Below are 57,671 nucleotides of genomic sequence, written 5' to 3' on the forward strand. Positions count from 1 at the left end.
CAAATTTTCTTTCAGCAACCACTGAAGGATTTCCCCCTCATCTTCGTACCTCGGCAAACTGATTTTGGGTATCTTATTTCCAGATAGCGATTCAGTAAACAAGGCAGATCTTAACTCACGATCGCGAACGCGAGTAACGAGTTCATCCTGTGTGTAGGTGTCACGAATTTGCGGCCATTCTTGAAGCAGCTTGAGACATGATGGATGAAGATATACCTGATAATGTGCGATCATGTCATCGATCTTGCCTAACATCGCCTCTGCTTCTTCCCCGGAGTTAAACAAACTAGGATGCTCAGATAGCATCAGTGCTTTCGTTCCCCGTAGTTGATATAATTTACGCGCAATCCCTACCTGCTCAATTGTAAATCTTTTATACGTGCGGATCGTTCGCACGATGTCTCCGAGGTAACCGGTACGATTGGGTGGTATGATCACATTCTTGCTTGAAACCAGTTGCAAATTCTCTTGCTCATCGATTGGCCAATCTCCGCCAGTTTTCATTGCAATGAGCTTCATAACTTCATTGAATAGAACAATTGTTCCTGTGTCATTGAATTGACTAGCCATCGTGCCAAATACAGGCATTTCCTGAACAGGAGTATCAAATAAACCGTGACTTCTTTGGAATTGTTTACGCACATCACGCAAAGCGTCCTCGGAACCACGTCGATCAAATTTATTGATAACTACCATATCGGCGTAATCGATCATATCTATTTTCTCCAACTGAGTCGCTGCACCAAATTCACTTGTCATCACATACATCGCCACATCACATAGCTTTACGATCGCGGAATCACCTTGTCCAATCCCACTGGTCTCCACGATCACCATCTGATAACCAGCAGCTTGAACCACTTGTATGGCTTCCTTGGTCGCAAGACTTAGTTCAGACTTCGCGCCTCGAGTTGCTAAGCTGCGCATATACACCCTCGGGCTGTTGATAGCATTCATACGGATTCGGTCACCCAGGAGTGCACCACCTGTTTTCATTTTGGAAGGATCAATTGATATGATTGCAATGCTTCTATCTGGATAACGGGCGAGAAACCGCCTTACAAGCTCATCCGTCAGCGTACTCTTCCCTGCCCCTCCTGTACCTGTGATGCCCAGTACCGGTGCCTGAGAGGCTTGTTTATTAGCTATAATGGATACTAATTGCTCCCATTGTTCGGTGCCAGCAACTTCCTCAGCCGCAGTTATCATGCTCGCTACCAAGCTCCAATGATTTTCTTTTGAAATGTGTAAGTCATCTATATGAGATGGAAGCTGCCTTGGCGTAGGGTAATCAACTTCTCGAATCATGTGATTGATCATCCCTTGAAGCCCAAGTTCTCGTCCATCGTCGGGGGAGAAGATTTTGGCAATACCATATTGGTGCAAATGATGGATCTCGGAGGGAACAATGACGCCTCCACCGCCTGCGAATATTTTAATGTGCCCGGCACCTTTTAGCTGAAGAAGGTCAAACATATAAGTCAAATATTCAATATGCCCCCCTTGATAGGTGCTTATTGCAATACCTTGCACATCTTCTTGGATGGCTGCATGGACGACTTCCTGGGCGGATCGATTGTGACCCAGATGGATCACTTCAACTCCTGACGCTTGTAAAATCCTACGTATAATATGAATGGTCGCATCATGTCCATCAAACAAAGCTGCCGCCGTAACAAATCGTACTGGATTCTTGGGCCGATAGACTTGTGTGTTCACAGGAAACCCACCTTTTTATCAATGTCGTCGTAGAAGCATCCAAGCATTGTTATTGCGTTTCACTCGATTTCTATGCAGATCAGCTGCAAATCATGTCCGTGTCATGTTTCCTGGCTTACGATCATAAGCTGTTAATTGAACCACTGAACCATCCTTCGTGAGGCGGGTGAACCAAATGTCCGAGCAGAACGATCATGGATCGAAATATTTTGAGCAGATGCTGACGATCATTGATGTCGGTGTTCACCTAATTGATAACAAGGGAATCACTATTTTTTATAATGAGAAGATGGCAGAGACGGATGGTTTCAAAAGGGAACAAGTGATAGGGAAAAACTTCTTTGACCTCTTCCCTTCACTAACGAACGAAACAAGCACTTTCATGAAAGTATTACAAACAGGAATTGAAATCCGCGAAAAAATTCAAACGTATGTGAACGTAACTGGGAGAAGAATTACAACCATTAATAGTACGTATCCCCTTCTGGACAATGGCGAAATCATCGGCGCTTTAGAAGTAGCCAAGGATATCACAAGTATTGTTCATCTCCATGATCAGATCTTGGATCTTAGGCATCAAATCTACGAATCACCGTCCAAGGATAAAAAAAATGCAAGCGCTGCCCGTTACCATTTCAGTGATTTAATCGGGCAAAGTGAAACCTTCTTGCATACCATCGCTTTCGCTAAAAAGGCATCACGAACAAGCTCGCCCGTTCTGATATCAGGACCAACGGGCACAGGAAAGGAATTGTTCGCCCAAAGTATTCACAATGCAGGTGCCCGTCGGAACCGACTATTTATTGCTCAGAACTGCGCAGCAGTGCCTAACGAGCTGATGGAAGGGATTATGTTCGGAACCGCTAGAGGCGCGTTTACCGGCGCAATTGATCGCGCTGGATTATTCGAGCAAGCTAACGGGGGAACACTTTTTCTAGATGAATTAAATAGCTTGGATTTATTGCTGCAGGCCAAATTATTGCGAGTCCTGCAAGACGGCATCGTTCGCCGTGTCGGAGGAACGCATGAGCAGCAAGTCGACGTCCGCATCATTACCGCCATGAACATCGATCCGAAGGAAGCATTAGCCAAAGGCTTGCTTAGAAGCGATCTGTATTACCGGCTCAATGTCGTGAATCTGCACCTACCTCCTCTAGGTCACAGAAAAGACGATATTCCGCTCCTCATTTCCCATTTTATTAACAAATTCAATCACCTATTCGGCATGAAAATTAATGGCGTCTCCCCATCCGCGTTGGCAACCTTACTGAACTACCATTGGCCAGGCAACATACGTGAATTAAGTCATGCAATCGAATCCACCTACAATATGATGGAGCTGGAATGTGAACGAATTGAGGATCATCACCTACCCGCATATCTCCAAGGTAATACAGGAACAACTACGCTTCGATCCAGTCCTCACAGCGACCCTATAGAAGATTTCTCATCCCGTAGATTAACTGATAAAGTAAAGCAAATGGAGAAAGAAACAATTACGGATGCGTTAGCTAGTCATCAATATAACATCACGCTCACCGCGCAAGCGCTTGGGATTAAGCGCCAAGCCTTACAGTATAAGCTGAATCGGTACGGCATCCTCAGAAAGCCTTGAACATCATACGATTCATGAGACTCCGTGAGGAGTTTTTTCTTTTTAATATGGAAAATCAAATGTTGGCATCCTTCTTGCATCTTACTAATCATGAGAAGATATTCATGTTGGAGGTGCAATGATGGAACGACGTAACTGGAAGCAAGTTGAGCTATGGAAACATGTGACAGATGAGCAATGGAATGATTGGCTGTGGCAGCTGACACATACCATTCGAACGTTAGATGATCTGAAGAAGGTCGTGAATTTAACACCTGAGGAAGAAGAAGGCGTTCGCATTTCAACGCAAACGATCCCTTTAAATATTACGCCTTACTATGCCTCATTGATGAATCCCGATGATCCACGATGTCCAATTCGTATGCAATCCGTTCCAATTTCTGCTGAATTATTGAAAACCAAATATGATCTTGAAGATCCTCTTTTTGAAGATGAAGACTCCCCTACTCCTGGATTAACACATCGCTACCCTGACAGGGTGCTGTTCTTGGTAACGAATCAGTGCTCCATGTACTGCAGATACTGCACCCGCCGCCGTTTCTCGGGTCAAGTTGGGATGGGCGTTCCGAAAAAACAGCTGGATGATGCGATTGCTTATATTCGCAATACACCTGAAGTACGCGACGTCTTGCTGTCTGGTGGAGATGGTTTATTAATTAACGATAATATTTTGGAGTATATTTTGAAAAATTTGCGGGCAATCCCCCATGTGGAAATCATTCGTATCGGCACTAGGGCTCCAGTTGTTTTCCCGCAGCGAATTACGGAGCATCTGTGCAATATTATTCGCAAATATCACCCCGTATGGTTAAATACACACTTTAATCATCCTTTGGAAATTACGGAAGAAGCCAAAAAGTCCTGCGAAATGCTCGCGAACGCTGGCGTTCCTCTTGGCAATCAATCCGTCATTCTCGCAGGTATCAACGATAGTACCTATATTATGAAGAAGCTCATGCATGATCTGGTGAAGATTCGTGTACGTCCCTACTACATTTATCAATGTGATTTATCCGAGGGCATCGGCCATTTCCGCGCACCGGTTTCCAAGGGGCTTGAAATTATTGAATCACTTCGCGGTCACACTTCAGGGTATGCGGTACCTACCTTCGTCGTTGACGCGCCTGGTGGTGGAGGGAAAATCGCACTTCAACCCAACTATCTCATCTCACAAAGTCAGGATAAGGTGATTCTGCGCAATTATGAAGGTGTTATCGTGGGTTACCCCGAGCCGAAAAACTATATACCAGGCCGTGCAGACGAATATTTCAACGAAATCTATGGCATTCAAAAACAACCGGAAAGCACCGGTATTATCGCCCTCATGAAAGATGAAAAATTCAACTTAGTGCCAGAAAATTTGCGCCGAATCGGCAGAAGGAAGGCGTATCAGGATACACCAGATCACTTGTCGCTGAAAGATCGACGCCCGATGCGGGATGAAATGAAGGATAAATTGATGAAAGCTCAGCAGAAAGAGAAAAAAGTGAGTGCAACAGAGTTGCCAATTGAATAGCCGAAATTTCTGCATTTATACAGTTCAGGTCAGTGAATAACTGGATTTCCTGTAGCTAATTTGGCGAAATTTACACTCCAGAGGGAAATAACTGGATTTCCTGCAGGTAATTCAGTGATAATTCCCCAAAATGCCTCAACTTGCCTAAAATAACTGGAGGTTTTCCAGCTAAACTCAGATTTGGCGGAATCGGGTTGAAATTAGCTGTATGTTTTCCATTTATTGTGTCAGAGTGCATGAGGCGTACCTGCAGGAGCAGGTGCAAACCATCCATATATACAAAAAAGCACCTATTTGAGGTGCTTTTTTGGTGCTGCCAAACCCCCTCCGCCATCAAACACAGCATCCCTATGCCTCCGCCTCATCCAATCCACACCACTGAATGATGGTCAAGGCGATTATCTCCGCAGACTCGAATACATGTTCCATCTCAATGTACTCATTCGGATAATGCGCAACTTGTGTGATTCCTGGGCCAAAAACGATACAAGGAGTATCACCAACTTGAGTAAGCAATCCGCCGTCTGTCCCCCATGGGGAAGCTTCGATTACGGGTTCCACCTGTTTAACCGCACGGAATTGCTGCATAAGCACCTGCATGAAAGCATGTTCGGGATCGACACTGCCTGGTACCCATTGCGCGCCGAACCACTCCACACTTGGTGGATGCGCTTTGAACCAGGGATCTTTCTCACTTAGCCTCGCTATCCATCGAAGCATTTCTTCCTTAGCGCCATCAAGTGTTTCCTCTGGTGCGACACCCATACGCCCTTCCAACTTAACCGTATCGGAGACGGACGATGGCCAATTACCGCCTTGTATAACACCGATATTAATGGGAATCGGAATTGGGTTATTCGCATATAACGGATCTGTAATCCGTGCATTCCGTTCCACCTCAAGAGCTCTAATATGCTCGATGACAGCGATACTTTTCTCAATTGCACTAACGCCTTCATACCGTGTCCCACCATGCGCCGAGCGTCCTTTCACCTCAATACGGAACCACATGGAGCCCTGCTGCTTTGGAAAAATCCGCATATTGGTAGGTTCAGGAATGAGTGCTGCATCGGCTTTATAACCTTTTACAATCGCCGCTAAGGTCCCTGCCCCTCCACTTTCTTCTTCAATGACACTTTCGAAAATAACATCGCCTTTCAACTGGATACCTAGACTCTGTACAGCCTCGATAGCGATAAGCAGAGAGACGTTCCCGCCTTTCATATCTGTCGCCCCGCGACCATACAACTTCCCATCCACCACTTGACCGCTCCATGGATCATCGTGCCATTGCGCTCGATTTCCTTCTGGCACAACATCCATATGTCCATTCAACAAGAGAGAACGTCCTCCCCCGACGCCTTTCCATACTCCAACAACATTCGGACTCCCTGTAAAATGATTTCTTGGGGAGCAAAAATAGGGATGTGAAGCCAGTGCCTCACCGTCCGGTTCCCAGAGCTCTACTTCGAGTGCTAGCTCCAACAATTTATCGGCAATGAGGAATTGAGCCCTCTGCTCATTCCCCTGCGTACTGGGCATGCTTACCAACTTCCGAAGAAAATCTGTACTTTCCTCACGATGAAGACTTATCCATTCATGAATGTGCTTTTGCAACTCAACAAGATGTTTAGGCAAAGGAATTCCCTCCTTCAAGCCTTTTTCTGATAAATTACGGGATGTATAGTACGGTTTCAGGAATATGCAGGGCAGCTTCCGTATGGCGAACGACCTCTTCAACCGTGTAGGGCAACATGACTTCTTTTAAAATCAACCCTTGCTCCGAAACCTCCATAACAGCCATTTCCGTAATGATTAATTTCACACAGGCTACTGCGGTTAGAGGCAGGTCGCATTGCTTTTTAACCTTAGACTCGCCATTTCGGTTGACATGGTTCATCAGAACGATAACTTTTTTTGCTTTTTGCGCAAGCTCCATCGCTCCTCCGATTCCCGCTACCCGTTTTCCAGGTACGATCCAATTCGCCAGATCCCCTCGCTCACTTACCTCTAGCGCCCCAAGGATCGTAATATCTATACAGCCTCTTCGTATCATGGCAAAAGCGATCGCACTATCGCAATAGGAAGCACCAGGATGAATCGTGATGGGATATCCGCCTGCGTTACACAGAAAAGCGTCTTCCTCCCCAGGAAGTGGCGCACCACCAGCACTTAATATGCCATTCTCTGCATGAAAAACGACTTGAATCCCTTGGGGCACATAATCCGCAACCTTCGTCGGAATACCGATGCCTAAGTTGACGGCCATGCCATTCTTCAATTCTTGAGCAGCCCGCTTAGCTATTCGGTCGCGGGTTTCTTTTCCCATACCCATTCCCAAGTCACCCCTCTGCTCAAGATCACCATATCCACGAAAATACCTGGCGTGACGATACTTTCAGGGTCCAGCTCGCCGAGTGGAACAATTTCGTCGACTTCGGCGATCGTAATTTTGCCGGCCATGGCAACTAGCGGATTTAGATTTCTGCCGCTTTTATCGTAGATGAGATTCCCGTAAGGATCGGCTTTCCGGGCATGAACGATGGCCACATCCGCTGTCAGTGCCGGCTCTACCAGATACGTTTTCTCGTCGATAGACACAGTGTCCTTTCCTTGCTCCATGATCGTTCCGACGCCGACATCCACCAAGATTCCTCCTAATCCAACACCGCCGGCCCGAATTTTTTCACATAGTGTTCCTTGCGGGTAAAAGACGACCTCCATGGTGCCCTGCTCCATCATTTGACCAGCGTTAGGATTAGAGCCGATATGGGAAGCGATGACTTTCTTCACGCGACCTGCGGTGACTAAACATCCTATGCCGATGTGGGGAAAGCCCGTATCATTTCCAATAATGGTAAGGTTATCAACGCCTTTTTGGAGGATACCCTCGACTAATGTTGGCGGCGTTCCGATTCCTCCAAACCCGCCAAACATCAAAGTACAACCATTCGATATCGTTTCAAGAGCTTCGTCCAAGCTTCTTACTTTGCCGTCGCCTTCGTTCACACATGATTTCTCTGTTGGTACCATCATATCTCCTCCGCTGTGGATGGGGTAAGCTCCGCCATAATTTCGCGAATGGATTCAGCCAATATCCGCACAAGTTGGTCCATTTCCTCTTCGGAGATAATCAAAGGTGGTGCGATAATAATTGCATCCCCCTCTCCGTCGATCGCACCAGCAGCAGGATATATAAGTAACCCTTTCTGAAAGGCATTCTCGATGATCCGAGACGTAACACCTAAGCCAGGTGGAAATGGTCGTTTGTCAGTCCGATCCGCAATAAATTCAATGGCTAGAAGCAGCCCTTTGCCTCTCACATCACCGATTATCTCAATCCCATGTGCCAATTGTCTCAGCGAGTTCAATAGATAATCGCCTTTGCTTTCTGCTGCACTGACTAACTGGTGCTTCTCGATATACGAAAGGACAGCTAAAGATACAGCCGCAGATTGCGGATTGGCGCTGTACGTATGGCCAGACATGATGCTTTTGGTACCCTTCAGAATCGGCTCCATCACATGGTCTTTGACAAGTGTGGCTGCCATCGGTGTATAACCAGCGCTCATCCCCTTGCCCAATGCCATGAGATCCGGTTCCACTTCATAGTGCTGCATGCCGAACATAGCTCCAGTTCGAGCAATACCTGTCATGACCTCATCGGCGATGAATAAGATGTCATTCTGCTCGCAAATGGCTTTTATCTTCTTGTAGTAACCTTCTGGCGGTACAATCGCTCCCCCTGCAGCTCCGATGATCGGCTCCGCTATGAATGCAGCGATATGTTCCGCTCCGATCCGCTTGATCGCCGTTGCCAAATCATCTGCACACGCTAATTGGCAATGCCCTACCGTTTTACCCAAAGGACAGCGGTAGCAATAGGGCGGCATGACCACCGGGAAATCTTCTAATAACGGTATGAATCTCCTTCTTCTCAGAACGTGACCCGACATCGAAAGTGCACCTAGCGTGATTCCGTGATAGCTCATTCGCCTAGAAATCACTTTATTTTTTCCCGGTTTCCCTTTCTCCTGCCAATGTTGGATGGCAATCTTCATCGCTGTCTCTGTCGCTTCTGATCCGCTGTTCACAAAGAAGGTCCAGTAATCGTTGCCAGGGGCTAGATCGCTTAGCTTTTCTGCCAGTTTCTCAGCGGGCTCACTTGTGAACTGTGAACGATAGACGAAAGATACTTTGTTCGCTTGCTCCATCATCGCATCAATGATTTCTTGCACCCCGTGCCCTAAGCCAGCTGTCACTGCTCCTGAACATCCGTCGATATAGGCTTTGCCTTGTTCATCGTAGAGATAAACACCTTTCCCATATTGAATCGTGGGATAATGGTGATCCAAAACCGGTTTGATGACATACTCCCGTTTCATAAGGCACCCCCACAGATCTCTTGCAGCTAAGGTTCTATTTGAGAAACAAATTCTTCACTCGCGGTGCCTTTAACAGATCTTCATAGCGAAACGCGGTCCCTAGTGAAGAAACATCATGCCAATATAAAGTCTCTTCAATTTGCTGGGCAGTGCTCTCTAACACATACGTACGGCAGTTGGGACATTCAAGCGCAGGAATGTCAAGTATTTGAACCGCTAATCTCCCGTCGGGCATAATCCAGTAGCAATCTTTCACACTTTCACGGATATCTTCCGTTTCACACCACATGCAATTCATATGCGTGCACCTACCTTCATAAATTTACCCCATTAGGTGAAGTGATGCTTTGTAGCTTATTCCTATTACTTTGCGGGGACCCCTGAATATCTTTCCTAATAGTACTTTTTTGGGTCTACCTGATTATAATGCAATAAAGATGCCAACTTTTCAGGGTGGGTATTTGCTTACTTCGTAGGCTGGATGTAAGGGTAAAGCTGCAAATTTTTTGGCAGTTGTCATTATTTTGCAGTAATTTGAGGGTTAAGGGGGATGCTGGATGCCAAGTGATCTGCCAACCTATTTGAATGAAGTAGAGAACGGCACTGACTATGCGATTACGTTTTGCCTTGATTTTACGAATAAAAGATTGCGGGTGGATGACTATTCGGGAAATTTAGATATCATTTACAGAAGAGTCGTCGAAATGGCCAAAACGCATGCTTTAACCAAAGTGTTTATTAAATCAAGAGAAGTGGATTGGCAGTCCTTTTTATCGAAGGGATGTATGCTGGAAGGTATTTATAAAGGATATTTCAATGGCAGTGATGCTTACTGTATGGCCATGTATGATGACTTGGAGCGCCGGACAAGCGACTATTGGCTGGAAGAAGATCAGATTCTTCAGCAGGTACTTACGCTTCCAGTTAAGCTCGATCGTCCATTGATTCCGAACAGTATGACTATGCGTCTGGCTCGATTGGAAGATGCGGAACAACTCTCCCTTCTATACAGCCACATTTTCCAAACCTATCCAACGCCGATGAATGATTCCCTATATGTGGAGAAAACGATGCAAGATGGAACGATTTACTATCTCGTCGAATCGCAGGATCAACTCATAAGCGCTGCTTCCGCAGAGATCAATTCGATCTACGCGAATGCTGAAATGACGGATTGTGCTACGCTCCCGGCGTATCGTAATCAAGGTCTCATGCGACTGCTAATACATGCCTTGGAAACTGAATTGATTGCGCGGCATATTACTTGCGCTTATTCTTTATCTAGGGCTCTTTCTTTCGGTATGAATGCCGTTTTCTATCAAATGGGGTACAGGTATTACGGCAGACTTACGAAAAATTGTGATATTTATGATAAATTTGAGGACATGAATTTATGGGCTAAATCCTTGAAGTGATAGGTTAGCGAGCACGCTCCTCCTTATCCAACTATATGCGTTTCCTTCTTACAGAAGACGAAATACCGAGTTCTTCGCGATACTTGGTAATGGTGCGCCGGGAAATGGAGATGCCCTCTTCCCTCAAAAGATCAGCCAGCTTTTGATCGGAGTATGGTTTTCTGGAATTTTCACCACTAATCCACGTCTTGATTTTCGATTTAACATGTTCTGATGATGCAGATTCGCCCAAACCCATTTGCAGCCCTGAGGGAAAGAAGTACTTCAATTCAAAGATTCCCCAGGGGGTTTGGGCGTATTTCCCCGCTGTAGCGCGGCTTACCGTTGATTCATGTACCCCTAATTTATCCCCAATCTGCTTTAAGGTCATAGGTTTGAGATGGCCGGTTCCTTTCCAGAAAAAATCGTTTTGCTCCTCTACAATGGCTTGCGTTACTCGGACTATCGTTCTTCGTCTTTGATCTAAACACTTCAGGAAGAACTTCGCGGCATGTAATTTGCCTGCAAGAAACCTGGTTAACTCGTAATTGTCACTATTTACTTCGGCCATTCGTTCATAATACCCATTAACTGAAAGTCGCGATGATGCTGCTTGATGAAGCAGCACAACGAGCTGTTCCCCTGCCCTTTCAATAATGACTTCCGGAATTATATAATGAACTGTTTCTATATGAAAGACTGCGCCAGGTTTAGGGTTCAGTCCCTTGATTACATCGATCGCAGCCTGAATTTCTTGTGGTGACACTTGCAGCAAAGTTGTTAATTTATGAACATGGTAATTGGCGATCTCATTCAAATGTTTCTTAATTAATAAGGACACTAATGGAAACGAATCCGCCAACGACTGGACTTGAAGAAGCAAACATTCCCTCAAATCTCGTGCTCCTACGCCGCGAGGTTCGAAACTCTGCAAAATCTTTAACGCATCCTCCACTTGAACTAGATCGATTTTGCACACTTCAGAAATTTCAGGCAAGGTAGATCCTAAATAACCATTATGGTCTAGATTTCCAATCATAAATGAGACCGTACGTCGAAGGGATGGCTGTATTTTTTTTATAAAACCTAATTGCTCCTTTAAATGCCGTTCAAGGGATACCTCGTTCGATGCAATATGAAGTAAAGGGTCATACATGAGTTCAGTTCTTCTAGCTCCATGGAAAAATGTTGGTGTGAAGTTTGTGTCCCCTGTATGACTGACAATTTCCAATACCGGGTTATCAGTTACCTCTTGTTGAATAACTTCCATTAATTCCGGTGTCGATAGTTGGAGGATCGTAATCGCTTTACGCAGTTGAGGCGTGATCCGCATCTTCGCTGTTTGCTGTTGGAACATTCCGTAGCCTGGGCGCATATACATCACCCCTTTTCCTTGTTGCTTCTATATGTATTCATAACGGGTAACTTTTAACCAAATCTGTGTATATTGCCTGAGAAGAGCGGACATAATATTTTATGACGGTGACGCAGTGGTGAGGTGTTGTGTCGCAGACAATTTACACAAGGGAATTTGTTATTGAATCCATATGGAGGCGAGGAGATGTGCCGCATACCACTTCCTGTAGTATCTATACTGCAATGTTGTGATGAGGTAGTTACCTAGCGAAGTAAGGTTCAAGGCAAGAGCTCCATCAATTATCGCACCGTCAAAGAGGCTGTCCAACGAGTAGATTCGTCTACTTTAAGGGCAGCCTTCTTTATTTCATTTCGCCGATGCTTCGATTGTCAGACTTCTCCCACACGTAATCTTCCCAATCTTTCCCTCCCCCTTATACGGACTTAAGGAAATCTTGCTGAACGAAATATATAGGCATTAACCGAAAGTATGAGGAGTACAATCATGAAAATTAAAAAACAGATCTTTCGAGGTGCCCATATAGCGTTACTGAGCATGATGATTTTCCAAGCCTCCCATGCACACGCTGAGGAGAATACGTCGCCTACTGTATTTTTGGACGGGCTTCCGCTGTCTTTTCAGACATCGCCAGTTATTGAAGAGGGATATAGCCTCGTGCCGATGCGTGCTCTATTTGAAGCAGAAGGCGCTACAATTTCATGGAATGAGAACACGCGAACAGTAACAGCCGTGAAAGATGGCACCACAGTAACTTATCAAATCGGAGACACATTTGCTTATAAAAATAAAGAACGACTGGAGCTGCCCATCCCAGGCAAAATTATGGATGGCTTTACGATGATGCCATTGCGTTTTATTAGTGAATCACTAGGTAATCTGGTGAAATGGCATGACTACTCCCGCTCCATTACCATTTCATCTGTTCACGACTATGAAAGCACGATTCTATATGGTGTCAATTTACGCGATACGCCAGAAAAAGATAACGATACCCACATACTTCGAATGCTTCCGAAAACCGAAAAAATTCACGTCATTCGTGAAATCAACTCGGAATGGTTGGAAGTGCAAACACAAGACGGTACAATCGGATTCATCTCCTCCGCCCCGATGTACTCCGATTACTCGACCACGTCGATAACGACGAAGCAAGCAGATGCTTTAATAACTTTTGGGTCCAAATTTCTTGGAACACCTTACGAATTCGGTGCTGCTTCTGGACAAACGAATACATTCGATTGCTCATCTTTCGTTCAATATGTATTTGACAAGGTATTGTCAAAGGATTTGCCGCGCGTGTCTTATGACCAAGCCCACCAAGGAAAAGAAGTCAAGCTTGAGGACATTCGCAAAGGGGATCTCCTGTTTTTCACGGCACGCGGGCTCGATATCGGTCATGTAGGTATTTATGCAGGCAATGGTCAAATCCTTCAAACGTATTCCAAAGAGGATGGCGTTCACTTCACGGCTTTCGATGAAAAATGGAAGAAGCGTTTTGTTACGGCAAGGAGATTGTTCTAACAGACGCCACTATGGCAGCGATGCTAGACCAATAGCGCCCTTTTGGGGCGCTATTGGTCGTTCGCGAGCGGCTGCGGAGACCCGATAAGGCCCTTTTCGGGCCTTACATCATCCTTCGCTGCCTTCGCTTGCTGGCTTGTTGCCGCTGCTGATCAACGACCATTCAGCATAATAAAACTATAGGACACACTCTTCCTCTATTTCCATGATGATATTAGGCAGTTCATCGCGGAATTCCCGCCAATCTGCGATCATCTCCGCATCTGTCAATAAACATGCATCAAGGGTTGTTGTGATGTCATCGCGATCCATATCAATCCCAATGAAAACAATTTGATTAATCCGATCACCATAGGTGTCATCCCAATGTGTGAGTACATCGGCTTCCTCTTCCATAACTGCTAGTCTTTCCGCTTCAGGAAGTGCAGAGATCCAATAGCCCGAAGGCCCAAACCGGATAGATGGGCCAGCTTGGCTGAGGCTTTGCGCGTAATTATGGCGCGTTGCCAACCACATAGTCCCTTTGGATCTGACGATTTCTGCTGGCCAATCTGCCATCCAAGTCATCAGTCTCGAGGGCTCGAAGGGTCGAGCTCTTTCATAAACAAACGATGTAATGCCGTATTCTTCCGTTTCAGGCGTGTGCGATTCTTTCTCCAATTCTCGCATCCAACCAGGTGAGCTGCTAGCTTCATCGAAATTAAACAGCTGAGTATTCAAAATTTCTGCAGGATCTATCTGGCCGTGTATAGCCCGAATAAACTTTGCCCTAGGTTGTAGCAGCCGGAGCACACTTTCAAGCTCATTCAATTCCTCGGCTTCCAACCTATCACACTTATTGAGAATTAGCACATCACAAAATTCAATCTGATCAATCAGCAGATCAACAACTTCACGCGTGTCGTCTTCACCAACAGCTTGACTACGTTCGAGCAGTGTTTCGCCAGAGAAATAATCGGTCCAGAATCGGAAAGCATCCACAACGGTCACCATACAGTCCAATCGACACAGCTCGGAAAGATCAATACCTTGATCTTCATCCGAATAGGTAAAAGTTTGAGCAACAGGCAACGGTTCACCAACACCTGTCGATTCGATCAGAATATAATCAAATTTGTTTTCCATGGCAAGTCGTTCAACTTCCTTCAACAGATCATCACGCAAGGTGCAACATATGCAACCATTGGACATTTCAATTAAGCTTTCTTCTGTACGAGAGAGTCCATTGCCTTGTCTAATGAGGTCCGCATCGATGTTAACATCGCTTAAGTCATTCACGATAACGGCTACTTTCAAGCCATTTCGATTATGTAGAATATGATTTAATAGGGTTGTTTTCCCGGCTCCCAAATAACCGCTTAGTACTGTCACAGGAATTGTCTGCATGGACAATGCCCCCTTTTCTTTTAATGGTAATTATTACGTATATGAGATAAATAAAAAGCAAACTTCAGTTTGCATCCCAACTGGCTATTCTCGCTAATCCTGAATGGCTATTCATCTAACGCATTCTTCAATGCTTGGAGATTGTTCGTCATCACACTAATGTAATCCAAGTTTTTCTTCTTATCCTCAGCTGTTAGACCCTCTAGTGGATTTAGGACATCCGTATGGGCATTGATTTCCTTGGCAATCGTTGTTGCAACCTTAGGATCAACTAACGTTTCAAAAAAAATCGTTTTCACTTGCTTCTCTTTGGCGAATTGAATAATATCCGCCATTTTGTCCGGCGCGGGTTCTTCTTCCGGGGAAAGACCGGCGATAGGGACTTGTGTTAAACCATATTCCTTGGCCAAATAACCAAATGCGGCATGTTGGGTTACGAACTCTTTATGTTTCACCTTGGCAAGCGTATCTCGGAACGTTTCATCCAACGCCTTGAGCTTCGTGATATAAAGATCAGCGTTATTCCGATAATCGTCTTTATGTGCGGGATCTACCGTGATCAGACCCTGTGCAATTGCTTCAACCTCATGTTGAGCTAAAAGCGGGGATAACCATACATGAGGATCCAAATCATGACTATGACCATCTTCTTCCGCTTCTTCCTCCTCTTCATGCAACCCTTGTATTAGTTCAATCCCCTTGCTCGCCTCAACGACAACACGCTTCGTATTTGCGGCGCTTTGCAAGGCCTGCTCAGCCCACCCTTCAACAATGCCATTGTAAATAAATACATCAGCTTCCTTCACTTTTTTCATATCCTTAGCACTCGGCTCCCAATCATGCGGCTCTGAACCCGCAGGAATTAGAGCGATAACATTCGCGTGCTCACCGGCAACTTGCTTTGTGAATTCATACATCGGATAAAAACTCGTGACGACATCCAGCTTACCGTCGCTTGAGACAGCGTTAGATGCGCACCCTGTCGTCATCAGTATGGTTGATATACCTGCGAAAATTAGTGATCTTGTAACCCATAACGATTTCATTTTAAAATTTTCCTCCTAATTGGTTTGAAATACAGGCAAGGGAACCTTGTCTTCAATGTTATTTGTATTCGTTGTCTTACGAAATCGCACGACTGCTTTCTGGATTCCTAAGCCTAAAATAAGTAGGAACAAAAGTAGAATCGCGATCGTTCCACCTGGTGGTGTACTGAAGGTATAGGAAGCTGTAAGGCCTGAAAACACACCGAGGACCCCCACTCCCATGGCAATCAGAAGAGAGGCTGTAAAACTACGCGCAATGCGTATGGCTAAGGCTGCTGGAAGAACGATGAGCGACGAAACTAGGAGTACCCCAACGATTGGCATAGCAGCCGAAACAATCATTCCTGTTAAGACGCTAAATCCGAGTGAAATCCATTTTACAGGAATACCATTCGTTCTCGCGGTATCTTCGTCGAATGTGATTTGGTACAGTTGACGACGGAACAGAAAGAAGAATAAGCCGCCGATTACTGCCACAATAAACATGAGTACAAGTTCTGTTTCATTCACAGCCACGACGGACCCGAATAAATAGGCAGATAAACCCTTGTTCATACTGGGACTTAAGCTCATGATAATAACAGCTGAAGATAACCCTCCAATCATAATGATAGCGACTGAAATCTCACTAAAGGACCTATACGATCGCCTTACGTATTCAACAAGGACAGCACCTAGCGTCGCTACAACAAAGCCGCCTAATGTTGGATGAATATGGATAAATGCGCCACCAGCCACACCAGCTAACGAAACGTGTGAGAGCATATCGGCCATTAACGCTTGTCGGCGAAGCATCAGATACACACCTAGTAACGAAGCGATAATCGCAATTAGCCCACCGGCACAAAATGCCCGTTGCATGAAGTCGTAGTGCAGCATTTCCATCCTCCTTCCTCCTTTCGTTCTAATGCAATGACTCTGTTTATGTACGGAGAGACTTCTTCCAGATTATGTGTGACCATAACAACCGTTCTGCCAAGCGTCTTTGCTTGAACATGCATCAGTTGATAAAATCCAATCCGGCTTTCATAATCCATACCTGTCGTGGGCTCATCCAGTACAAGCAGATCTGGCTCTTGCGATAGTGCTCGAGCTATGCAAATCCGCTGCTTCTGGCCACCTGATAATTCGCCGATTCTACGCTTACGCATATCCCACATCCCCAATTGGCGAAGGGTTGTTTCCGTAATGTCTTTATCTTCCTTGCGTAGTTTGCTAAACAAAGGTATCCGTGAAAATCTACCTGAGCGCACAAACTCCAAGATGTTACTTGGAAAACCGCTATTGAAACCTGCGATCTGTTGAGATACGTAACCTACTTGCAGTTTCTCTCCTTTCGAATTCGTCTGCGATAAGAACACTCGGCCTTTCCATGGCACTATCAAACCTAACATGAGTTTAAGCAAGGTTGATTTTGCCGCGCCATTGGGTCCGATAACAGCAACAAATTCACCAGACTGAATGTCTAATTGTGCATCTTGAATACAAGGAATATCCACATAACCAAACTCCACCTGCTGCATGGAGACAATTAACATGACTTTCAACCCCCCCTTCAAATTTATGCGTAAATTTTACGAATACATCATAGAATAAATGGAAGCTAGTTCACCTACTAGGAAACTTAACTAATCTCTGTTCATATCGCGTTCGTCTAATAGTAAAATTTACGCATTACAACGAGTAATATATCCTGCTTTTTCTAGGCTGTCAATAACATGCTTGCAAGAAATACCGATTTAGCATATGATTTTAATCGTAAATATTACTTTTTAACATAGAACTAATGTAAGTAAAGGAGTCTCCCTCATGCTAAGTAAATCTGAGAATCATACTTTCCTAAGCAGTTTTTTTACAGTCGATCACTTGCAATCCTTCAAAACGATTTTTATCAGCCTTATCCTTGAAGCATTACCGTTTATTTTACTTGGCGTCCTGCTCTCATCCTTGCTCCAAACATTCGTGCCCGAGTCAACCATTCGTCGCTTCACACCTCGGAACCCCATTCTTGGCATATTATTTGCTTGCCTAATTGGTATTCTTTTTCCCATGTGTGAATGTGGTATGATTCCGATTGTTCGTAGACTCATCCTAAAAGGAATGCCCGTTTACATCGCCGTCGTCTTTATTATCGCTGGACCCATTCTTAATCCTATTGTCTTCGCAGCTACGCTAATGGCGTTTCGCAATCATCCTTCCATCGCTTACTCCCGAATGGGACTTGCTTTCCTTGTTGTCATCATTATTGGGTTGATTCTCTATCGGATAGTTAAAAGAAGTCCTTTAAGACAAAGTCAAAACCATGAGTCGAAAGTGCCTCTGCATGAAGTACATCATCACCACCATGACCACCATGAACATCATCACAAACAAAGTGGTAATCCAAGTAAGATCATGACATTTTTCGTACATAGCTCAAGCGAGTTTTTTGAAATGGGTAAATACCTTGTCTTTGGCGCATTACTCACCGCTCTCATACAAGTATTTATGCAGCGCGAAAGCCTGTTAGCCATTGGCCAAGGTCCACTCTCTTCTCACTTTTTTATGATGGGCTTGGCGTACATTCTTTCCATTTGTTCGACATCGGACGCATTCGTAGCTTCCTCTTTCCAAACCTCATTTACGACCGGTTCATTGCTAACCTTTCTTGTCTTCGGACCTATGTTGGATTTCAAAAGTACGCTAATGTTGCTTTCCGTGTTCAAGTTCAAATTCGTCTTACTTCTAGTCTTGTTAATCTCATGCACAGTGCTTCTTTGCTCATTGCTCTGGGAACAATTTATATAACTAATACGAGGAGGAATTCGTTTGAATCACACACGTAAAACAAGCTATCATCATTTATTTCGTACACTAATTTTACTTGGGTTCTCTAGCTATATCGTTGTTCTTACAAAATCAGATTCATTACAGTTGTATATCGCCCCGCGTATGATGATTTATGTCAAAATTGCTTCCGTCGTATTGTATATCATTGCATGTTTTCAAGGTTTCATGGCTCTTCGTTCCTATTGGGGAAGATCAGTAGACTGTGATTGTCATCAGCCAGCTCCGCGATCGTTCCTACGAAATTTCATAGCATATGGGTTACTCGTTCTTCCGCTGATGATTGGCTTCCTTCTGCCAGATACAGCGTTAAATAGCACCATGGTCGCTGCTAAAGGGATCAATCTTTCTGCTGCCACGACCACTATGACGACTCCTCGTTCTGAATCGTATAATTTGCCTAGCTTCCCCAAACCTGCCACCAGCAGTCAAACTTTGCGAGCTAGTCAGGCTGAAGCTGAACAAACTGCTCAGTCAGACACTGATATCGAGCAGTTATTTAAGTCCCCGGATGAGTGGAACGAAGACTTTGCCAAGATGGGTGTTATTCTTTATAAAAAGGATCGCATTCTGGTACAGCCAGATATTTACATGGAGATCCTGTCAACGATAGATCTGTTCAAGGATAACTTTATCGGTAAAGAAATAGAACTAACAGGATTTGTGTATCGTGAGGAAGATAAAATGAGGAGGAATCAATTCGTTGTTGGGCGTTTCGCGGTTAGTTGCTGCTCAGCGGATGCTTCTCCTTACGGGGTGTTGGTGGAGTTCCCAACAGCGCCAAATTATTCGCAAGATATGTGGGTGAAAGTTACCGGAACCATTCAAAATGGTCAATACAATGGGAACGACATATTCAAAATTGAGGCCACTAAAATCGAAAAAATCGAGGCCCCTAGTTCGCCGTATGTCTATCCTAACTTCGAACCATTGACAATTCTCAAGTAGTTAAATGGAAATGAGCTGTTCGAAATCAATCTTTGAACAGCTCATCTAAAATCATTTTTCTATTGTCAAGAAACCGTTTGGTGATCATATAGTGAAGCGTTTCCTCGTATTGAATGTCGCTAATGGGTTGATCATCAAAACTAAGTATCTGCGCATCTGGATACCCAAGAAGTATTGGAGAATGCGTAGCAATAATGAACTGAGCTTCCTTCTCCAAATCTTTGATAACTCGCATTAAAGCCAACTGTCTAGCTGGCGATAAGGCTGCTTCGGGTTCATCTAGTAAATATATCGCCTTTTTCCCAAACCGATGTTTAAAAAGTGACAGAAACGCTTCACCATGCGATTGCTCGTGTAAGGAGCGACCGCCGTAATACGGTAAGCTTTCAGGCATCGTATCCAAATAGCTGGCAAAGTTATAAAAGGTTTCTGCTCGGAGAAAAAAGCCGTTCGTAATCTTCGGCATCCAAGACAGACGCAAGTGCTCCCCCAGGGTGGAATGAGCTGCGTCGACGTCATACACATTGTTTCTTCCGCCACTTGCCGTGTTAAACCCACATTGGTATGCGATGGCTTCAAGGATCGTTGATTTGCCTGACCCGTTCTCTCCAACGAAAAAAGTCACATTCTTCTGAAACGAAATTGAAGCTAACGATTGGATAGATGGTATTGAAAAAGGATACTTTCCGGGATCGAAATGTTCATTCTTCTGAACTTCAAGTTTTCTCAGATACATGATTGATCAACTCCATTTGAAATTTCCAAGTATACTTCTATTCTACGGTTTTCTAACTCGAAGTAAAGAAATGCGACACCACCAATAATTCATGTCATTAATCATTAACCTCATTAAATAATAAAAAGCCTGATTTCTCAGGCTTTCTCCCTAACACGATTCGGTTAAATCTACTCGTCTTCCATTGCCTTAAAGTTCAATAATCTTCGTGGCTACATTATCGCAAAATTCCCTATCATGCTCTACAAAGAGAAGCGTCGGGGCATGCTCAAGCAGTAGCTCCTCGATCTGCATCCGCGAAATCACATCTATAAAGTTAAGCGGTTCATCCCAAATATGCAGATGTACTTTCTCGCTCAGACTTTTGGCGATCAGTACTTTCTTCTTCTGTCCGCCGCTAAAGGAAGAAATATCTTTCTCGAATTGGACTCTTGCGAAATCGAGCTTCCTTAGAATCGCCTTAAACAGACTCTCGTCAATCCCGTTATTCTTCGCATAGTCGGTTAAATTACCTTGTAAATGCGAAGTGTCCTGGGAAACATACGATATTTGAAGTTGGCTCCCCTTTCGGAAAGTTCCTGTATAGTTGATTTGCTCTCCACAGAGCAACTTAATAATACTTGATTTACCCGAGCCATTTTTACCTGATAACGCAATCCGCTCACCTTGTTCGATCGTAAAATTAACATCTTGGCATACGATTTTCTCACCGTACTGGATCGAAACATGTTCAAGCGCAGCAAGTTGGTTTTTGTGGTAGGCAAGTTGGGTTATCTTGAGGTCTTCTGCACTTTCAATATTTTTGAGCAGCTTCGATCTTTCTTCGATGGACGATTCTTGTCTTTGTTCGATAGATTTTGAACGTTTCATCATTTTCGCAGCTTTGTGACCAATATACCCCTTATCTACCTTGGAACCCGAATTTCTAGTACCGTTCTTCGTTTTCTCAACTTCATGAGACCAGTTGCTCGTACGTTTAGCAGCATCGGATAATCGTTTGATATCCTTCCTCAGCTTCTCATTTTCAGCGAGTTCATAGTGATCTTGCCTTTGCTTATTTTCCCACCAATCTGAGAAATTACCCCTTTGAATCTCAATATTGGTCTTATTGATGGATAGGATGTGGTCTACACAATTATCCAGAAATGATCTGTCATGAGACACTAAGATATACCCGTTCTTCGTATTCAGATACTCACTGACCAGCTTTCTAGCATTCATGTCAAGATGATTGGTGGGTTCATCAATTAACAAAAAGCTATTTTCCTTCAAAAATAAAGCAGCTAATAATACTTTCGTTTGCTCACCGTTTGACAATGACTCGAATGGTCGATAAAGTACATCCTCCGAAACCTTAAGTAAGGTGAGCTCCCGCATTAATTCCCAGTGCTGATAATCCGGCAAAATATCATTGATAATATCCATCGTTTGGTCTTGTTTATTGTTCACTTGAAAAGGGAAATATTCAAAGCTGACATTCGCAGAAATATGTCCGCTGTATTCGTATTTACCAAGCAGCAAGCCCAGAAAAGTTGTCTTCCCTCTCCCGTTTCTTCCTGTAAAGCCTAATTTCCAATCGGTATCAATTTGAAAATTGACGTCTTCAAAAATATTATCGTAACTTCCATCATAGGCAAACGTTAGGTTTGAAACATTGATTAATGACATGTTGAGATCCTCCTGTACCATGCGTAAGGCATGAGTTCATCATAGCACATTAGGATTTACCAATTCGAAGGAAAGGATAACTATAGATAAACTCTCCTGTCCATCAAAGCTTCTTCAATTGTGTGATAAGCTCTTGCGGCTCTAATCGTGACATGAAATCGGGATTCACATGTGCGAATCGGACGACTCTTTCTCTATCTAAAACGTAAATGCCCGGAATTGGCAGGATCCACCGATCGCTTTTATTGAACGCTCTGAGATCTCTTCCGAGAAGATGTTTGAAAGTATGTTGAAGATAGTCAGGCATTTCGAATAATAGGTGATAGCTTTCCGCTACACGGCCATTTGCATCGCTCAGTACTTGGAAAGACAATTGTTCTTTCTCCTTCTGTGTTAATGAGTTATCAGGAGTTTGCGGTGAAATAGCCAACAGCTGGGCACCATACTTATGAATCTCTGGCAGTATCTCCTGATACGATCTGAGCTGAATATTACAAAATGGACACCATGCGCCGCGGTAAAAAGTGAGGACTACCGGCCCTTTGGCCAGCTCATCGTATAGCATTATTTGCTCGCCGAGCGGATTGCTCAAGACAAAATTCGGAGCGATGTCTCCTACTTTTAATCCGTAAATACTCCCCGCTTGCTGTTGCTCTTCCATATGTCGAAAAATGTGTGTCTGCGCTTCAACAGGTACTCTAACTTTAAATCCCGATTTAGCTTGTTCCAGTTGCTCTTTCATAGACATCATGCATCTCTCCTTTGTTGGACAAGTATCACCATATTAGCGCAAATAAAAGATACCATTCGGTATCTTTTATTGTAACATATAACCAATTATTTACAAGATAGCCTTCTTAAAAATAAGAGCAGCTTCCCATATATACATTTGTTTACATTCAGTTTAAAAATATACGATACAATCACGTCATCAATTGTTATTTAGGAGGAATTACTTTGGATTCTTTGCAAAGAAAAGAAAGAGCACAACAAGGTGATTGGGCCGTTGAAGCGCATGGACTCGTCAAAACATTCGGAGAAAATCGCGCGGTAGATGGTGTTAACTTGAATGTGAAGGCAGGAACAATTTACGGCGTTCTAGGCCCGAATGGTGCAGGGAAAACAACTACAATTAATATGCTCGCGACCCTTCTTAGACCGGATGCAGGTTCAGCCAAAATCTTCGGTTACGATGTTGTGAAAGAGTCGCAGATCGTTCGTCAATTGATCGGGGTCACTGGACAATATGCATCCGTCGACGAATCATTAAGCGCGACTGAGAACTTAATTATCTTCTCCCGTCTTCTTGGGTTAAGCCGCAAAGAAGCGCGTCAAAAGTCAGACGAATTACTTGAAGAATTTGGACTGACTGAAGCTGCAAAACGGCCATTAAAAAATTTCTCAGGCGGTATGAGACGCCGACTGGATCTCGCCGCGAGTCTTATTGCACAGCCTCCACTCATCTTCTTAGACGAACCGACGACTGGGTTAGACCCTCGGACACGTTCTCAGATGTGGGATACCATCCGTCGACTAGTCGACACAGGATCAACCATATTGCTTACAACGCAATATCTGGAAGAAGCTGACCAGCTCGCTGACCGAATCGCAGTCATTGATCGCGGGCGCGTCGTAGCCGAGGGAACTGTGGATGAGCTTAAAGCGTCTGTCGGTACCTCCTCCTTGCAGCTTAGTGTTCAAAATCCATTAGATATTGAACAAGCTCGCAGAACCGTTGAGCAAGTACTGAAAGTAACTTCAACCGTTGTAGCTGGTAAAATATCCGCTCCAATGGCGAATGCAGATCGCGTGACTGATCTTCTTATTTCCCTGCGTGAATCAGGCATTCACTTGGCTGAAATGAGTGTACAGAAACCGACATTGGACGAAGTGTTTTTAACGATTACAGGTCATGGTGTAGAAGAGAACGATACAGAGACGTCAACGCCAACAAGTAACAAACAGGAGGCAAGAGTATGAGTACATCGATTAAACCTGTTTCCGAACGCCATCTGAGAAACCACACAAGCTTTAGACAGTCGATTCGCAATTCGCTTACAATGGCCTATCGTGGTCTCCTGAAGATCCGACGTACACCAGAGCAATTATTCGATGTCACACTTCAACCGATCATCTTCACGCTGATGTTTACTTATATTTTCGGTGGCGCCATCTCAGGTGATGTCGTGAGTTATTTGCCTGTCATTATCCCAGGTATTCTTGTACAGACTGTAATCACAACTTCCATCGTGACCGGCGTCCAATTACGAGAGGACATGGATAAAGGCGTCTTTGACCGATTCAAATCACTGCCGATTGCGCGTATAGCGCCACTCGCAGGCGCCTTGTTGGCCGATACCATACGGTATACCATCGCAACAGTACTAACATTCTCAATGGGATTCATCATGGGATATCGACCAGAAGGCGGCTTGGCCAATGTTGCGATCGCTGCGTTGCTTGTCATTTTCTGCTCATGGGCGATCAGCTGGATTTTCGCTTTCTTCGGCGTCATTGCTCGCACCGCGTCCAGTGTTCAAGGGATCTCGATGCTCGTCCTGTTTCCACTTACGTTCCTATCTAACGCGTTCGTTCCGGTTGATACGATGCCGAACTGGCTTCAGTGGTTCGTGAAAATTAATCCAATCTCCCACCTCGTTTCTGCTGTTCGTCAACTTGCGAATCAAGGTACAGTGGGCTGGGATCTCACCATTTCACTCTTCGGTGCAATTGTTATTGTAGCTATTTTTGCACCTATTACAGTTATTGCTTATATGCGCCGTACGTAATGTTCCAATTGAAAGAGGCTGTTCCCAAGTAGAAAATCTACTGAGATCAGCCTTTTTTTGCAACATAGTAACCGTTACAATTATCCACCTCATGTTATATGAATCATCACTTTGCCGATATGCTGACCTTCTCCGAAATACGTTAGCGCATCAGCAACCTCTCCTAACGGATAATGACGATCAATCACAGGTGTTAATTTGCCAATCTCCCAAAAGGACATTAATTCATTCTGATCTGTCGCATTTGGTTTGTGCATTAAGAGCCCCATTTTCTTCTTGCTTAACAAGGAAATCAATGGCCCTAGGAGCATCACTTGAAAAATTCGGGATAGGGTACCTCCCACCATTACATATTGTCCATCCAGGCTTAAGGCACGTTTACAGTCGAATATCGACCGATTTCCAACGACATCTAGAATCAAGTCATACTTATTTCCACTTGTGGTGAAATCCTCTTTCTTATAATCCATAACATAATCCGCACCAAGCGCTTCGAGTTTTGGCAACTTCACTGCACGATCGACTGCAGTCACTTCTGCACCAAATAATTTGGATAGTTGAATTGCAAATGTGCCTACGCCCCCACCCGCGCCATTGATTAATACCTTCTTTCCCTTTCGTATAAGTCCTCTGCCCCTTAGACCCTGCAAGGCGAGGACGGCTGCTTGGGGGATAGCCGCTGCATCCTCAAAAGATATAGTAGCTGGTTTCAGCGATACTGCCGTTTCAGATGCACATACATACTCCGCAAAACCGCCCCAACTACAACCCGAAATATCTCCGAATACTTCATCTCCTGGAGCAAACTGCTTGACTGCTTTGCCAACCGCTTCAACACGACCTGCAATATCAGCTCCGAGAATCGTGTATTTAGGCTTTGTAATACCGCCGATTCGAACTAAAAACGGAGTACCTCGCAACAGATCCCAGTCCCATGAATTGATGGAGGCCACGTGTACGTTGATCAATACTTCATGATCTTTTGGCTGTGGTTTTTCCACTTCTGTATAAATTAGTTCATTGGGACTGCCGTACTTCGTGTAGATAATCGCCTTCAATGGTGCACCTCCTTACGATTCAACTTCGTTCATTTCACTACAGTTCAGTCATTCTTCACAGGCTCCTTACCATCCACAAGCGGGAAATTGGAATAAGAATTCGTAAAGGTAACATCCCTAATTCCTTGGCCTTTTAATTCCAACAATAGATAATCATTGATTAGATCCTTATTACTATCCGCGGCATATTGATACGACTGGTAGGAAATAAACACTTCACCGGCTGAAAGCATGACCTCCTCTAACTCCACAGAATCAGCTAAGGACGAGGAAGACTTAATCAATGCATACGTGCGGTCACCAAAGGTGCGATACTCTTTCTTCCACTCCGACTGTTTTAACAAGGTTTCTGCCCACTCCTTTACATCCCCAGGTGATTCAACAATAGGAATCAAGGTATAGACCTCATTTATTTGATCTTCTTGTGGCATAAAATCCATAAATCCACTAATGATCCAGATCCCATCATGGGAATAATCTTTTTTCATATAGACCATATACGCATGTTGATCGTTCGTCGTTATGAGCAACGAACGCGGATTTACGGAGTCACTGATCGTTTGAAATGACGTGATTCCTTGGTTTAGACGTGACTGAACGAATTTCTGCAGAACCTTGCTGTATACCTTATTTTCGGGATTTGCCTGCAACTCTTTTAATTGTTCCTCCGTATATTCGTAACCTTCCGTACTATCATGAACTCTTGATAATATGCGTAATAAGGTATCCCTATCCTTTAAATTCGCACCTATCTGTGCAACGCTTGGCGTAGGTTTACTCTCCTCTTTAGAAGTGGGAGCCGCTTCCATAGTTTTCTCCGTTTCAGGCTTTGTTGTGAGACTTGCGATCGAATATCCACACTCTAAACCTACAACCAACACACCTATTAGGATAATTAAAACTTTTCGGGTCATCAGTTTTCTCTCTCACTCCTTTTGAAGATAAATAATCGGATGTTCGGACGATCCAATAACTTCAGCTCATTCCTAACCAATTAGACGTACGCTGCGTAGGAATGTTTTGTGTGGAAAGGTGGATTTGGAAATTTATTTACAATTGACAAGGGAGGATTAATGGGACTCATGCCGAATACAGTATAAAGTTTTTTGCCCCTATCTATGTTGTATAAATCCTCCTCTATCTGGAGAAGAAATTAGGTGTCTTAATGGTCAATACAGAAAATGAATTAGCTACGAAAACAGAGGATTTGATTATTGCGGGAAATGAACCCCCACAGGATGAGCATAATCATTTGCGAGGGTTTGGAGGATGGTTATATATTGTAACCTTTGGGCTGTTACTTACCTTAGGGAATTCCTTAATCTACATAATCAATACATTATTACCTATATACACAAACGGACTTTTTACCGAATTGTATAGTGATGATTGGAAATACGCATTAATTATCATTTATGAAACAATTACTTACGCTTTATATGTTGTGTTCCCAATAGTTCTTGGCTATTTCGGATGGAAAAAAATGAGACGAGTAAGAACGTGGGCGATTAATTTCTATCTCGTTAGTTTCCTTTTTAATGTCATTTACTATTTTATTTCGAATTCCATTGCTGATCTAGCGACACCAGAGTTTATGAATGAACAGGGGAGAAATATAGTGAAATCTTTCATAACTTGTTTGATTTGGATACCCTACTTTATTAATTCCAAAAGAGTGAAGTATACATTTGTGAATTAATATCACGAATATGAACAAATTGAACGCTTCTTTTGTTACAAAAATTCAAATATTCCTATATTTCCATTTATTACACCAGCCAATTGTGCACTCTTTAGGTCGGATTTATGGTTTAATTAAATAGTGAAAGTAATTTGGGATGAAAAGGAGCGAAACAAAGTGGAAATTAAATCGTTTTTACTACCCAAAGATAAAGTTTCTTACCTGACGACGTCGGCTTCGATGAAAGAAGCGATAGAGCGGCTGGAAGCCTGTCATTATACAGCGATTCCAATTATCGATGAGGAAGGGAAATATGTCGGCACTTTATCCGAAGGAGATTTGTTATGGAAACTGAAGTGCACGCCCGGCCTGTCCTTCGTTAACATGGATGAAGTTTCTGTTGCCAATATTCGAAAACGAATTTATAACGAGTGCGTCGCCATCGATGCGCATATGGAAGATATGTTAGCTCTAGCTGCTGACCAGAATTTTGTTCCCGTTGTAGATAAGGATCGCGTTTTCCTCGGTATCATTCGGCGCAAGGACATTATTGAATATTATACGAGAAATATTACGGATTAATCGGTCAAAACAAAAAGCAGAAGATAAGAGTGGGCGTCTCCCCTTTCCTATCCTCTGCTTTTTCTTATTTCCAGCATCATGTTTCTCGATCGTACGAAAAAATTTTCTAATAGCTTTAACCCAAATAAAACTTTATTTCTAACCAATTTTTCTCTTCCCCCAGGGCTTAAACACAGAAAGCACATACATGGCGATTAAGGATAGCAACTGAAGTCCTATGCCTATAAATAAGGCTAGCATGTTGGATACATACGCCCCTTGATTCGCACTTTCTCCCCCTACTTCCGTCAACAAAGATATTCCTTTCAATGTCCAAATGTACATGCCTATGGGCCCTATGATTACCGCGATAACCGTAAGCACTTCTTTGGCAATGATCCAATAGTATTTTACCAAACCCCAGTGAGTCCCTAGGGACAATAGTACCCCTGTCACGATAGTCCCTATGACAGAAGCTCGTACAGAAGTTTCAGCCAATACATGCATGGCTTTATAACATGAAAGTATTAACTTAGAATCACTCGTACTCGCGATCGTAATACTCAAGATGAGAAATGTCACACTTGTACCTAACATAATCGCGGCAAACATGATATGTAAGCTTAACATCCATTTTTTCTTTGTCATTGTAAAGTTTTTCATTCCCTTAGAATCTCCCTTGATATCTTCTTATCACTAAGATAATCAATTGAAGTTAACTGCATCTAAAACATTTCTTAAATATTCATAAACTGCCTCACATTTATTCAACTTTTGGTGCTTCTTCAAGGTTTAGGCTCGGATAATCAAGCTTATATTCTTGGAGAAACGATTTCAAACTGCTGCTTTTAAAATGGACTGCAATAAACCCATTTTCTCGTGTGAAAATCAGTAGGGTTGGGAAATAAGTTTTGGATATACTAATGAACATCACGATTTCCGTGACGGTTCCAGTGATCCAATTTGAAGTTAGTTTGTGAGGCGGTAGTAGTGGAATCTTAATGGCTATCCCTTCACTTGGTTCGATATGCAGTGATTCTACTATCCCAGTAATGGATGACAGCCATTCCCTGGCTTGAATTTGCAACGCATTAGAGTTAGGAATTGCTTGCGTGATTTCACCTTTTTTGATATCAAAAACTTCGGCACCATCCATTGCTATAACCGTTTGAGACATACTTAAATGACAAGCAAGTACGATAATGCTTAGTACGCGCAGCAACCTATGTAACACCATAATTATCAACCTCCATTCGGAGGTAATATGACCATCATGTGAATAATATACTCATAAAACGAAAAAGGGGCACAATTTGCGCCCCCTTCACTACCTATAACACATCCTTATTTATCTGATTCTGCAAGTATTACGGCCCAATAATTTATTGATTCCGCATTTTTGTGCAAAGCCAGTAATCAGAAGTGGTAAGGCAATCAGTCCAGCTAATTTCCAATAGCCTGGAAGGACGATAAACAAAGATAATAGGGCAATTCCAGTAATTATACGGATGGCACGGTCTGTTCCCCCAACGTTTTTCATGATATATTTCCCCTTTCATGATTTCGAATTATTTTGTAGTTCTTACAGTTACAATCATATCAGGGAGGATGAAAACGAACCGTAACTTTGTCACATAGTACAAATTCATTTAAAAAAACCACCCTATGGGTGGTTTTAGTTTGAGATTACAATTTCAGTTGAATTCAATATATCGTTCAAGTGCACTTCGATTTACTATCGTTATTTTCCCTCTAGAAAGATTAATAACTTCTTCCTTCTCAAGTCCCTTCAACGTTCTGCTGATTACCTCTCTGGCTGTACCGAGTTCAATAGACAAACTGTCATGGGTGATATGCAAAGTATCGGTATTACCCGTTTTTTCTGTCTTGTGGATTAAGAATTCCGAAATTCGTCCACGAATGGATTTAAAGTTAACACTGTCCAGCAAATTAGACATACTAACAATCCGTTGGGCAAATGACTTAAAAATGAATTGTCGAAAATTCCGATAGTGATCCACCCATTCGCGAAAAATACCTGAGGGTATGATAAGAACCAAACCAGCTGTTTCCACGCAGGCGGTAGCTTCATAGGCGGATTCACCTAAAATACTCGAGCTCATCAAGGGACAACATTCTCCGCTCTGAATCCTATACATCGTAATTTCCCGACCGCTCGTGCTTATTTTATACATTCTGACTGTTCCATCCAAAATCAGAACAACGTGCTCTAGAAAATGTCCTTCTTCAATAATATAATTGGGTTCCATTTGAATAACATGTATGCCGTCTTGATTCCAATCCTGTTCAGTGATGTCCGCCAAGCTGGGGAATATTGAAATGATCTGCGCTAGATGTTCAGCCAGAATCAACAAATTCAGCTCCTTATGAAATGCTTTTTTCGTAACATAATAACATAAAAGCTGATGGAAATCTGTGATAAAGTCACATTCACTACGAATTGTCTTAATCATTCATTTCACCACTCACACCTCTTGCACACGCTTACCTCTAATAACGCTAACAAGAAGAATAACTAAGGGGAGACCTACGATGAAAATAGGGAAAATAAATGCAGTCCAGACTAGATTCGCATAATCCAATATACCAAAGATGTTTGCAGGTATTAATGAAATAGCGAAAATGATGGGTGCAGTTATTGCGATCATCCCCCGCCATTTCTTGACTCCAACTAATTGTGCTGTTCCATAACTGTTGATAAACAAGTAAATAGACAACTTTACTAACACGCTAAAAATCCAGATAAACACAATCCAGACATCCATATTTTGAATGAAATCTAAATAATTTATGAATCGAACCATAGCAAAATAGGGAAAGTACATGCTCGATCCGATATGTATACCGAATGTTGAAATAATCATCATTGTCGCAACAATGGCGAGCAACGACGGTACGCAAATTGACAATAGAATCGGCTTTAATAGCTTTTCTGGCTTAGCAATAAACGGCGTTAACATCATGATCATCATCGATTCCCCAAGAAAAGATGCATTTACTAAAGATCCCTTTAAAATAGGAATAACACCAGAATCCGCGTAAATCGGCAGAATGAGCGCTATGTGCAAATTAGGAATATTTAGTGCAAATGTCATCACAATGCCGACTAGAATCAAGGGTCCAGCCAATTCGCTAAAACGTGCAATCGCTTCAACACTGCCAGCATAAGTTATATATATCATTGCTGCCATCATCAAAGCTGAGATACTCCATACTGGCGTATCGTGGAAAAGAATCTGCTTTATAAATAAGGAGAATATTCGTAATATATCGGCACATACGGAATACCATACCAGAATATATAGCAGACTAATTAATTTTCCGACCCACTTCCCAAAAAGCTGTTGAGCAAACTCTACCAGCGTTTTAGAAGCATGTCGCTGACTCACTCGAACTAAAATATACGTTACAAACAGGCCAATTAATCCCGCAATTGCAAGTGAAATCCAAGCATCTTGTTTCGCGATTTCAATCGTAGGCGATATCGTTAACCATATCGACATTGAGATTTCTAATGTTGTAAACATCCAAAATAACTGCCACGTTGAAATCTTCATTTTTTCTCTCCTTTCCCAACAATTCGTTTACGTATATCACCCGTACTTTGAATATTTAACTTGACATCAACTGCCACTTCAATTGTTGGGAATATGTCATCCCATCGATCTCGAAGTTCCTTCCATTGATATGGATGTTCCCTGTGGAATTCTTCACCGATTCCGAACACGTCCTGTCCATACTGAAGTTGCAACTTCTTTATCGTTTCTTCTACTCGCTTTGCTTTAATTGCATTTAGTCTATGCTCTATCCCTTTACGTTCCTTGGATACAGAAAGATCTATATCCGAGTTATTTTCAAGTACTCTTCCTGTTCCCACAAGTTTTACATAGGCTTTCAGTTTTTCACCTTCAAATTCGGTTCTAATCGTTTGCTTTAAATTGGATTCATATAAGGAAATACTTCCTTCTTCAAGTTCTTCAGTCACGAATTGATTTTTCAATACACCTTTGACCCAAAATAATTCCAGAGATTCTCTACCGCTCACTTCACCGACCATTTGCAAATTTTTATTAAAGATCGCAACAGATCTGACATCAAAAATTCTGTCTTTCTCATGACTATTCATCGGCGAAATCTCAACCATCGGCATAGAAGGCCGAATGCCATCGCGCCCCACATCAATTAAGACATCGCGTAAGGCTGTATCTCCTAAACGGCAATAGCGATCTTGATCTACAGCTACGATGGATGAAAACTGATTAAACGGACTGTTAATATTCAGCACTTCTTTTCCTTCCCCATTATTCACAACGAATATATCCGTCCTTAAACGAGTATCCGTATTCCGTGTAAATTGGTCCATCACTTCAATTAACCCTTTTCGCGCCAATTTTTCTCCGACAAAAATGGATCTACGATGCCCAAGGAAAACTTTACGCGGCAGCTTGTCTTGAATTTGTTGTGTCAAATCACCAATTGTCGATCCCGTCGCGGTTAACACAATGTTTGCTCTTTGACCGTTCCCCCCGCCTCCCCTGATACTCTTGAAATCAGCAGGAACTGCGATTTGAGCGCTTTTTTGAAGTTTACCGCTTTCTGTTACATCTAAAGCAGTTCCGATCCAGAATGCATAATCATTAATTTCATTTCGATCCCAGCATCCCGAGAGTGTTAGTAGTAGTGTTAATAAAAGGAACAGATACCCGATTTTTTTCATTGTTTTCCTTGTGTCGATACAAACCGCTTATTGATTCGTATGAGCGTATCCTTCCAGAAATTAGAACTAATTGGTGCTACAGGCTTTAAGTAAGGCATTCCGAATGATTTGAGCGTCACAAGATGAATCAGGATGAAGATGATTCCGATCGCTATTCCGTACAAACCAAGGACTCCTCCGGAAATTAAAAGTGGGAACCTCAGAATTCGAAACGGCAAGGCCAAGCTGTAGCTAGGAAAAGCAAACGAGGCTATTCCAGTACCCGCTACAATCATGACAATGGGAGCTGAAATAAATCCAGCTTGAACGGCTGCTTCTCCAATAACCAAGGCACCTACAATGCTTACTGCTGAACCGATGGCTTTAGGCAAACGCAGGCCAGCTTCTCGTAATCCTTCGAACATAAGCTCCATTAACAAAGTTTCAATGACTGTTGGAAATGGAATGCCTTCTCTTGATGCTGAAATACTAAGCATGAGCGAAAGCGGGATCATCTGTGGATGGAACGTCGTCAGAGCAACATAGATAGATGGAAGTAAACATGACATAATTGCCAATAGGAATCGTAAAAGCCGGACAGATGAGACGTATAAGAAGCGTTCATAATGGTCTTCTGCTGCTTGAAACCCTGACCAGAATGTCATTGGCAACAGCAATGCATTGGGTGAACCGTCAACGATAATGGCCACTCTTCCAGCCAATAAACTTGCGGAAACGGTATCAGGTCGTTCTGTATTTTGGATTTGCGGAAAAAGGGAAAATGATTTATCTTCTATAAATTCTTCGATATAGCCCGAGTCCAGCAGTTGATCTGTTTTAAAAGTTTGAAGTCTTGCCCTCACTTCTTCAAGCAATTCTGGTTTGACGACATCTTCGATATAAGCAACGACAAACGACGTATTGGTTAACTCGCCCGCTTGATGAGTTTCGAACTTTAGTTTCGAATTACTTATTTTTCTTCGAAGCATACTTAAATTTGTTTTTAAGTCCTCGGTGAATCCCTCGCGCGGACCGCGGATAGAAGCCTCATTTGTAGGTTCATTGATCGCGCGTTGTTTAAATAGAGTTATTTCTGCTAAGTAAGCAAATGGCTTACCATCCAAGAAGATAGCCGTACTTCCTTTCAGAACTTTTGCTACAATTTCTGATAAGTTTGTTGCCATTTCGTACTGTGTCAATCGATCAATATCCCGACTCATCATACATGCTGTTATAATCTGCTCCAATTTGCTTGAATCCGTTAATTCTTCAATATATACAAGTAGAATATTGGAGTGCTCAGATAGTTTTAACGGTCTAAATACGACATCGACACAGTTGTGAAAAATATCCTGCAACGCATCATGATTAATTTGAATGTTCTCACTTGCATTCACTGGAATACTAGTCACCTCAACGTCACCTCCTTTCCATAATTTTCACTGAATATTATGTGCGGATATGCGTTGCCTTATTCGGTAATAAACGAAGAGAAGCACTGCCCGCGGCAGTGCTTATTAGCTTCTTAGGATATAAAGTTAATTGTTGTATGTGGCCTCCACCATTTTACGAAAGACCTCTTCCCAGTCAAGGTTGCCATTTTCAATTGTATAGGTTGGAAATGGCAGCATGTCGAGCAACTCCAATTCGACCCGTTTACGGTTTTCCATAAAACTAATATTCTTTTCCGAGGCAAAGTTAGGTTTTGAACGGATGGCAGAAATCCAAACCTGTTGATCTCGCACATTAGGTTGAGTTAAATAAATCACAATGGGGTTCAAATCAGTAATTTGTTCGGCAATTCCTTGAATATGTTCCTTGATATCTTTATCAACTGCTTGATAATGACCTAACAAATCATGAATCTGATGCTGAAAAAAAACGGCTTCTAACACATACACCTCATTTAAATTGCAGGCATGTTCAGCGAAATGCGACCAATGATGTTGAATCGAATAAGTAAACTCTGACATCGATGCTATAGGTGAATCCGTCCAGCATAATTCACGGGACTCCAGTTCTGAATAAAGTGCATCCAACTCATTGATTTCGTTAAGTTCACGATAAGGAATCAGATAATTGAGACCATTTTGTATAGCCCATGAACTGATTTCATTTGATTTATCTGGGTACCGCATTAGAAGTTCCTTATATTCTTCTTCACGAAAGAAAGCATGCCAATTCAAGCTCGTAGGATGTCCTTTACCACCTTCAGCATAGAATTCAGAGGGAATACCTTGCAGTACTAGGTAGTCGTGTAATCTTTCTGCAAGTGTCGATTTGCCGGTCCCGCATAAACCTTCAACCAAAATTAGTTTACAATTCTTTCGCATACCTAATGCTATTGACATATTAGGTGTCCTTTAAAATCATAACGATTTCATCCCTTATTTTCTCGTCAACAATGTTCTTAGCTTTATCAAGTGGTGTAACTCCATTCTTGTCTTTCACTCGTGCATCCGCTCCTTTATTTAATAATAATCGGATTACTTGGCTATTTCCTTCCATGTCATGTTGATTGAACTCCACGGCATAAGCGAGCACTGAATTGCCTTTCTCATCGACTGCATTGACATCCGCATGGGCATTTATCAACATTTCGACCATTGTGTATACACCTAGCATGGAATCACGGCCATAGGAATTAACCGCCCTCATTAGCGGAGACAGTCCTAACACATTACTTTTTGCTATCAGATTGGGATCTGCGCCGTGCTCAAGCAACAGCTGAACAATTTGCCGAGATTGTGGCATACTCATACTTACAGCAGCTAACAGCGGTGTTTCGCCATCCGAGTTGGAAGTGCTAACATTAGCTCCATGCGCTATCAGATTTTTTACAATCTGGACGCTTTCATCCGTTAATCCAGAATTGGCAAATGGATGAAGCGCTGAAAGTAAAGCACCTCCGCCTAAATTAGGATCCCCTCCCATTGCAATCATCTTGTTAACCAAACCAAGCTGTTTTTTACTCGATACCTGCATTAGCGGGGTCATTCCATTAGCACTTACGTTCACCTTAGCCCCAGCATCCAAAAGACTTTCCACTAAATCAATAGAACGTTCCGCAGCATAATGCAGCGGTGTGTAACCGTTGGATTCATCAACGATATTGAGATTAACTTGCTTTTGAATCAATAGTTCAACCAAATTGATAACCTGCGGTTTACCTTGAAACATATGAGCCATTTTCAAAATCTCAAGAAAAACTGAGCTGATTTCGGTTGGTGCTACCGCATTGACTTGCTCTTTCGTTTCATTGAGATCCCCGAGCTCTGCAGATTTAATTAATTCAAGGGCAATCATCTCAATTCGCGATTGGAGCTGCTCAGTTGGTGTACCAAACTTAATGGAGATTTGCTTTTCAGCTTCAATGAACTCTACTTGCGCTCTCATACTTTCAGCTACGAAACGGATTGGCACATAGGCATGTCCATTATAGTTCAATACGGTGTACTCACTATCCATTTGCTTAGCTACTCCATTAAAAAGAAACTTCACTTGGTACTTAACAGCTTGAATAGCATCTGCTGCATATACAGCTGTAGAAAATGTAATACCGGCACCCAAAACCATCCCAAGCACTATTTTTTTCATCGTTATATTTCTCCCTTTCACAAAGCAAAACATGATTCCACTCCTATTAAGTTCTTCGAATATTTCCCAGATCCTTCCTTTAATTTATTAACAAAAAAGAGACCCTCAACCAAAGCATCTTATTACTTGTGTCAATAATTCTAACTGAAAACCGACCAATCCAATTGCTCTATGCTGCACTATCATCGACGTTATTTTCGGCTTGAGGCTGCCCTCGTTTCCGTTGTCCGCTATAACAGAAAAGAGTGCTCCCCCCAACATCAGAAGGAACACCCGTTTTTAGCTCAAAAGGTTAAACAATGCTTCTTTCACCGTAAGTTCAACGGAGTTATCGAAGCTCGATGCCATCGCAAAAAATAAGGTGGATTCGTGGGTCTCATAGCCACCTTCTACTAACTGTTGTCCGGTTGGGATGTAGCCAAACATACCGTTCGTATACCCGATCGGCAACACGGTTCCTTTCGTTATCTGCTTGATATAAAGCCCGTAATCAACAACGACTTCGGCATTCATACCGAGAATCGAGAGCTCCTCTGCCAGTTTCAGTATAGAAACCTCTAACGGAATACTAGGTGACAAACTATCCAATCGTGCTAGCATGAGTTTGCTCCACTCGCCAAGAACACCAGGTGACTGGGCTGTTTTCTCAAGCTGACAGCGGTCTGGCAGCGACTTTAACGGCAGCTCAACTAATGTCTTACGCCATTCCAGATGGCAAGGCGTTAGTTGTCGCATCGGTTTATCAAGCGTTTCTACTACGCACTTAGTAAAATCTGTAGCAACTTGCATGACTACATCGTTATTTCCTCGAATAACCTGTTTCCCGTCACCTGGATTGATATCTCCACAAGTCCCCTGTAGGAAAGCAGCCACTGTGCCTTCTCCAACTATTAGCTCCACTGACTCCATAGCGACACCAATGTATTCAGAAGACACGAAATTATCTCGTGTTATGACAGGGTGGCATGTATAATGAACCAGCAGTCCCTTCGTATCCCCATCCGTTTTGACAAATCGAATGACACGCAGTTCATGATCAACTGGTCCTGTTTCCTGGGGCGATTTCACCACACCGCGTCGATTGATCCCTAGTGGAGAAGAACCAATGCCTTGCTCGATTCGAACAGGCTCCACTTGCAGCAAAGCCGTTGTGATACCTTCGATAATAAGATCTTCCATCAAACCTATATAATTCTCGTCCATGACACCTAAATATGAGGTGAACAAGTTGCTCGTTTGCGGACCAGAATGCGTGTGGGTACCATGCAAGAGAATAGCATCTTCTGCAAAGCCGAATTGTTCACGAATTCGTTCTTTGAGCACAGGCACGCGATCACTGCCCCACCATAGTAAATCCGCTGAGATGAGTACAGCCTTTTCTACGACTTCCCCCTTCTCATCACCTGTCTCAAAAACAAATATGCGAGCAAACAATCGATGTGAGACACCTTCGAACGCGCCTAGTTCACTACGAACAGCAAATCCTGCAAGCGGAACTGGCAATTTCGTTGTAATATCCACCTTACTAATTCCTAGGCAAATAGTCGATATTAGCCCCTCTGGCTCCATCTGGCACCAATCCCCTAATCACAATGAATAGTGAATTCAACAATTAGTATGAGGCAATGACTTTTCGGATAGCTGTCGCAATGTCATACATGGCTTGCTCGTCAGCAAGCAGCACATTTTGCGAGAGCCAAAGTACTTCCTTGTCACTTAACCGTTCGCTTACAGGACAGTTATACGACCTGTCCTCCCCCGTTAATGCTCGTGTGGCGTTCACAATCGCTTCGTTTCGATTAAGCGGTACGTACCCATAACTTATTGGTATGCCTTCGGCGTTAACTTTCCGAATGAAGTCGTTCTTGTCAATCTGTACAGTGACAGTCGAATCAAGCTTGAACATATATAGGTGATTCGCATGCCGTGTAACGCGAGGATCAGACTTCACCACAGTGATGCCATCCAGTTGTCCCAGCAACTCCGTGAGCAGCTTCGCATTGGATTCTCTAAGGAGCATTTGCTCTTCCACACGGCTCATCTGGGCAAGTGCGATGGCCGCTTGCAGCTCCGTCATGCGATAGTTTTGGCCGATGCGATCATGCTGGTACCAAGCACCTGTTCGCGAACGACCGACATTGCATAGCGACCAAGCGATTTCCGCCAGCTCCGGGTTATTGGTGAGTATAATGCCGCCTTCACCGCTATTCAGATTTTTGCTTGATTGCAAGCTGAAGGTCCCGAGATCCCCGATCGCTCCAACACTGCGACCTTCCCAGCTTGCTCCAACTGCTTGAGCCGCATCTTCGATCACTCGAAGTTTATGTGCAGCAGCCACCTCGTTCATACGGCTCATATTGGCCGGAGCTCCAGCTAAATGAACAGGAATAATAGCCTTCGTCCGCGAAGTAATAGCGCCAGCCACCTGATCTGGATCGAGCAGAAGTGTATCTTCTTCAATATCCACGAACACTGGAATAGCTCCGAAAGCAAGCGCAGCTGCTGCCGTTGCAATAAACGTATATGGCGGTACGATGACTTCATCGCCAGGTTTAACCCCAGCTGCCTGTAGCGCGACTGTAATGGCAACGGTTCCATTAACAACACTAATCGCATGAGCCGCATCGTGCAGTTCCGCAAAGCGACGCTCCATCTCAGGAAGCTTCGGGGTATATTCGGGCGCATGCACAGTACCCGTACCACCCCATTTGCCAGAACGTATAACGTCAAGAATGAGCTGCTCCTCCAATTGTCCGAAAATCGGCCAAGCCGGGAATCCATCCGTTCGAACCGGGACCCCACCTTCTACTGCAAGTGTCATCTTCTCCATGTCCTCACCTCACCCATTACTAACTTTTGATTCTACCTTCCTATCTACGACAACTTTGCTGCACGGTACTCCAAATTGAATCTCATGCCCCTCTTCAGGTTTAAAAACCGCATTTGGTGCCATTGGCACCCATATAACAAGCCCTTCCACGGCTTCATTTGCCTCCAAATGAATACTTCCGTTGTCATCGCATCCCAGAATACGAACGGTTCTTCTTAAACGCGTCCAGTCTTGAATCTGCTTGGACTTCCAGAAAGTGAAACCCATCTCTCTTGCTTGTTCAACGAGCATCCGAATGGCATCTCTAACTTCTGCCCTCGTATAAATGTGTATCTGATGGAATAGAAAATGAGCAACGCCATTCACTTCCCTCGCTTGCTGCAAAAATGGCTCAATTACCCTGTTGTCTGCGAGATGACCCAAATCCAGATCCTGCGTCAAGAATCCGATCTCTACCACACGATAAAAGCGATTCTGTTCATCAAACAAAGCAATTGGAAAATAGGGATGACTAGTACCGAATAAATATCCGACGTTTCCCTTTTTACTTGGGCCACGAGTTTGGTCACTTGGAATATCATTTTTCTCCAGCCATTGAAATAACTCGCCCCAACCTTCCACACGCGTATAATGGTTTTTGTTGGTCGTTACATGTTCTAAGCCAGTTGCTTGCTTCAGCCAATCAACCTGTCGATCAAACTCCGTTTCGTCCCAGAAACCGTTGTCCTTCTCCAGCGAGTTATAGTGGAATGCGAGCTCATGTCCTGCTTGCTTGACTTGTTCATAAATAGGAGGACTATAGCCGGGCTCAATCATGCACCATGTTGTTTGAATTTGGCATTCCGCTAGCAGTTCTAATGTTGCCAATGCGTGCTCATCCTGATTCGAATCACTATCATGGGAGATCGTCACGACTTGACTGATCCCATCCGGCCAATACCCAGTGAATGGCAACGTCATCCCCTTGTCAATCGCACATCGCAACACATGCCTGACTAATGCTTCTCTCCAGTAATCGGCATAGGGCCATGGAAAATAAGGGACGCCAGTATCTGTTTCTACTCGGTCGCAATGCCAATCCAAGGCTATGCGATCATCAGCTTTCAGAATGTCCTCATTCACGTTCGCGCTGCCATCTGCAGCTGGAACGCCGTCATCAAGTACAGGGCCTGTGCCTTGCTGCATGTGAACAACCGTTAACGGAATATTGACTGTCCAACGATGAATACTTCCCTGACCCACTTCAAAAGTTTGAAGTGCAGATCCCTTATCCGAACCATCGGGATGTCCTTGTTTAATCGTACCAATAGACTTACAAGCAACTGGAGCGTCAGTTTCCGAACTTGAATCTCCAGCTTTAATCCAGGGGTTGGCGGACAGGAATCTCAGTGTACTTGGCTGCCCTGAACGAGTTGGCTCAATCTCCGCATAGCCAACACCTATGTCTCCTGTCTGGATGTATCCAAGTGGGAGAGCCAGTGCGTTGATACCTGCGTACGAAATGAGGGTGCCGCCTTGTTCGACATACGACCACAAGATGGCAGACTTCGCTCCGTTCTCTTGGGAACAAGCCACAATGAGAATATCGTACGTTTGCAGGCTCGTCGCATCTAACTTGGAAACAACTGTATATGAAATGCCCACATGCTGCAGAATTTCTTCCACATATTTCTCGAAAACGTTAAGTCCATATTTCCATTTACGTACAGCCGCTTCATGTTCAACGAGCACACCGACTTTGGCCATCTTCATTTCAATTCCTCCATCCGCTGTCGCCTACACGATTTCTAAGCCTGACGCACTGTAATGAGCGGCCACCTTGCGTATGCCGGCAATCATATCTTCAATATCCTTTTCGCTAAAGAACTCGTTAATAGGTACACGGATTGCTTGCTTCAGAATACGTTCAGCCGTGGGACATAGTCCTTCATCATAAGCAATATCTGAAAGATCAAATGGAAAATGACTGCCTGTATACGCTTCCCTATTCTGAAACATAGGTTGCATATACACGGGTTGAGGAATATATCCAGCTGAGCAGTCAATCCCTTCGGCTTGAAGTGCCTCTGCGAATTCATCCCTTGAGCACGAGAGAACGTTAGGTTTAATCGTAAACATATAAAACCAATACGTGCACCGACTGTCAGTTGTCACTTGATGTGGCATTATTCCCGGAATGTCTTGGATACCAGATGTTAAACTGTCACCATATTGGCTGCGCTTGTCACATATCCCAATTAATTTCGACAGCTGCGCAATACCAACAGCACCCTGAAGCTCAGTCATTCGGTAATTCGGAGCGAGCAATCGCATCTCCCTTTGTACCACATTGCCGAATCGACTGTAATTTTTATCCGCAAATGCATGCGTCAGTTGATAATCTTCCGCTACTTGTGAGTTCACGGTAACAATACCGCCATCACCTGTCGAAATATGTTTGTAATCATTGGTGCTAAAGCACCCATAATCTCCTATTGTGCCAACTAAGCGACCTTTATAGTAGGTCAAATAGCTTTGCGCACAGTCTTCAATCACGATTAATCCATGCTCACGGGCAAGTGCCATGATGGGATCCATATCTGCAGGATTGCCAGCCAAATGGACGACGATGATCGCTTTGGTTTTTGGAGTTATGCGCGCTCGAATCGTATCCGCCGTCATGTTGTACGTATGTGGATCCAAATCCGCAAATACAGGAATCGCATTTTGATACAAAATGCCAATAATAGAGCCCGCATCCGTAATCGGACTTGTAATGACTTCGTCCCCAACACTGATGCCAGATGAACCAATCGCAACATGAAGTGCCCCTGTACCCGATGAAGTTGCCACACTATAGGTTACGCCATATAACGCATTAAATCGTTCCAGAAACTGCTTCACTTTGCGGCCAGAATGATAAAATAGCGTATTCTGCTCAAGCGCTTCAACAAGCTCCTTAACTTCTTCCTCTCCAAATCGCTTACCAGTACCGTAAGGAGTTGTTTTGATTTTGGATCCACCGAGAATGGCTAACTGTTCGTTCATCATGCCAAACCCTCTCTCGTGTTGATATAGAAAATAACTACAATATTTCAATAGGAATAATCAGAAATAGATTCACAGCACGCCTCCCGTGCTTTCATTGCGATTACACAGGAGTTGTGCTCGTTATTATGGATTCTCTGACTTAAAAACAACCGGCGTTTTAAACACTTGGGAAATCGTCTTCGCGTAGTTATCGAAAATCTCTTTGCCGTGGTAAGTGGTCATCAGTTCTTTCCGATATTTCGGCCAGTTGCTTGCATCCTTCTCTTCAAAGAGGATCTTGACCATATACGCACGCATTTGTGTACGGAATGCTCCTATATCAAAGCCTGGTGGTGGAGCGACGTTTGTGCCGAGAACTGGATACTTATACGTTTTCAGCTTCTCAACGATAGCTCGGTCATGATCAGTTTCGCGAGGATCGATAATCGTCAGACCAATCGGACTCGGATCTTGCACACCATAAGCGAAGATAGAGCCATACACATCGAAGAAATTGCCGTTAGCTTGATTATCTTTGGTTATCGCATCCGGAATTAAGGTAATCGTGTTACCGCTCTTGGTATAGTTGGTGCCTTCTTTCCCATAGTGAGAAAGCAAGTAACCTTCTGGACCAGCCAACCAGTCCATGATCTCAATGCTTTTCTTGATTTTTTCTGGTGGTGTTTTGGCACCAAACAAGAATGGGACACCTGGCAATGCAGCATAGTTAACGGCATTCGGCGAAATATGGAAAGGAACGAAGTCTGCCGTTTTCACGCCACTGATATCAATCGTTTTCTTCTTCACGCTCGTCGCTACATTATCGAATGCAGCTGTACGCAGTAAGCTTTGGAAAATCCCCGCTTTCCCAGCTTCTACTTTCTCGAGCTCTTGCCCTGGTTTAGCTAAAAACCAGTCAGGGTCGACAATTTTTAAAGCGATAGTTGCCCGAATATCATCGAGCACTTTTCCAGCCCGAATATCCGATTGCGGATCTACATACTCGCCGTTCGCTTGATCATACCAGAGGTCAATCCCTAGGCCGTTTTTGTACCATTCTGGAAATTGTTTCGAAACCCCAATACCGTTTCCGGTTGTCGTAAAACCGTAAGTGTCATTTTTCCCATTGCCATCTGGATCATTAAACGTGAATGCTTTCATGACATTGATCATTTCGTCATAATTCGTTGGCACCTTCAAGCCCAGCTTATCCAGCCAGTCTTTGCGCACATAATACGATTGGTAGAGTTGCTTTTCATAAGGGACAGGAGCACGCATAAAGACTTCTTGCACTTGATAGCGTGTAATAATTTCAGGGGTTACCCACTTGTAATAGTTGGGCATCGTTTGCGGGTTCACATAGGGGGTCAGATCGGCGACCGCTTTATCAATAATAAATTGATTCGTTTGCGCACCGTCGGCTTGGAACATATCAGGAGTTGCACCAGATGAAATTTTCAAGTTGATTTTAGTCTTATGATCTTCACCTGGGACGCCGTATTCCATGTTTAGTTTCACGTTGAACTTCTGCTCAATGGCTTGTCGAATGTAGTCTTTATCTGGGGCAGGTAATGACACATCGTTGGTCGGTACGAAAGTTAACCAGTTCAGCGTCATTGGCGGTGCTTTCGTAGCTGCCGCTGTTGCAGGAGCAGATGAGGTTGTCGTAGATACGGATGGTGTAGACGTAGAATCGTCTTTCGAACATGCACTTAAAACAACCAAGCTGGCGATTACACCGAATGCTACCTGTTTACGCAATTTCATGCAAACGACCTCCCATTTGTACTCGAATTCATGATCAAGTCTACTCTGGTTGCATTTGTGACTGAAACGAAGCAAAACAAGGCATCACTCCCTTCAAGCTTATAGATTCGACTGCTTGACTATTAGCCTTTGATGGAACCGACAAGCATGCCTTTAATAAAATATTTCTGAATAAACGGATAGATGGCCAATAGTGGTAATGTCGTCACGACAACCGTCGCCATTCGGATTGTGTCTGGCGGAAGCGTCTGTATAACAGAAGGATTCGTATTCAACTCTTGGCTCACGCTAGACGTAACGATCATATTGCGCAGAATAACTTGTATCGGATACAAAGCGCGATCGGATAGATACAAGATTGCATTGAAGTAGGAATTCCATTGAATGACCCCATAGAATAAGCCTATCGTCACGATTATCGGCATGGATAAGGGGATAACCAGCTGGAATAACGTTCTAACATCCCCACATCCATCTACTTTCGCTGACTCTTCAATTTCCGTTGGGAAATTGATAAAGTAGGTGCGCATAATGAACATATAGAATGGCGAGACGAGCGTTGGGATAATGAGTGACCATATGGAATTGATCAACCCTAAGCCCTTCACGACTAAATAAGTAGGCACAATGCCACCACTAAAGAGCATTGTGAACACGATCGCTAGTAGAAAAAATCTACCTCCAGGTACATCCTTCTTCGAAAGTGGATACGCTAAACAAATCGTGACTAAAAGACTTAAGAATGTACCTATCACCGTAATGATCACGGATATTTGGAGCGCATCTGGCACAAGCTTGCTGCCGAAGATGGCTCGGTACGCCTGAAGCGTGACTTGCTCGGGGAAGAGGACGAATCCTCCGTTGCGGATTAGCTCCTTATAGGGAGTAATCGACTCGATGAACACAAAGTAAAGTGGAAACACCGCAGATAAACAACAGAGCGTAAGGAAGACATAAATGATTACATCGATAATTCGATCTGATTTGGTCTTATGTACCGCATAGGACACAGGTTCCACCACCTCTTAGTAGATTCCAGAACCACCTAATTTTTTTGCGATTCGGTTAGCTGCAATGACGAGCACAAATCCAATAACTGATTTAAATACCCCCATGGCGGCCGGTATGCTGAAGTCACTTTGTTCAATAATTCGGCGGAATATCCACGTATCTAGAATATCCCCAACAATCGTTACTCGCGCATTGAGGAAAACATAAATCTGATCGAAGCCTGCATCGAGAATTGTCCCTAACCGCAGGATTAACAATAAGATAAACACCTCGCGGACACCAGGCAGCGTAATATGCCAAATTTGCCTCCATCGCCCTGCTCCATCTACAACGGCAGCTTCATACAGTTCGGGATTAATTGTCGCTAGAGCAGCTAAGAAGAAAATAGCGCCAAATCCCGTATTTCTCCAAACATCGGTTAGAATAATGAGCGGTCGGAAGAGATCCGAATTCGCAAGGACATTCAGTTCGCCCCATCCCATATTTTGATAAAACGTTGTGACCAGCCCTGTACCAGGAGAGAAAAAGGAATATACCAAACCGTATACGATGACCCATGATAAAAAGTAAGGTCCGTATGTGATCGTTTGAACGATCTTTTTAAACCAAGTGACACGGATTTCATTGAGTAGCAAGGCAAGAATTAAATCAGGAAGTAGATTAAAGACGAGTCGGTAAATGCTTATGAGGAGTGTGTTTGACATGAGTCGGAGAAAATCGGGTGATTCAAAGATCGTTTCAAAATTACGCCAACCTACCCAGGGACTATCCCAGATGCCTTTGGTGACACTGTAATCCTTAAATGCGACGAGTAAGCCAGCCATCGGAATGTAGCGAAAAATTAGGAAGTACAATAAGCCTGGGGCCATTAACAGATAGAACCATCGATATCGATATACTTTTCGAAGAACACGATTTGACTTAGCACTGATGATGGAAGCCATATGGTCACCCCCTCGTTTACATTCTCATTATAATTTACATCCACAAAAAAATACAAGTGCTATACATGTTTAAATCATGTCTTTAAATAGACCAAAACCCTTGCTAGTCCTCACTATTTTCTTGTTGTATATTTTCCAAATATTGTTTAGAATACATACAACTGCGCAAATAGGTGGCGATTCTAGTTATGAGAAAAAAGGACCAATATTGCTATTCTTCTTTGACCGATATCCTGCGAGAGCAAATTCTTTCGGGCTTTATTAAGAAGGATGAGTTCCTCATGTCCGAAAATGAATTAAGCAAATATTACGAACTCAGCCGCAGCTCCGTTCGCAAATCGCTTGACCTCCTGTTGAAGGAAGGTCTCGTTGTGAAAAAGGCTGGACTCGGCACCTTCGTCTCCCCTAACGTCACAGTGCGGAAATCAAAGCGAAAAGTATTGCGCATTTTGACCATTACGCCTTCATATTTTGTCGATCACTGTTTACCATTCATTTGCGAAACGTTCGAACAACAGCACCTCGACGTGGATATTAAATTGCTGAGCTTCCCCATCACGCAATTCTGGGAATCCCTTCACAAGTGCATTGAAATGGGTATTCAACCAGACATATGTATCATCACGGACACAATCTTCCAAGAACTTAAATCGATGGATGACTTCGTTAGTCTAGACCGGATTATGAGCGATGAATTAAATCAGATGTACCCTAAGTTGCTTGACGGATTTCGCAAGGACGGCAGTATCAAAGCCATACCTGTCACATTTTCAGGTATATGTCTCGCCTATAATCCACGTATGTTCGACAAATACAACATTGAAGCACCACGTCATGGATGGGATAAGGAAGCGTTTATCGAGACTGCAGGGCGATTGACATTTGATACGAACAATGACGGCATTATCGATAATTATGGGTTCTCTTTGCCCTCAACGCTTAACCGATGGAACGTAATTGCGATGCAGCATGGGTTTGACTTTCATAAGCCGAATAAGAAAGCGCTTCTAGACACATTAACTTTTATGCACGATATGATCTATCGCAAAAGAAGCGCGCTCGTTTCTCATATGCAGCTACATCGTGTTGCTTTCCAAAGCGAGCAAGTCGCCATGATGCTGACGACAACTATCGAGCTTGCTGGATTTGGCGACAAGCTGCCTTTCGAGCCCAAATTCGCGCCAATGCCATTCGGAGATTCACCGAATACGTTGCTCATCGCGAATGCCTTGATGGTTCATTCTGCAAGCACGGAACGTGAACTGGCCATACAATTTCTTCAGACGGCATGCCATCCAGATGTGCAAGCCAAAATCGGCGAATCTCGCTTCCTCTCTGTCCTTCACGACATTAATAAGATGATGTGGGACCCGCTTGATCTAGCCTCCCTCCATATATCCGATGGACAATTACATGACGCTTTCTATCAACATGAAACCATCTCTGATACGCAAATGATGCAAGAGGTTAACCAGGAGATGATGTTGTATTGGGAAGGCATGGAGTCGGCCGAACAATGTGCAAAACGGCTGCAGAAGCTGCTATCGCCACGAAAGAAAGTTCCAAATAGATAATACATAAAAAACGCAAGCCTATATGAACTAAGGCTTGCGTTTTCTCCTGCTACTACAACCCAATCATACCACAATCTGCCTGAGCTTCCCCTAATAATCCACTATAAAAATGTGTGCCTTCCTCATTTCATTGAAGCTGGAAGCTACATATGCTAGTACTAGTTGGACAACCTGATTGCGGGAGGCGATGCGCGTGTTAAGCCCAGAAGATGCCAATACAATTATTGAGACCTTTTTGAGTCCAATGTGGTATTTCGTCACATCCCAAGAGGATAAGGATGAAATTCACCGACTAGCTGACGAACTTAGAAAAGCAGCTGGTATTGCCCCTATACTTCGTTTTTCCGTCGTCAGTGATATTCACATTCAGTACTGGGATACGCAAGCTCAGAGTAAGTTAGCCGCTGCGTTAGAAGATCTAAATCTGACAATTCCGAGCCATGATGCTTTAATAATTAACGGAGATCTTGGCGATGGACGCCCTAATGACTATGCGATGTTGACTTCCATTCTGCAGAAGCATCCGTTACCTAAGCAACTCTGCTTTACGATTGGCAATCACGATTACTACAAAGCCTATTACAATGCTGCTGGAGATTGGTCTCCAACGACATTCCCCAATGGCGAATCGGACAGTGCCTCATTGGCACGTTTTCTAGCTTTTACACAAATGCCTAGCGTCTATTACGATCGTTGGATTCAAGGTTATCATTTTATTTTCTTAGGTTCCGAGCGATATAAACAATCTGAGCCTGCGAGTCAGGAAGATGCCTGGTTGTCCTCTACGCAATTAGACTGGTTGCAAATTAAACTACAGGAAAATTATATCCAACATAAACCACTGTTCGTATTTCTGCATCAACCTCTGCAAGGGACAGTATCTGGCAGTCTACCACGGGGGATTGTACAGCATAATGAATTGAAACAGATATTATCCCAATACCCAGAGCTCATTTTTTTCACAGGACATACCCATTGGGAGTTGCAATTGACCACTACGCTGATCAGAGATGTATTCACAATGGTCAATAGCTCGTCCGTGAGTTACCCCTATGATCGTAACGACCAATTGATTCAAGGAGATCATTCCGAAGGCTTGATTGTTGAGGTGTACGAGGATCGCATTCATATTCGGGGGCGGGATTTTTCGAATCAAGCATGGATCCCAGTAGCCGATTATATCGTAGAGCTATAAGAAAATCGAATGAAAATAGACCAGCCACGTTTACGTGAGCGGTCTATTTTCATTCGCCAGAATTTGAATGCGTTGGTTTTGGGCAAGCGACGCTTGCCCCTTCTTTATGCCTGAGTTAGTCGATATAATCGACTATCTCGAGGGAACCGGCACTTTCACTCCTGAGTTAGTCGATATAATCGACTATCTCGTGGGAACTGACGCTTTCTGTCATGAGTTAGTCGATATAATCGACTATCTCCTTTCATTACCATGTTTGTGAATACCGAGTGATATCCTCTTGTGACAGTTCCTTGCCCAACAGAACTTCCATGAATTCAAGATTCGTAACCGCCTTGATGCCATGCCTGATGCCAGCAGGAATCAGGATAACATCACCTGCCACCAGTCTATACAGTTTGTCCCCCATAAGAACTTCACCAATGCCAGAAAGAATGGTTAAACTTTCTTGCCGATTCTCATGCTGGTGATAACTGGTCAGATTCCCCTGTACGATTTTCACCATTTTAATTATGCTTTCTGCCCCATGTTCATCCTTCCAATAATTCATAATTTGATAAGAGCCCCATCTCTTCTCAACTTGCATTGGGAACTGGGTGGTCTGTGCTAGCCTTTCTTTAATCAGATGTGCTTTCTCCTTGTGTGCAATCAAAATTCCATCCGAACTTGCCGCGACAATGAGATCCGGTACACCAATGACTTCTATGGGATAAGGAAGTTCGTTGATAAGATGCGTATTCATGGAATCATCCGAGATTCTTCCTGAACCAATAACGTTTTGCTCACAATGAGGGGTTAGCGCCTTCCATGTGCCTACATCTTGCCACAAGCCTTCATACCGTACAACTACAGCGTTAGGATTAGGCTCAACAACTTCACGATCGAAGCTATTATTGGCAAGTTGTTCATACTTATCCAGCCACATATCAACCTGGTCTGGCTCCACCTTGTCCTTCAGGTACTTCAGCATAAACCCTAATCGAAAGGCGAATACACCGCAATTCCATAAAGCATTCTTTTCAATTAATTGGAGGGCAGCACGCTCATTCGGCTTTTCGATGAAGTGATGAATACGAGCATACTCTTCTTTTCCTCCTGGTAACAGCGAAACAATATAGCCGAATTGATCGGAGGGCATTGTCGGATTCGTTCCTAGAAGAGCAAGATCAGCCTTGGATCGTGAGAGGATATCTGGTAAACGGTGAAGTAACTGGAAAAACGCAGAATCTGCATATGTGTCCACTGGGAGAATACATATCGTTTCATCCGAATCAACTAGCATGCGTTCATGCAAATAAGTGACTGCTAAAGCAATGGCTGCATAAGTTCCTCGTTTATGGGGTTCACTTATGATAGGGATGTGTTCGCCAACATACGTGCGAGTTATCTCTACTTGACTATGATGTGTGACGATACAAGTGGATTGAAGTAAACCTACCTCATCCAATTGTCTGCATATTCGCTCAATCATCGATTCTCTAACCCCATGGGTAGATTTCAAAAGCTTAAGAAACACCTTGGAGCGAATCTCGTTGGATAAAGGCCATAGCCTTTTACCTGACCCCCCGCACAAAAGTACAATACGCAAGTCAAATCCTCCTTTCCTGGGGAACATCACGCTTCACCCTTATTTCTTGGATTGAATGACTTTTTCAACCACATGCTTCATCAACATCCCTGCACGTGACCAAGTTAACTGAAGGACATCTAATCTTCCTTGACTTCCTTTGCGCTTACATAAATCGGGATTATCGTAGGCTCTCCTCATATTCATTCGTAAACTATGATGATCAGGTTCAGCCCACAGTTGTCCCTTCTCAGCAAACAGGTAACTGAATGAGCGTGAAATGGCATGTGGACTTTTCATACTTATGGACGGGTTCTTCAGCTGATACGGAACGAGGAACGAGTTATTGTGTGTAAGAAAATCCATTTGCCCACCCCAAGCAGTCGTGATGACAGGGATGCCGCTGGCTAACGCTTCTAGAAACGGGAGTCCTACCCCTTCGCCTCGCGTAGGAAGAACGAAAGCATCTCCAAGGGTATATAAGCCCTTCAACTGGCTTTCGCTTAAACGTCTGCCTATTATGACAACCGGAGCTGTATCTTTTTTTATTCCCAATCTCTTTTTGTATTGCCATATTTGTCGTTGAATCCATTTTTCATTTTCAAAAGACACGTAGCCGTTCGTTTTGATTACAAGAATAACGTTATCTTTGGAAGAAAATTCTTCCCAATACGCACGCAGCAAACCTTCTGGATTTTTACGGTGCTGAAAGCCAAAAACAGACACGAAAGTAAACTTGCCTGCCGCGCGCGGCAATACATATTTCTTATTGTTCGGATGAAAGGCCTTCGTATCAACACCATGAGGAACAATGTAAATGGGAACGGTAACCCCGCTATTCTGAAGTGCACGCTTATTGTGTTGTGTGGGTACACAGACTGCATCAAATTTATTCATATGAGAAAGCCATTCATTTGGCGTTTTACTTGTTTCCCAAACCGTATTTAAAATGATGGAATCATATAAACTTCGTTCACTATGCCAGTGAATATGGCTCGGAACATCATGATAGATTAGCACTTTTTTGCCCATGGAAAGTCTTCTGCCAACGCTCATTTGGCCAAACCTGACATCTACGCCATTCCGTTTCAAGGAAGCCGCATAAGTTCTACTTGCATGACCAAGTCCACTCGCTTTGTGTACAGGTCCCTTCCAGACAACTACATAGGGCTTCATTGGGTCACCAACCTACGGGTCTTAACATATCCCTTGCGTTTATGCAGGGAAATCGATCGGTATCTTTTAGCCAAGGAAGACATCCTAGAAGATGTAATTTGGGCATTGCTCAAATGTAAGCTCTTATTTAATGCAGGCTTCAAAATCATCTTGTGCGCTTCGGATGCATACAGAAAATTACCATACGTTTCAAATTCTGAAAAAGCAAACTGTTTGGATCTATTCATACTTTTCATAATGGCGGTATACCAGGAACTGTTATGTTTGGACTCAATGTACTGTTTCAACTGTTTGACTTTTGATTTCTCGAATAACATATAGTGGGTTACAAAAGATAGTCGAGCCGAACGATTTCTGCCCATTAATTTTCGATACGTATTGAAATATTCGCCCTGACTCCAGTCCCGACAATAAAATACTGTCTTGTCGCCAACCTTGAATACATGCGGTCGTATGAGCACGGTATCTGCATCAATGACCATATAATACTTGGACGTGCACAAAGTATCTCCATTCAATTTAAGTAACTGTTGATATAACCATCCAGTCCGATCCCACGTTTTGGATTGATAATGGATGTCCTTTTTCGTGATAGGGAGAACGGTATCTTCATGAACGAATCGGCATCCTTTTCTCTCACATAGATCGAGAATTCGCTGTTTCCGTGGTGCCACAATGATGATTTCACCAATCGGATGCTTGACATATTTCCTTACCGCATCAATGACAAGGGGGAGTGTCCCCAAATCCTTTTCAATCGCTGGGATTAGCACATCAATTTGAGGTGTCTTGCTAAACTCTTCTTTAATTTGCATGAACATTTGCTCATCTCCATTATTCAAACATATGAATTATCATATGTCAGGAGAATGAAATGGCATGGGTTAAGCGGCATGAGGCAAGCACAAAAAAGCCGCCAAGGATGAGATCCTTGACAGCTTGGTCAACTTAACTGATTTATTCCAAAAGCCCGCTAAGCTCAGACGCTTTAATTTCTGCATTCGTTTTATTTCCTGGTGTTAAGCCCAGCCTTTGCGTCATTTGCTGGCTGATATTACCAAGCCTTTGCGTGTGCTCTGTTGCGGATTGGATGATTGTCCGATTGGACTGTTCAAATAAATCCAACGCGGCGAATAGGTCCGTCATGCCTCTCTCAATCGAATCCATTTGCAAGCCTGGTTTGCCAAGCAGCTCATTCGTTCGTTGTGTCGTTTCTTTTAACAATCGCGAATTATCCTCAAACATTTTATTCAATGTTGAATTGGCGGAATTAACCGCTTCAATCGTTTGAACTTGATCTTCAATGGCCATTGAGATCATCGCCGAAACCGTTAGTAGATTCTGTGTTTTATCAATGGTCGCATCTACGGCATCAATAAGCTTATCGTTATTATCGTTAATGATATCTGTTCCTGCAATCGCTTGTTGATATAGAATGACCATCTCTTGAAAGGATTGAATCCGCGTCACAACTTTACGAAGTCCTCTCTCCAAATGTATTTTGCGATTCTCATTCTCGGGTTTGGCGATTTCAACTTCGAAAAGCTGCTTTAAATTCTCCCCCATCGCAATTCGCATTTGCAAATTATAGACGGATTCAATAGAATTTTTCTTCAGCGTCTTCATATACGCCATGTTCTCTTCTAGCGTTTCTTTCCCATTACGAAGGGATTGTACAATGGCATTTACGTTTGTTTTCACGGACTGATACTTATAAATGTAGTTCTTGAGCGGCGTTTTCTTCATCATTTTCTCAAAAAAACCAAGCTGCTTGCTCTTACTCAATGAATCGATTTCGCCGCGCAATTTCAGTATGTTGTTCTGGACCTCTGAGCGTTTGCCCGACATCAATTCATTCACTGGTCGCTCTAGCATCGCTAGGGATTGTCCAGCCTGTTCCATCGTTTTGGATCCCATGCGTCCAATCGAATCCATTAGGGTTTCTAGTTCCATCGTATCGGTCGAGGAAACTTTCTCAAGTAATTGTTTGGCTTCTTGCTCCACTTTCTGCAAATCGGTCGATTTTAATTGCACCAATTGAGTTGTCAAATTTTCCATGCCTCCTTAATCTGTTGAACGATAACGCTGTTGAATTAATTCCATGCGTGTCTGCAATTCAATTAAGTCCTTTTGCTCGATGGTTTCTACATAGTCAGTGAGCTTGGAGTTAATATCCTTGATTCCTGTAAGAAGAAGACGACGATTTAACCGTTTCGCTTCCCCTCCCAGCTTTAGAAAGGGATTAATTGCACCATTGAGATCCTTAAAAATTAATCGCTGTATGTTATGATTCATATTTGCATCGTTGAGCTCTTTCAATTGAGGAATTAACCGACCTACCCGGGAGAGTAAGCTAAGTGTCTTTTCGACAATTTCATCATCTAACGTATTCTTCTGCCCCTCCGAGATCATCGTTTCTTCAATGACATGGATGTACTCAGCAATTGGCCCCCAGAAAGGATCACTTTCATCTTTAAGTTCATCTGCGCTAGTATTTATGGCAGCCGGTGCAGGCTTCCTATTGGGAGCAGGTTCATCTATAACTTCAGGAGTCGTTGTTCCCTTTATAGCTTTGGAAGGACGTCGTAGAATTAATATAGTTCCGAATGTCAACACTGCTGGTACTAATAAATTAATGGCTTCCGGTAAGAAACTAGTCGTAATGAGACTGACGACATAGCCTGCAATGGAGATGCCTGCGGCGACTTTGAATTGCTTTTGCATACACGTTCACACCCCTATTCCATTGTGTTACCCATTAAAATCATATCTCCCCTAGCGATTGATGTCAATTTATAGCAGGCAAAAAGCCAGATAAACGCATCACGCGTCTACTGGCTTTATCGGTTTTCACGACTGTTATCTGATTATCCTTTCACAGCTGTATTGGAAATGCCTTGAATGATGAACTTCTGACCTAGCATAAAAACGATAATCATCGGCAGAATGGCTGCACTCGCGGCGGCCATCATTCCGTTGTAATCCACATTAAATTCCATAATAAAATTTTGCAAACCTAACGGAATGGTATATAATTTGCGATCTGTCAGAAACACGAGCGCGTTCTCGTAATCATTCCAATGCCACGAGAAATCGATGATGGCTAACGTAGCCATTGCAGGTTTGGCCAAAGGAAGCATTAGTTGAAGAAATATGCGATAATGACCTGCTCCATCCATAAAGGCTGATTCTGAGATTTCGGATGGAATCCGAATGAAGAACTGCCTCATTAGAAATACACCGAAAATAGAGATCATACCAGGCAGAATAAGTGCCCAAAGTGTATTATAAATACCCACCCATTCAAACATGATGAATTTGGGAACGAACAATACCTGAGGAGGAATCATCATCATCGACAAATAGATGAGAAACAACGTATCTCTACCTTTGAACGTAATTCTGGCGAAGCTATACGCAGCCAATGACGAAAGTAAAGTTGCACCAATTGTACAAACAACAGCTACTTTGATGGAATTCATATAATATGTCGCAAATCCCATACTGCCTGTCCACACCCGAATATGATGTTCCATATTAAAATGGGACGGAATCCAGCGGATCGGATATTCAAACACTTCAGCTGGCGATTTAAAAGACGTACTAATCATCCATATGAATGGCATAATCATAGCCAGACCAAGGATAAACATGATAAGTGTCGTTCCTGCTTTTATTAGGGTTGAGAGCGGAAACCGCCTCTTGGTTTGAGATTTTGCACCTGCTCTAATGTTCGATTGCACAGTAGCCATCGAGGTTACCTCCTACTCCATTATTCACCTTAATAGTGAACCCATTTCTTTTGCCCAAACCATTGGACGAATGTAATTGCCGCGATAATTAAGAATAAAACCCAAGATATCGTAGATGCATAGCCCATTTCATAATAGCCAAACGCATTCTTGTAGACGAATAGAGATAAAATGGTTGTACTGTTTCCAGGACCACCTTGTGTAATGGCTTGGATCAACCCAAACGATTTGATCGTCATTATTAATCCGGTAATGAGAAGTAGGAACGTCGTCGGGCTGACAATTGGAAAAATAATCGATTTAATTTTGACCCATCCACTTGCGCCATCCACTTTAGCAGCTTCAAGCAGTTCAGGAGATATCTCCTGTAACGCTGCTAAATATATAATCATATTATAACCGAGCATGAACCAGATCCAGATGATATCAATGGCCATCATAGACGTTTCCGTAGTAGATAGCCAACCTGGTGGATTGGACACGCCTATGGCTCTTAACAACTGATTGATTGGACCTTCAGAAGGTTGAAACAACAGCATCCATACGAAAGCAACAGCTACACCACTTGTAATGTAAGGAAGGAAATACATGGCTCTCAGCAGTCCTTTGGCAAACACATGCTTATTCAACACAAGGGCTACTAGAAATGCCAGCAGAATGGAAATAGGTACTGATAAGAGGTACCATCCCGTATTTCGCAGCGAAACGTAGAATAGGTCATCATGGATGAGACGCTTGAAGTTATCAATGCCCACGAAATGATAATTGGGATTGGCGAATTGATAATTTGTGAAAATGAGGCCGAAAGAGAATATCGCCGGTACGATAAAAAAGAGAAGAACGCCAAGCATGTTAGGTGCAATAAATAAATAGCCGGTGAGACTTTGTCTGGCCATCCAGTTTTTCTTCACATCCGATAACCTCCCTTAGTATGCATACAGGGGAACCAGCCGAAGCCACTCCCCCTGCTTTTCTAATTATTTGGTTGTTTTCATATATTCATTATGACGTTTGACCATAGCCGCCAAAGTTGTAGCTGTATCTTGCTTGCCTAAGAAAAACTTCTCGTATTCTTCTCTGCGTAGGTCCATGACTTGTTGAGGCAGGTTACGCGTAAACGTAGGCGTCTTGTTCTCGAACAGTACATATTTCAAAGAAGGAATATCATAAGTACTCTCATTTTCACCTAATAGCAGCTTCAAAGCATCCTCAACATTCGCATCCTTGGAAGCAGGAATCCGTCCTCCGGAAGCAAGCGGCAGCAATCCTCCGTCTGCATACCATTTCAGGAATTTCCATGCTGCATCTTTATTCGCCGTCTTTGCATTAATCGAAACAAAATCACCCAATCCACCACGACCGATACTATTTTGCTCATTGCTGTCTAGTCTCGGAACAGGCGCGAAAGCGATTTTAAACGTTCTTGGATTGTCTTTGAGGTTATTGGAATTCCGGAAAATCCAGGAACCTGCATTCAACATGGCGCTCTCACCTTTAAGAAACATCGTTTCTACAGGCATCTTGGTTGTCAACTGTTCGCCAAGCATAGGCGTACTCTTGTCCTTCATCATGGTATTCAATGTATCTAACCAAGTACCCATCAATGGATTATCAAGATTTGAGCTGCCCTCTTTTTTCGTGTACCCATCGTGAGTTAATGCGGAATCCAAGGAATCAGGGAACGACTCTAAATGCTGGACAAGCCCAAAGCGCTTATCGGCTTTCAGTTTCGTGGCATAGTCCTGCATATCCTTCCATGTCCAGGATGTAGGCACTTTGAGTCCCGCTTGTTCGAGCATCTCTTTGTTAAACCACACGAAGAACGTACTCTTAACGGTTGGAATACCGTAATATTTACCATTAACTTGCCAATCCTTCGACGTCGAGCCCATCTTCTGTTCAATGTTATAATCAGTATAGCTGCTCATATCCAACGCTACACCAGCATCTACACGCTTCTTCAAAGCCGTGCCTGAATAGTTCACGAATAAATCAACACTTTGACCCGTGAGTAGTGCCGTATCTAATTTCAGATTACCTGCGTCGTCATTTACATAGCGTTCATACTCCACTTGAATGTCTGGGTTTTTCGCATTCCAATTGTCGACCACAGCTTGAGGACCGGATTCTGGCGGAACGCCACCCCACATTTTCAGCTTGACGACCTTGCCAGTGGCTGCTGCTGTAGTACTAGGGCTAGTCGTACTGGCGCTGCTGGAGGCTGAGTCACCAGATGTATTCCCGCATGCTGTAAGACCTAAAGTAAGAGCTAGTGCACCAAGCATCATTGTGTTCTTTCTCTTTG

Annotated in this window: 52 protein-coding genes (2 of these 52 only partly in view); 12 read left to right on the top strand and 40 right to left on the bottom strand. The window is 43.3% G+C overall.

All coding sequences use genetic code 11. The annotated features are described in order from the left end of the window. Positions 1-1,719, bottom strand: partial view of a fused isobutyryl-CoA mutase/GTPase IcmF gene (gene icmF / locus HQN88_RS04950; RefSeq protein ID WP_173109126.1) — the 5' portion only. Its footprint begins 1,560 nt before the window's first position; the window shows 1,719 of its 3,279 coding nt (coding positions 1-1,719); the start codon lies at positions 1,717-1,719; its stop codon lies off the left edge, out of view. A gap of 175 nt (positions 1,720-1,894) precedes the next feature. Here icmF and HQN88_RS04955 point away from each other — a divergent pair, with 175 nt between their 5' ends. Together HQN88_RS04955 and kamA are read left to right on the top strand one after the other, a co-directional pair. Continuing rightward, positions 1,895-3,334 carry a sigma-54 interaction domain-containing protein gene (locus HQN88_RS04955; RefSeq protein ID WP_173109127.1) on the top strand — a complete coding sequence of 480 codons (1,440 nt, stop codon included), beginning with the start codon at positions 1,895-1,897 and terminating at the stop codon, positions 3,332-3,334. Between the two features lie 118 nt (positions 3,335-3,452). After that, on the top strand, positions 3,453-4,850 hold the full coding sequence (gene kamA, locus HQN88_RS04960) for a lysine 2,3-aminomutase (RefSeq protein ID WP_173109128.1): 1,398 nt from the start codon (positions 3,453-3,455) through the stop codon (positions 4,848-4,850). A 348-nt stretch (positions 4,851-5,198) separates the two neighbouring features. On the opposite strand, the gene HQN88_RS04965 is transcribed toward kamA, so the two are convergent. The 5 genes from HQN88_RS04965 to HQN88_RS04985 are packed head-to-tail and all read right to left on the bottom strand — an operon-like array spanning position 5,199 to position 9,533. Beyond that, entirely contained in the window at positions 5,199-6,488 is a 1,290-nt protein-coding gene (locus HQN88_RS04965; RefSeq protein ID WP_420794199.1) for a peptidase, read from the bottom strand. A gap of 34 nt (positions 6,489-6,522) precedes the next feature. Then, entirely contained in the window at positions 6,523-7,185 is a 663-nt protein-coding gene (locus HQN88_RS04970; protein ID WP_173109129.1) for a 3-oxoacid CoA-transferase subunit B, read from the bottom strand. Beyond that, a complete protein-coding gene (locus HQN88_RS04975) occupies positions 7,152-7,886 on the bottom strand; it encodes a CoA transferase subunit A (RefSeq protein ID WP_420794200.1) in 735 nt (244 codons plus the stop codon). The genes HQN88_RS04970 and HQN88_RS04975 overlap by 34 nt, the downstream gene beginning before the upstream one ends. Next, the gene (locus tag HQN88_RS04980; RefSeq protein WP_173109130.1) at positions 7,883-9,235 is read right to left on the bottom strand and encodes an aspartate aminotransferase family protein; all 1,353 of its coding nucleotides are present in this window, start codon (positions 9,233-9,235) and stop codon (positions 7,883-7,885) included. The genes HQN88_RS04975 and HQN88_RS04980 overlap by 4 nt, the downstream gene beginning before the upstream one ends. Before the next feature lie 34 nt (positions 9,236-9,269). Then, complete coding sequence (locus HQN88_RS04985) at positions 9,270-9,533, bottom strand: YokU family protein (RefSeq protein WP_173109131.1); 264 nt, start codon at positions 9,531-9,533, stop codon at positions 9,270-9,272. A 259-nt stretch (positions 9,534-9,792) separates the two neighbouring features. Here HQN88_RS04985 and ablB point away from each other — a divergent pair, with 259 nt between their 5' ends. Then, complete coding sequence (gene ablB, locus HQN88_RS04990; RefSeq protein WP_173109132.1) at positions 9,793-10,650, top strand: putative beta-lysine N-acetyltransferase; 858 nt, start codon at positions 9,793-9,795, stop codon at positions 10,648-10,650. A gap of 31 nt (positions 10,651-10,681) precedes the next feature. Here ablB and rpoN read toward each other — a convergent pair whose 3' ends face one another. Then, a complete protein-coding gene (rpoN, locus tag HQN88_RS04995; RefSeq protein ID WP_173109133.1) occupies positions 10,682-12,004 on the bottom strand; it encodes an RNA polymerase factor sigma-54 in 1,323 nt (440 codons plus the stop codon). A gap of 486 nt (positions 12,005-12,490) precedes the next feature. On the opposite strand from rpoN, the gene HQN88_RS05000 reads away from it, so the two are divergent. After that, positions 12,491-13,528 carry a stalk domain-containing protein gene (locus tag HQN88_RS05000; protein ID WP_173109134.1) on the top strand — a complete coding sequence of 346 codons (1,038 nt, stop codon included), beginning with the start codon at positions 12,491-12,493 and terminating at the stop codon, positions 13,526-13,528. A gap of 177 nt (positions 13,529-13,705) precedes the next feature. Here the strand turns inward: HQN88_RS05000 and HQN88_RS05005 are convergent, their stop codons facing one another. From HQN88_RS05005 to HQN88_RS05020, 4 genes are all read right to left on the bottom strand, one after another. Further along, positions 13,706-14,914 carry a GTP-binding protein gene (locus tag HQN88_RS05005; RefSeq protein ID WP_173109135.1) on the bottom strand — a complete coding sequence of 403 codons (1,209 nt, stop codon included), beginning with the start codon at positions 14,912-14,914 and terminating at the stop codon, positions 13,706-13,708. Positions 14,915-15,021: 107 nt separating this feature from the next. Next, a complete protein-coding gene (locus HQN88_RS05010) occupies positions 15,022-15,960 on the bottom strand; it encodes a metal ABC transporter substrate-binding protein (protein WP_173109136.1) in 939 nt (312 codons plus the stop codon). 15 nt (positions 15,961-15,975) lie between these two features. Beyond that, a complete protein-coding gene (locus HQN88_RS05015; RefSeq protein ID WP_173109137.1) occupies positions 15,976-16,845 on the bottom strand; it encodes a metal ABC transporter permease in 870 nt (289 codons plus the stop codon). Beyond that, complete coding sequence (locus HQN88_RS05020; RefSeq protein WP_173109138.1) at positions 16,791-17,498, bottom strand: metal ABC transporter ATP-binding protein; 708 nt, start codon at positions 17,496-17,498, stop codon at positions 16,791-16,793. Before HQN88_RS05020 ends, HQN88_RS05015 begins: the two co-directional genes overlap by 55 nt. A 271-nt stretch (positions 17,499-17,769) precedes the next feature. On the opposite strand from HQN88_RS05020, the gene HQN88_RS05025 reads away from it, so the two are divergent. Together HQN88_RS05025 and HQN88_RS05030 are read left to right on the top strand one after the other, a co-directional pair. Then, a complete protein-coding gene (locus HQN88_RS05025; protein ID WP_173109139.1) occupies positions 17,770-18,747 on the top strand; it encodes a permease in 978 nt (325 codons plus the stop codon). Between the two features lie 21 nt (positions 18,748-18,768). Beyond that, entirely contained in the window at positions 18,769-19,734 is a 966-nt protein-coding gene (locus HQN88_RS05030; RefSeq protein WP_173109140.1) for a TIGR03943 family putative permease subunit, read from the top strand. Between the two features lie 25 nt (positions 19,735-19,759). Here the strand turns inward: HQN88_RS05030 and HQN88_RS05035 are convergent, their stop codons facing one another. The 3 genes from HQN88_RS05035 to HQN88_RS05045 form a co-directional block, all read right to left on the bottom strand. Then, a complete protein-coding gene (locus HQN88_RS05035; RefSeq protein WP_173109141.1) occupies positions 19,760-20,470 on the bottom strand; it encodes an AAA family ATPase in 711 nt (236 codons plus the stop codon). A 189-nt stretch (positions 20,471-20,659) separates the two neighbouring features. Then, positions 20,660-22,138 (bottom strand): Lsa family ABC-F type ribosomal protection protein, encoded by a 1,479-nt coding sequence (locus tag HQN88_RS05040; RefSeq protein WP_173109142.1) that lies wholly within the window; start codon positions 22,136-22,138, stop codon positions 20,660-20,662. A 103-nt stretch (positions 22,139-22,241) separates the two neighbouring features. Next, positions 22,242-22,889, bottom strand: a complete 648-nt coding sequence (locus tag HQN88_RS05045; RefSeq protein ID WP_246320047.1) for a peroxiredoxin-like family protein — start codon at positions 22,887-22,889, stop codon at positions 22,242-22,244. A 206-nt stretch (positions 22,890-23,095) separates the two neighbouring features. Here HQN88_RS05045 and HQN88_RS05050 point away from each other — a divergent pair, with 206 nt between their 5' ends. Beyond that, complete coding sequence (locus tag HQN88_RS05050; protein WP_246320048.1) at positions 23,096-24,118, top strand: ATP-binding cassette domain-containing protein; 1,023 nt, start codon at positions 23,096-23,098, stop codon at positions 24,116-24,118. Beyond that, positions 24,115-24,927, top strand: coding sequence for an ABC transporter permease (locus HQN88_RS05055; RefSeq protein ID WP_173109143.1), 813 nt, complete (start codon positions 24,115-24,117; stop codon positions 24,925-24,927). Before HQN88_RS05050 ends, HQN88_RS05055 begins: the two co-directional genes overlap by 4 nt. A gap of 89 nt (positions 24,928-25,016) precedes the next feature. Here the strand turns inward: HQN88_RS05055 and HQN88_RS05060 are convergent, their stop codons facing one another. Together HQN88_RS05060 and HQN88_RS05065 are read right to left on the bottom strand one after the other, a co-directional pair. Continuing rightward, positions 25,017-25,985: an NAD(P)-dependent alcohol dehydrogenase gene (locus HQN88_RS05060; protein ID WP_173109144.1), complete on the bottom strand. Its 969-nt coding sequence runs from the start codon at positions 25,983-25,985 to the stop codon at positions 25,017-25,019. Positions 25,986-26,029: 44 nt separating this feature from the next. After that, complete coding sequence (locus HQN88_RS05065; protein ID WP_173109145.1) at positions 26,030-26,899, bottom strand: hypothetical protein; 870 nt, start codon at positions 26,897-26,899, stop codon at positions 26,030-26,032. Positions 26,900-27,150: 251 nt separating this feature from the next. On the opposite strand from HQN88_RS05065, the gene HQN88_RS38590 reads away from it, so the two are divergent. Together HQN88_RS38590 and HQN88_RS05075 are read left to right on the top strand one after the other, a co-directional pair. Next, positions 27,151-27,684, top strand: a complete 534-nt coding sequence (locus HQN88_RS38590; protein ID WP_173109146.1) for a DUF2569 domain-containing protein — start codon at positions 27,151-27,153, stop codon at positions 27,682-27,684. Between the two features lie 159 nt (positions 27,685-27,843). Beyond that, positions 27,844-28,248 carry a CBS domain-containing protein gene (locus tag HQN88_RS05075; RefSeq protein WP_173109147.1) on the top strand — a complete coding sequence of 135 codons (405 nt, stop codon included), beginning with the start codon at positions 27,844-27,846 and terminating at the stop codon, positions 28,246-28,248. A 138-nt stretch (positions 28,249-28,386) separates the two neighbouring features. Here HQN88_RS05075 and HQN88_RS05080 read toward each other — a convergent pair whose 3' ends face one another. From HQN88_RS05080 to HQN88_RS05155, 16 genes are all read right to left on the bottom strand, one after another. Further along, complete coding sequence (locus HQN88_RS05080; protein WP_173109148.1) at positions 28,387-28,890, bottom strand: hypothetical protein; 504 nt, start codon at positions 28,888-28,890, stop codon at positions 28,387-28,389. A 100-nt stretch (positions 28,891-28,990) separates the two neighbouring features. Next, positions 28,991-29,464 (bottom strand): hypothetical protein, encoded by a 474-nt coding sequence (locus tag HQN88_RS05085; protein WP_173109149.1) that lies wholly within the window; start codon positions 29,462-29,464, stop codon positions 28,991-28,993. A gap of 111 nt (positions 29,465-29,575) precedes the next feature. After that, positions 29,576-29,767 (bottom strand): YgaP family membrane protein, encoded by a 192-nt coding sequence (locus tag HQN88_RS05090; RefSeq protein WP_173109150.1) that lies wholly within the window; start codon positions 29,765-29,767, stop codon positions 29,576-29,578. A gap of 154 nt (positions 29,768-29,921) precedes the next feature. Next, a complete protein-coding gene (locus HQN88_RS05095; protein WP_216855632.1) occupies positions 29,922-30,701 on the bottom strand; it encodes a Crp/Fnr family transcriptional regulator in 780 nt (259 codons plus the stop codon). A 12-nt stretch (positions 30,702-30,713) separates the two neighbouring features. Next, positions 30,714-31,805: a GerAB/ArcD/ProY family transporter gene (locus HQN88_RS05100; protein WP_173109151.1), complete on the bottom strand. Its 1,092-nt coding sequence runs from the start codon at positions 31,803-31,805 to the stop codon at positions 30,714-30,716. Continuing rightward, positions 31,802-32,965 (bottom strand): Ger(x)C family spore germination protein, encoded by a 1,164-nt coding sequence (locus tag HQN88_RS05105; RefSeq protein ID WP_173109152.1) that lies wholly within the window; start codon positions 32,963-32,965, stop codon positions 31,802-31,804. Before HQN88_RS05105 ends, HQN88_RS05100 begins: the two co-directional genes overlap by 4 nt. Then, on the bottom strand, positions 32,962-34,356 hold the full coding sequence (locus HQN88_RS05110; protein WP_173109153.1) for a spore germination protein: 1,395 nt from the start codon (positions 34,354-34,356) through the stop codon (positions 32,962-32,964). Before HQN88_RS05110 ends, HQN88_RS05105 begins: the two co-directional genes overlap by 4 nt. A gap of 126 nt (positions 34,357-34,482) precedes the next feature. Then, a complete protein-coding gene (locus tag HQN88_RS05115) occupies positions 34,483-35,295 on the bottom strand; it encodes a P-loop NTPase family protein (RefSeq protein ID WP_173109154.1) in 813 nt (270 codons plus the stop codon). Between the two features lies 1 nt (position 35,296). Continuing rightward, positions 35,297-36,541 carry an ankyrin repeat domain-containing protein gene (locus HQN88_RS05120; protein WP_173109155.1) on the bottom strand — a complete coding sequence of 415 codons (1,245 nt, stop codon included), beginning with the start codon at positions 36,539-36,541 and terminating at the stop codon, positions 35,297-35,299. Positions 36,542-36,820: 279 nt separating this feature from the next. Continuing rightward, a complete protein-coding gene (locus HQN88_RS05125; protein WP_246320049.1) occupies positions 36,821-38,110 on the bottom strand; it encodes a neutral/alkaline non-lysosomal ceramidase N-terminal domain-containing protein in 1,290 nt (429 codons plus the stop codon). 43 nt (positions 38,111-38,153) lie between these two features. Beyond that, positions 38,154-39,371: a DegT/DnrJ/EryC1/StrS family aminotransferase gene (locus HQN88_RS05130; protein WP_173109157.1), complete on the bottom strand. Its 1,218-nt coding sequence runs from the start codon at positions 39,369-39,371 to the stop codon at positions 38,154-38,156. 9 nt (positions 39,372-39,380) lie between these two features. Further along, entirely contained in the window at positions 39,381-41,123 is a 1,743-nt protein-coding gene (locus HQN88_RS05135; RefSeq protein ID WP_173109158.1) for a polysaccharide deacetylase family protein, read from the bottom strand. Between the two features lie 24 nt (positions 41,124-41,147). Next, on the bottom strand, positions 41,148-42,401 hold the full coding sequence (locus tag HQN88_RS05140; protein ID WP_337995224.1) for a DegT/DnrJ/EryC1/StrS family aminotransferase: 1,254 nt from the start codon (positions 42,399-42,401) through the stop codon (positions 41,148-41,150). A gap of 123 nt (positions 42,402-42,524) precedes the next feature. Continuing rightward, positions 42,525-44,147, bottom strand: coding sequence for a type 2 periplasmic-binding domain-containing protein (locus tag HQN88_RS05145; RefSeq protein WP_173109159.1), 1,623 nt, complete (start codon positions 44,145-44,147; stop codon positions 42,525-42,527). Positions 44,148-44,269: 122 nt separating this feature from the next. Then, on the bottom strand, positions 44,270-45,157 hold the full coding sequence (locus HQN88_RS38295; protein ID WP_173109160.1) for a carbohydrate ABC transporter permease: 888 nt from the start codon (positions 45,155-45,157) through the stop codon (positions 44,270-44,272). Positions 45,158-45,172: 15 nt separating this feature from the next. Continuing rightward, a complete protein-coding gene (locus HQN88_RS05155) occupies positions 45,173-46,102 on the bottom strand; it encodes an ABC transporter permease (RefSeq protein ID WP_173109161.1) in 930 nt (309 codons plus the stop codon). A gap of 188 nt (positions 46,103-46,290) precedes the next feature. Between HQN88_RS05155 and HQN88_RS05160 the strand changes: the two genes are divergently transcribed. Together HQN88_RS05160 and HQN88_RS05165 are read left to right on the top strand one after the other, a co-directional pair. Beyond that, complete coding sequence (locus HQN88_RS05160; RefSeq protein WP_173109162.1) at positions 46,291-47,676, top strand: extracellular solute-binding protein; 1,386 nt, start codon at positions 46,291-46,293, stop codon at positions 47,674-47,676. Between the two features lie 193 nt (positions 47,677-47,869). Then, a complete protein-coding gene (locus HQN88_RS05165; protein ID WP_173109163.1) occupies positions 47,870-48,871 on the top strand; it encodes a metallophosphoesterase in 1,002 nt (333 codons plus the stop codon). 247 nt (positions 48,872-49,118) lie between these two features. Here the strand turns inward: HQN88_RS05165 and HQN88_RS05170 are convergent, their stop codons facing one another. The 8 genes from HQN88_RS05170 to HQN88_RS05205 form a co-directional block, all read right to left on the bottom strand. After that, the gene (locus HQN88_RS05170) at positions 49,119-50,459 is read right to left on the bottom strand and encodes a sugar phosphate nucleotidyltransferase (RefSeq protein WP_173109164.1); all 1,341 of its coding nucleotides are present in this window, start codon (positions 50,457-50,459) and stop codon (positions 49,119-49,121) included. 39 nt (positions 50,460-50,498) lie between these two features. After that, entirely contained in the window at positions 50,499-51,614 is a 1,116-nt protein-coding gene (locus tag HQN88_RS05175; RefSeq protein WP_173109165.1) for a glycosyltransferase family 4 protein, read from the bottom strand. Continuing rightward, the gene (locus HQN88_RS05180; protein ID WP_173109166.1) at positions 51,611-52,435 is read right to left on the bottom strand and encodes a DUF6492 family protein; all 825 of its coding nucleotides are present in this window, start codon (positions 52,433-52,435) and stop codon (positions 51,611-51,613) included. The genes HQN88_RS05175 and HQN88_RS05180 overlap by 4 nt, the downstream gene beginning before the upstream one ends. A 136-nt stretch (positions 52,436-52,571) precedes the next feature. Beyond that, complete coding sequence (locus tag HQN88_RS05185; protein WP_246320050.1) at positions 52,572-53,663, bottom strand: toxic anion resistance protein; 1,092 nt, start codon at positions 53,661-53,663, stop codon at positions 52,572-52,574. A 15-nt stretch (positions 53,664-53,678) separates the two neighbouring features. Further along, the gene (locus HQN88_RS05190; protein ID WP_173109168.1) at positions 53,679-54,338 is read right to left on the bottom strand and encodes a hypothetical protein; all 660 of its coding nucleotides are present in this window, start codon (positions 54,336-54,338) and stop codon (positions 53,679-53,681) included. Positions 54,339-54,481: 143 nt separating this feature from the next. Beyond that, positions 54,482-55,267, bottom strand: a complete 786-nt coding sequence (locus tag HQN88_RS05195; protein WP_246320079.1) for a carbohydrate ABC transporter permease — start codon at positions 55,265-55,267, stop codon at positions 54,482-54,484. Positions 55,268-55,395: 128 nt separating this feature from the next. Continuing rightward, positions 55,396-56,277, bottom strand: coding sequence for a carbohydrate ABC transporter permease (locus HQN88_RS05200; protein ID WP_173109170.1), 882 nt, complete (start codon positions 56,275-56,277; stop codon positions 55,396-55,398). 66 nt (positions 56,278-56,343) lie between these two features. Beyond that, positions 56,344-57,671, bottom strand: the 3' portion of a protein-coding gene (locus HQN88_RS05205; RefSeq protein WP_173109171.1) for an ABC transporter substrate-binding protein. 4 nt of this gene lie beyond the right edge of the window; only the last 1,328 of its 1,332 coding nucleotides appear in the window; its start codon lies off the right edge, out of view — the gene reads right to left on this strand; the stop codon is at positions 56,344-56,346.

It is taken from the genome of Paenibacillus qinlingensis (assembly GCF_013204845.1).
In the GTDB taxonomy this organism is placed as follows: Bacteria; Bacillota; Bacilli; order Paenibacillales; family NBRC-103111; genus Paenibacillus_E; species Paenibacillus_E qinlingensis.

Bases quoted from the DNA above. Each gene is read 5' to 3' on its own strand.
- HQN88_RS05065 (WP_173109145.1), bottom strand. From the start codon at position 26,899: ATGACCCGAAAAGTTTTAATTATCCTAATAGGTGTGTTGGTTGTAGGT.
- HQN88_RS04985 (WP_173109131.1), bottom strand. From the start codon at position 9,533: ATGAATTGCATGTGGTGTGAAACGGAAGATATCCGTGAAAGTGTGAAA.
- HQN88_RS04975 (WP_420794200.1), bottom strand. From the start codon at position 7,886: ATGATGGTACCAACAGAGAAATCATGTGTGAACGAAGGCGACGGCAAA.
- HQN88_RS05095 (WP_216855632.1), bottom strand. From the start codon at position 30,701: ATGATTAAGACAATTCGTAGTGAATGTGACTTTATCACAGATTTCCAT.
- HQN88_RS05180 (WP_173109166.1), bottom strand. From the start codon at position 52,435: ATGTTCATGCAAATTAAAGAAGAGTTTAGCAAGACACCTCAAATTGAT.
- HQN88_RS05000 (WP_173109134.1), top strand. From the start codon at position 12,491: ATGAAAATTAAAAAACAGATCTTTCGAGGTGCCCATATAGCGTTACTG.
- HQN88_RS05120 (WP_173109155.1), bottom strand. From the start codon at position 36,541: ATGAAAAAAATAGTGCTTGGGATGGTTTTGGGTGCCGGTATTACATTT.
- HQN88_RS05130 (WP_173109157.1), bottom strand. From the start codon at position 39,371: ATGGAGAAGATGACACTTGCAGTAGAAGGTGGGGTCCCGGTTCGAACG.
- HQN88_RS05175 (WP_173109165.1), bottom strand. From the start codon at position 51,614: ATGAAGCCCTATGTAGTTGTCTGGAAGGGACCTGTACACAAAGCGAGT.
- HQN88_RS38590 (WP_173109146.1), top strand. From the start codon at position 27,151: ATGGTCAATACAGAAAATGAATTAGCTACGAAAACAGAGGATTTGATT.
- HQN88_RS05090 (WP_173109150.1), bottom strand. From the start codon at position 29,767: ATGAAAAACGTTGGGGGAACAGACCGTGCCATCCGTATAATTACTGGA.
- HQN88_RS05080 (WP_173109148.1), bottom strand. From the start codon at position 28,890: ATGAAAAACTTTACAATGACAAAGAAAAAATGGATGTTAAGCTTACAT.
- HQN88_RS05105 (WP_173109152.1), bottom strand. From the start codon at position 32,965: ATGAAAAAAATCGGGTATCTGTTCCTTTTATTAACACTACTACTAACA.
- HQN88_RS05140 (WP_337995224.1), bottom strand. From the start codon at position 42,401: ATGATGAACGAACAGTTAGCCATTCTCGGTGGATCCAAAATCAAAACA.
- HQN88_RS05055 (WP_173109143.1), top strand. From the start codon at position 24,115: ATGAGTACATCGATTAAACCTGTTTCCGAACGCCATCTGAGAAACCAC.
- HQN88_RS04970 (WP_173109129.1), bottom strand. From the start codon at position 7,185: ATGGGTATGGGAAAAGAAACCCGCGACCGAATAGCTAAGCGGGCTGCT.
- HQN88_RS05135 (WP_173109158.1), bottom strand. From the start codon at position 41,123: ATGAAGATGGCCAAAGTCGGTGTGCTCGTTGAACATGAAGCGGCTGTA.
- HQN88_RS05045 (WP_246320047.1), bottom strand. From the start codon at position 22,889: ATGATGTCTATGAAAGAGCAACTGGAACAAGCTAAATCGGGATTTAAA.
- kamA (WP_173109128.1), top strand. From the start codon at position 3,453: ATGATGGAACGACGTAACTGGAAGCAAGTTGAGCTATGGAAACATGTG.
- HQN88_RS05040 (WP_173109142.1), bottom strand. From the start codon at position 22,138: ATGTCATTAATCAATGTTTCAAACCTAACGTTTGCCTATGATGGAAGT.
- HQN88_RS04955 (WP_173109127.1), top strand. From the start codon at position 1,895: ATGTCCGAGCAGAACGATCATGGATCGAAATATTTTGAGCAGATGCTG.
- HQN88_RS05160 (WP_173109162.1), top strand. From the start codon at position 46,291: ATGAGAAAAAAGGACCAATATTGCTATTCTTCTTTGACCGATATCCTG.
- HQN88_RS05020 (WP_173109138.1), bottom strand. From the start codon at position 17,498: ATGTTAATTGTCTCCATGCAGCAGGTGGAGTTTGGTTATGTGGATATT.
- HQN88_RS05115 (WP_173109154.1), bottom strand. From the start codon at position 35,295: ATGTCAATAGCATTAGGTATGCGAAAGAATTGTAAACTAATTTTGGTT.
- HQN88_RS05145 (WP_173109159.1), bottom strand. From the start codon at position 44,147: ATGAAATTGCGTAAACAGGTAGCATTCGGTGTAATCGCCAGCTTGGTT.
- HQN88_RS05085 (WP_173109149.1), bottom strand. From the start codon at position 29,464: ATGGTGTTACATAGGTTGCTGCGCGTACTAAGCATTATCGTACTTGCT.
- HQN88_RS04980 (WP_173109130.1), bottom strand. From the start codon at position 9,235: ATGAAACGGGAGTATGTCATCAAACCGGTTTTGGATCACCATTATCCC.
- rpoN (WP_173109133.1), bottom strand. From the start codon at position 12,004: ATGCGCCCAGGCTACGGAATGTTCCAACAGCAAACAGCGAAGATGCGG.
- HQN88_RS05155 (WP_173109161.1), bottom strand. From the start codon at position 46,102: ATGGCTTCCATCATCAGTGCTAAGTCAAATCGTGTTCTTCGAAAAGTA.
- HQN88_RS05125 (WP_246320049.1), bottom strand. From the start codon at position 38,110: ATGGAGCCAGAGGGGCTAATATCGACTATTTGCCTAGGAATTAGTAAG.
- HQN88_RS05190 (WP_173109168.1), bottom strand. From the start codon at position 54,338: ATGCAAAAGCAATTCAAAGTCGCCGCAGGCATCTCCATTGCAGGCTAT.
- HQN88_RS05015 (WP_173109137.1), bottom strand. From the start codon at position 16,845: ATGGAAATGCTGCACTACGACTTCATGCAACGGGCATTTTGTGCCGGT.
- HQN88_RS05010 (WP_173109136.1), bottom strand. From the start codon at position 15,960: ATGAAATCGTTATGGGTTACAAGATCACTAATTTTCGCAGGTATATCA.
- HQN88_RS05005 (WP_173109135.1), bottom strand. From the start codon at position 14,914: ATGCAGACAATTCCTGTGACAGTACTAAGCGGTTATTTGGGAGCCGGG.
- HQN88_RS05195 (WP_246320079.1), bottom strand. From the start codon at position 55,267: ATGTTTATCCTTGGTCTGGCTATGATTATGCCATTCATATGGATGATT.
- HQN88_RS05100 (WP_173109151.1), bottom strand. From the start codon at position 31,805: ATGAAGATTTCAACGTGGCAGTTATTTTGGATGTTTACAACATTAGAA.
- HQN88_RS05025 (WP_173109139.1), top strand. From the start codon at position 17,770: ATGCTAAGTAAATCTGAGAATCATACTTTCCTAAGCAGTTTTTTTACA.
- ablB (WP_173109132.1), top strand. From the start codon at position 9,793: ATGCCAAGTGATCTGCCAACCTATTTGAATGAAGTAGAGAACGGCACT.
- HQN88_RS05035 (WP_173109141.1), bottom strand. From the start codon at position 20,470: ATGTATCTGAGAAAACTTGAAGTTCAGAAGAATGAACATTTCGATCCC.